Genomic DNA, 57,671 nt, shown 5'->3' with positions numbered 1-57,671 from the left:
GGGCCGCCCTGCCCCTGGGCCTGATGGCGGCGGCGATCCTGGTGCCCCTGCTCCGGCAGCTGCGCGAGCTGCGCGCGAGCGCCGAGCGCATCCACCATGGGGACTTCTCCGGGGTGGTGCCGTCCCGGAGCCGCGATGAGCTCGGCTCGCTCGCCCTGGCCGTCAACCGCATGGCCGAGGAGCTGCGCGCCACCGTGCGCGAGAAGGAGCGCATGCTCCAGGCCGAAGCAGAGGCCGCCGAGCGCGAGCGCCGCCGCGACGTGGAGACGGCCGCCCGCGACTTCCACCGCTACAACTCGGCCCTGGAGCAGATGGTGCGCGCGCGCACCGGCGAGCTCGAGAGCGCCAACTCCCAGCTCGCCTCCAGCCTGCGGCAGCTGCAGACCATGCAGGCCCAGCTCATCTTCACCGACAGGCTGGCCTCCATGGGCCGGCTCGCCGCCGGCGTGGGCCACGAGATCAACAACCCGCTGGCCTACGTGCTCAGCAACCTCAACTACGTCCACAAGGAGCTCCAGCGCACGCAGTGCACCCTCTCCGAGGAGGAGCGCCAGGAGCTGCTCGTCGCGATGACGGAGGCCAAGGAGGGCGCCGAGCGCGTGCGCGTCATCGTCCAGGACCTCAAGACGCTCTCACGCCCGGACGACGTCGGCAGCGGCCGGGCGGACCTGAAGCTCGTGCTGAGCGCCGCCGTGAAGATCGCCTCGCATGAGATTCGCCGCCGCGCGCGGCTGGTGGAGGAGCTGGGCGAGCTGCCCCCCGTGCTGGGCAACTCCTCGCGCCTGGGCCAGGTGTTCCTCAACCTGCTCATCAACGCCGCCCAGGCCATCCCCGAGGGCCACGTGGAGCAGAACGAGATCCGCATCCACGGGCGCCTGGAGACACCCGAGCTCGTCGCCGTGGAGATCCGCGACACCGGCTGCGGCATCCCCCAGGAGAACCTGGACCGGATCTTCGATCCCTTCTTCACCACCAAGCCCGTGGGCGAGGGCACCGGGCTGGGGCTCTCCCTCGTCCACAGCATCATCACCGCGCTGGGAGGCACCATCACCGTGAAGAGCCAGGTGGGCCAGGGCACCACCTTCCGCGTCCACCTGCCGGCGGCCAAGGCCCTGAGCTGAGCCCTGGCCTCCCGCCCGCGCTACTGGCAGTAGCCGCTGGCGTTGCAGGCGAAGCCGGCGCCACCGCAGATGTCCAGCGCGCGGCAGTCCGGCAGACACTGGCCCCCGCCCGCCTCGTCGTCGTAGCAGACGTAGCTCGAGCGGCAGGTGCTCTGCCCCCCGCCCGGCCCCGAGCAGCTCGCGATGCAGGCCCGGGCTCCGGAGGCCGAGTCCACGATGTAGCACTTGGAGCCCGCCGGGCATGCCTGCCTGTCACAGTCTCGCGTGCAGTACCCGCCGGGATAGGCCGTCACGCAGCGCCCTCCATCCGGGCAGTCCGCGTTGCTGCCGCAGGCGCTGCCCACCACCAGCGTCGGTGTGTCGTCGATGGGCGCCAGCGGCACCAGGTCGTAGCTGATGTTGGACACCACCTGCTGCACCGTGAGCGGAATGGGCTCGAAGTCGTCCACGTTGCGCCAGAAGCCCGTGCGCTCGCCGTCCTCGAAGAACTCGCCGTCCTGGTCGTCGTCGATGGTGGCGATCGTGTAGTACGTCTTCGGCGGCAGATCGATGAAGTACTGGTAGCTCGACGAGGCCTTCACCACTCCGGCGGCCTCGTCCTCGATCTTCCACGCGCCCTGGCTGTCCTGGTACGCGAAGGCGATGAACGCATCCAGGTCCGCCGCCGCGCCCACGCGGATCTTCACCGACACCGTGGCTGTACCCGCCGCGGCCCCGTTGCTCGCGTTCGTCCCCGTGAGCGTGAGGATGGCCGAGTAGTCCCCGTTGGCCAGCCCTCCCGTGTTCACCGATACCTCCAGCACCTCCGTTCCGAACTCCGCCACCGTCACCGTCGGGTTCGGCAGCGACACCGCGGCCGCCTGCGCGCCCGACTTCGCCGCCGTCACCCGCAGCGAGCCCCCGCCCAGGTTGGACAGGAGGATGCGCTGCGTGCCGCTGCCTCGGAAGGACAAGAGCGTGGTGGTGAGGCCCAGGCTGGGCGGCTCGTTCGCGGCGCCCGTCAGCCGCTTGAGCGCCGCCTGCGCGTTCACCAGGCCCGCGCCACACCCCTCGCTGCACTGGCTGCTCTTGCTGGCGGTGGTCTTCAGGAGGTTCTCCACCTGCGCCACGCTCAGCCCGGGGTTCACCGACTTCATCAGCGCCACCACCCCCGCCACATGCGGAGTGGCCATGCTCGTGCCCTGCTGGAAGAAGTAGCCCGGCGTCCCATCGTCACTGAACGCCGTGGAGAGCACGCCGTCCGGGTAGTCGTCTCCGTTGAGGTCCTCCGTCATCTCGCCGCCCGCCGCCATCACGTCCACCTGGGCGCCGAAGTTGGAGAAGCTGCTGCGCCGGCCGGCGAAGTTCGTCGAGCCCACGCAGATGACGTTGTCCTGGTTGCACGGGGTGCTGTTGGTCGTGTCCGTGCTCTCGTTGCCCGCGGCGATGATGTAGATGGTCCCCTCCGCCGCGCGCGGGTTGATGATGTCCTGGTACGTGCTGGACGGCGGGGAGGCCCCGCCCAGGCTCATGTTGACGACCCGGGCCGGCGTGGGGTTGGTGGGAATGCCCGTCACGACGCCGCCCGCCGCCCAGTTCATCGCCGCGGCGATGTCGAAGGAGGTGCCTCCCTTCTTGCCGAGCACGCGCACCGGCATGATGCGCGCCGCCCACGTCACCCCCGCCACGCCGCTGCCGTTGTCCGTCGCCGCGCCGATGGTGCCCGCCACGTGCGTGCCGTGCCACGAGGAGCCGCCGCCCGGCTCGTCCTTGCCCATGTCGATGGGGACGGAGTCACGCCCGTCGCCATCCCCCGCGTTGTCCGCGTCGGAGATCATGTCGTAGCCCTGGACGATGCGCGGCTGGAGGTCCGGGTGGGTCGCGATGCCCGTGTCGAGCACGGCCACCGTCACGCTGCCCGCTCCAATGTTCACGTCCCACGCGGAGGGCAGGTTCAGCGCCGGGTAGTGCCACTGCGCGGTGTAGGCCGGATCATTCGGCGCCCTCGACGAGTACATGCGCAGGTTCTTCTCCGTGAAGCGCACGCCGGGCACCTCCGCCAGTCGCGCCACCAATTGCCCCGTCTCCTCCACGGTGAGCGCGTGGCCGTCCAGCGCCTCGAAGCCCACCAGGTGCAGGTACTCGCTGGCGAAGCCCTTGTGCGCCACGCGGTAGCCGGGCACCTGCACCCGCTCCAGCGCCAGCGGCGCGCTCAGCCCCGCCTGCTCGAAGCGGACGATGACGTCTCCTATGATGGTGGGGTCCGTCGTGGGCAGCCGGTGGAGCGGCGGCGGACCCGGCGGCGGCAGGACGATGGGGATGTTCGGGAACGTCACCTCCAGCGCGGACTGGCGCTTCTTCAGCCGCTGCTGCGCCATCACCCGGGAGAAGGCTCGGGACAGCTCCTCCGCGCCCTGCCCCTGGAGCAGCGGCGGCCGATTCACCGAGACGCCCGCGGCCTGCCCCGAGCCCCGGAACGGGTTCAGCTTGCCCTGGATGCGCCCCTTGTCGGGTGCGGGCGGTTCCTCGCCCGGGGTTTCCTCCGGACAGGCGGTGAGCAACAGCAGCCCCAGGATGAGCAGACGGCGCATCGCGGTTCCCCTCCTCGAAAGAGGAGAGACCCTAACAGCCCCGAAGTGGCTCGCGCGACACTTCGGGGCGCTCTGTCAACTCGCCGCCGCCTCGCCCTCGGGTGCCTCCGGCCCCTCGTCATCGTCCTCCGCGAGCGCATCCACGCCCTGCGGAATCCCGTCCACCCACGTCACGACGTTGCCCACCATGGCGGGCACGCGCGGCCCCGGCGTCACCACCCCCGTGAGGTTGAGCGGATCCACCGCCGACAGCTGCACCCTCACCCCCGAGGGCGCCTGGCGCCGCACCGCTCGCGCCATGTCCACCGCCTCCGGCAGCGCGAACTGCTCGCCCACGAAGCCGGACACGAAGCGCCCCCCGCGCACCTCTCCGCGCGCCTCCATGCGCCGGTACACGAAGAGCAGCTCGCGCCAGGTGGGCGCCAGCGCCTCGCGCATCGCCAGGTCCCTCCAGACGATACCGTAGCGCTGCAGGAACAGGCGCGCGAGCTGATCCAGCACCTCGTCGCTCTGCTTCGGCTCGGAGGGCACCAGCAGGCTCCAGCGCCCCGGGCCGCCGCGCTGCAGCAGCTTCTGGCGCCGACGCTGGGCCGGGCTCTGCAGCACGCGCAGGTTCTGCACCGCGTCCGCCGTGACGAGCCCCCGCGCCACCAGCTCCCACAGCGCGTCCTCCACCTCCGCCGGCAGCCGGCGCGCGCGGGAGACGAGGTCATTGAAGAAGCAGGCGCCGCGCTGCTCCAACACCCCCACCACGTCCCGTGCCGCGGCGGACAGGTCCGGCGGCAGCCACACGCCCCCGTCCGAGAACACCGCGTTGGGCCTCGCGGCGGCCAGCATCCAGTCCAGGTTCTCCCGGCGGGTGAAGGTGAGGCTCGCGTTGCGCGTGGGCTGCGGCGCACGGGCGCGCGGAGCCTCCGGCTCGGGAGGCGTCACCGGCGCGCCTCGACGCGGCCCCGGAGGCGGACGGGCGTCCTTCACCGTCAGCCGTCCCCAGGCCACCTCGCCGCCATAGCTGGCGCGCTCCAGCAGCTCGCCGTTGTAGCCCTTCATGCGCGCGGGCAGCAGGAAGCGCTCCCACGCCGAGGCCGGCGCCTCGTAGCCCTGCAGCAGCGTCACCGCCTTGAGCAGGCCCGTGGAGCCGCGCAGCGCATCCACCTCCTCCAGGTGGTGCCAGCGGAAGAGGAAGCGCATGAAGTCCTGCGCGCTCAGCGGTTCAATCTCCTTGCGCAGCCGCCCCACCGTGAGCCGGTGGATGCGCTGGAGCAGGCGCCTGTCACACCACTCGAGCGGCACGGGCTCGCCCGGCGCTCCGGGCTCCGTCCGCGGGCGGAACTGGCCCCGGAGGATGCCTCCGGTGCTCTCGAGGTTGTGAAGGGCGAGGTTCACCTCGGACTCGTCCAGCAGCGTCAGCCGCGCCAGCTCTCCGGCCGTGGTGGGCCCCAGCATCTCCATGTACCCGCGCACCACCTGGAGCACCGCCGCGTCCCGCTCCACCGGCCTGTCGCCCTCCAGCACCGGCAGCGGCGGCTGCGGCACCACGTCCGGGAAGAGCGCCCGCACCGCGCTGCCACGCTCGGCCGGCACCAGGAAGCGGCCGCCCGGCAGCTCCAGCCACGCCACCCGCCCCTGCTGGAAGAGCGGCACCTCCAGCCCTCGCGGCACCTCCGAGGCGCGCAGCAGCACCAACTGCAGCAGCGCGTCGTGCAGCTCGTCCGCGTCCCGCATCGGCGGCGCGGCGTCCTCCACCACCTGGGCGATGGCCGCCGCGTCCAGCGAGCCGAAGGCCGCCGCGTCCTCGGCCGGCATCGCCCGCCGCAGCGCCACGTTGCGCACCCGCCGCTCCTCGGCCGGCGCGTCGTCCAGGAAGGTGTACGGCATGCTGTGGATCATCTGGTGCGCGAAGACGCTGGGCTCCGGCACGTCCCGCGCCTCCAGGCGGATGCTCCCGTCCTTGATGCGGCGCAGCACCTGGCGCAGGCCGTCCACGTCCATGGCCTCGCGCAGGCAGTCCTCCATCGTCTGCTTCACCAGCGGGTGGTCCGGCAGCTCGATGTCCGCTCCGCCGTGGTTGTCCTGGCAGCCCACCTGCGCGGGGAAGACGGCCGCCAGCAGGTCCTCGCTCCGGGCGCGCTGGAGGTTGGGCGCCACGCGCTTGCCTCCGGAGAAGCGGTTGAGCGCCAGCGAGCGCGTGGCGTTCCACCGGAAGCGCGTGCCGAACAGCGGCGCCTGGAGCACCGCCTGCACCAGCACCTCCTGCACGTTGTCCGGGTGGAGGAAGTCGAAGATGTCCCCCAGCGGGAAGGAGTGCTGCTCGCCCAGGGACAGGAGGATGCCGTCCTCGGTAGCCGCCGCCTGCAGCTCGAAGTCGAACGAGCGGCAGAAGCGCTTGCGCAGCGCCAGGCCCCACGCCCGGTTGATGCGGCTGCCGAAGGGCGCGTGGATGACGAGCTGCATGCCGCCCGCCTCGTCGAAGAAGCGCTCGGCCACCACCGTGGTGTGGCAGGGCACTACGCCCAGCATCTTGTGCCCCAGCCGCAGGTAGCCCAGCAGCGCGTCCGCCGCTGGCGCGGGCACCCGGAGCTGCTTCTCCAGGAAGGCCGCCGGGTCGTCGTGGCGCAGCAATTCCTCGCGCAGCCGGCCCACCTGCAGGGACAGCTCGTCCGTGCGGCCCGGCGCCTCGCCGCGCCAGAAGGGCACCGTGGGCGGGGCTCCCCTCGCGTCCTCCACCTGCACCGTGCTGCCCGTCACCCGCTGGATGCGCCACGCCGTGGAGCCCAGCAGGAAGATGTCTCCCGGCGAGGACTCCACCGCGAAGTCCTCGTCCAGCTGCCCCACCACCTTGCCCTCCGGCTCGGCCGTCACGGCGAAGCTGAAGGTGTCCGGGATGGCGCCGCCGTTGGTCAGCGCCGTAATCCGCACCCCGCGCCGGCCCTTCAGCCGGTGGTTCACCTTGTCGCGGTGCAGGTGCACGCCGCTGCGGCCCCGGCGCAGGGAGATGCCCTCCGAGAGCGTCTCCAGCACCTGCTGGTACTCCTCCCACGTCAGGTCGCGGTACGGGTAGGCGCGCTGGAAGGTGGAGAAGAGGGCCCGCTCGTCCCACTCCTCGCACGCGCAGGCGGCGACGATCTGCTGCGCCAGCACGTCCATGGGCTTCTCGGGGATGCGCACCGCGTCCAGGTCGCCCTCGCGCACGGCGTTGAGCAGTGCCACGCACTCCACCAGCTCGTCGCGCGTCATCGCGAAGAGCACGCCCTTGGAGATGCCTCCTTTATAGTGGCCGGCGCGGCCCACCCGCTGCAGCAGCACGGAGATGGCCTTGGTGCTGCCCAGCTGCACCACCAGGTCCACGTTGCCCACGTCGATGCCCAGCTCCAGCGACGCGGTGGCCACCATCGCCACGAGCTGCCCGTTCTTCAGCCGCTCCTCCGCCGCCAGGCGGATCTCCCGCGACATGCTGCCGTGGTGCGCCGCCACCTTGTCCTTGCCGAGCCGCTCGCCCAGGTCGTGCGCCACGCGCTCGGCCATCTTCCGCGTGTTGACGAAGATGAGCGTCGTGCGGTGCGAGGACGTCAGCTGCACCAGCCTGTCGTAGACCTGCCCCCACATCTCGTGCGAGGCGATGGAGCCCAGCTCCGCGTCGGGGATCTCCACCGTCAGGTCCCACGGCCGCAGGTGGCCCACCTCCACCCGCTGGCACTCCTGGAGCGTGGCCCCCGTGAGGAAGGCAGCGATCCTGTCCAGCGGCTTCTGCGTGGCCGACAGGCCGATGAGCTGCGGGCGCACCTCGGTGAGCACCTTGAGCCGCTCCATGGAGAGCGTGAAGTGGCTGCCCCGCTTGTCCCGCGCCAGCGCGTGGATTTCATCCACGATGACGGTGTGCACCGCGCGCAGCGTGGCCCGGGCCCGGTCCGCGGTGAGGTAGAGGTAGAGCGACTCCGGCGTGGTGATGAGGATGTGCGGAGGCCGCTTGATCATCTGCGCGCGCTCGGAGGCGGACGTGTCCCCGGTGCGCACCTGCACGCGCAGGTCCTGGGGCGCGTAGCCCTCCGCGCGGGCGCGGGCCAGCAGCTCCTCGAGCGGCTGCAACAGGTTCTTCTGCACGTCGTTGCCCAGCGCCTTGAGCGGCGACACGTAGAGCACCTGCGTCCGGTCCGGCAGCGTGCCCTCCAGCGCCTGCCGGAAGAGCCCGTCCAGCGCGGCCAGGAAGGCGGTGAGCGTCTTGCCGCTGCCGGTGGGCGCGGCGATGAGGACGTCGTGCCCGCCCTGGATCAGCGGCCAGCCCTCCACCTGGGGACGCGAGGGCTCGCCCAGTCGCTCCGCGAACCAGCGCCGCACCACCGGGTGGAACGGCTGGAGGGAAGGATGCGCCGCCTGGGCGGCGTGGAAATCGATCGAGATCTGCGGGGCCATGGCGCACCCTCAGACTGAACACAGGTGCAGCACGGCGTCAATGCAGCGAGCACCCACCTGTCGGGTCGCCCGGAGGCCCCTCCGCAACCCTCGGCAAAGACTGGAGGTGCCGACGCGTCACACCTGGAGCGACAGTTGCCCCCCAGGCGCCAGGCTTACCCCGCCGCGGCGGCCACGACGGGGCGGCGGGAGGCGATCTCCCAGCGGACGCGGAAGGTGGCCGAGGTGCCGTCGAAGGCGACGGGCTCCACGTGGATGTCCGCGGCCCCCGAGCCTCGCAGCGTCTCCGAGATGAAGCCACAGGAGAAGAACGGGTTGTCCGCGGACACGTCCTTCATCCAGAGCGTGGCCTCGCGGTGGCCGATCTCCTTCACGCGCACCTCGTTGAAGTTGTTGCCGGCGCGGGCGCCGTGGGAGACGCGCTCCAGCGTGCCGCGAGGGCCCAGGTGCGCCACGAGCGCCATGCTCGCGCGGCCCACGGCCGTCTGCCGGTAGCCCTGCACGTAGCGCTCGCCCAGGCCGAAGTGGGCGGCGTCGGGCGAGGCCTTGGGGAAGACGTCCGGCGCGGCCACGCGCAGGAAGGTGCGCCACTGCTCCAGCGGATAGGAGGGCCGCAGCGGCTCGGAGAGATCCAGGCCGACCTCGCGCAGGGCGCGCCGTCCCTCGGACGTCAGGTGCGGTCCGAGCGACCGGACGAAGAGGGCCTCCACGGATTGAGCGAAGACGAGCTTCTCGTTCGGCATGCCCTGGAGACTGACAGGACTGTCCGGCCGGAGGCGAACCGCCCCCGGCGCCATGGGTTGACTGGTGGAAGTTCGGATGCCCTCCGGGCCTCGGGAGCCCGATCAGCGGGCGGCGGACTGTTCGCTGTCGATCATCTTGGGCCTTGCGGCCGGGAGTTTTTCTTCTTCGTCCAATCCGTCCCGCCCGCGCATTTCACAGGTGAAGCACGGAAGGAGGCTCGGATGATGCGGCGGTCCTCGAGGCAGCGGCGGACGGAGCAGACGGACCGGACGAGGGGGTCCCCCAGGCTGTGGGGGGCATGCGGGTTGTTGAGTGCCTGGACGGCATTCGCCCTGGCGATCACGGCGGGCGACGCGCGCCAGGAGCCCAGGCGGAGCAGCCTGGATGGCTCGGCGTCTTGAAGTATCCTCGCGTCACCATGCCCCCTCGCGCCCCCTGTCGCCCCCTGCCCGCGGATGGCCGCTTCCTCCAGGCCATCGGCCCCACGCCGCTGGTGCCCGTGCGCCTGCAGGAGGAGGGGCCGACCATCTGGTGCAAGCTGGAGTTCCTCAACCCGAGCGGCTCCACGAAGGACCGCATCGCGCGCTACATGCTGGAGAAGGCGTGGCGGCTGGGGGAGCTGAGCCCGGGCGGCGAGGTGGTGGAGGCCTCTAGCGGCTCGACGAGCATCGCGCTGGCGCTGGCCTCGGCGCAGATGGGGCTGAAGTTCATCGCCGTCATGCCGGAGGGCGTCACGGACGAGCGCGTGCTCACCATCCGCGCCTACGGTGGAGACGTGGTGCTGGTGCCTCGGGGCGAGGGCATCCGGAGCGCCATCCACAAGGCAGCCGAGCTGGCCAAGGAGCGCGGGGCCTTCGCGCCGCGCCAGTTCGAGAACCCGGACAACGCCGAGGCGCACCGTGTGTGGACGGGGCAGGAGATCCTCTCGCAGGTGCCGGGCGGGCTGGTGCACGGGGTGGTGAGCGGCGTAGGGACGGGCGGCACGGTGGTGGGGCTGTACCAGGCCTTCGCGGAGGCGGGCTGCCCGGTGACGCCTTTCGTGGCCAAGCCCATCTCCGGCATGGGCAGCGACATGGAGTGCTGCAGCTTCAGCTCCCGCGTGCCCGGGGTGGTGGACGGGCTGTCCACGCTGTACCGGCAGGCGGACCTGCCGGGGCTGGTGGAGCTGAACGTCTCGGACGAGGTGGCCATGCGCACCGCCCGGGCGCTCATCAAGCGAGGCTTCCCGGTGGGGCCCTCCTCGGGCCTCAACTACGCGGCGGCGGTGGAGGCCGCGAAGCGCCTGGGGCCGAACGCGCAGGTGGTGACCGTGTTCCCGGACCGCATGGAGCGCTACTTCTCCACCGAGCTCATCCAGCCGCGCGGCTGAGGCTCACGTGAGCCGCGCGCCTCACGGCGTGGAGAGCCCCGCCGCTCAGACGAGCATCTTCAGCCGCGTCTCATGCACGGGCTCGTCCGAGGAGGCCTTGGCCTTCTCGCGCTCGGCGGAGCGCAGCAGGCGGAGGATGGCGGGCCCCAGCACATCCAGCTCGGTGGACACGTACATCTCGGTACCGAAGCGCTGGATGGTCTCCGTCTGGCGCTTCAGGATGCGCGCATCCTGCGAGAAGATGTGCAGCGCCACCGGCGTGAGGAACGGCTTCACCAGCCAGTGGGGAATGGGCAGGCGGAACGTCACCACGGCGTAGACGAGCGTCTCCCAGTCCGACACCGGCGTCATCGCCGACGTGACCATCAGGTGGCTGTCGTCGCCGATGCGGTACTCCACCTGCGCGATGGACGGCAGGAGGAAACGGTCGAAGTGCTGCACCACCCCGCCGCCCGGCGCGAGCACCTTGCCCACCAGGCCCTTTGGCCGAGGCTCGCCGATGTACTCCGCCTCCACCTGGCTCGAGCTACGGCGCACCACCACTTCAATCTCGTTGCTCTTCTGCGCGGTGCGGAACAGCCCACCGTGGAGGAACGCGGTGTGTGGCACATCCAGCGTGTTCTCCAGCGTCGCGTGAAGCGAGCCGGCGGCCCGGAGGGTGCGGCGCACGGTGCTGTAGCCCTTGGCCTCCAGCAGGGGGAAGCGGTAGGGCTCGGACGTGGGCTCCACGCCCGGAGTCGAGTACACCCACACGAAGCCATCCTGCTCGCGCACCGCGTACGAGGCGGCGCAGCGGGCCTTGGCGCGCGTGTCGCCGAACAGCCCGGGGATGGCGCGACACTCCCCCGCCGAGTCGAACGTCCACCCGTGGTAGCCGCACTGGAGCTGGCCGCTCACCACCTTCCCCAGGGACAGGGGCACGTTGCGGTGCGGGCAGCGGTCCAGGAGCGCCGCGGGCTGGCCGCCCACCCCTCGGAAGAGCACCAGGGGCGTGCCCTGCAGCGTGCGGGCGAGGGGCTTGTGGCCCAGCTCGCGCGACGCACAGAGGATGAACCAGCAGTTCGGCAGGTGGACCACCGAGATGTTGCCGGCGGGCGCACCCGGCGTTCGTGCCTCCTCGCGAGGACTCATGCCTCACAGTCTAGCGAGCCGCTCGCCGGGTGCACGCTCGGAGATGGCCCGATGTCCGCTCGCCAGCCCAGGTGGCCTCCACGCCCGGGGGCTAGAGCGACAGCCTGCGCAGGCGCAGCGCGTTGCCGATGACGGACACCGACGACAGGCTCATGGCCGCGCTGGCGAACATCGGGCTCAGCAGCAGGCCGAAGAGCGGGTAGAGCGCCCCGGCCGCCAGCGGCACACCCAGCGTGTTGTAGACGAAGGCGAAGAACAGGTTCTGCCGGATGTTGCGCAGCGTGCCCTGGCTGAGCTTCCGGGCCCGGACGATGCCGAGCAGATCGCCCTTCACCAGCGTCACCCCGGCGCTCTCCATGGCGATGTCCGTCCCCGTGCCCATGGCGATGCCCACGTCCGCTTGCGCGAGGGCGGGCGCATCGTTGACGCCGTCCCCGGCCATGGCCACCACGCGGCCCTCGGCCTGGAGCTTCTTCACCACGTCTCCCTTGGCCTCCGGGAGCACCTCCGCCACCACCTCGGTGATGCCCAGCTTGCGAGCCACCGCCTCCGCCGTGGTGCGGCTGTCCCCCGTGAGCATCACCACCCGCAGGCCCTCGCGGCGCAGCTGGGTGAGCGCCTCGGGCGTGGACAGCTTGATGGGGTCCGCCACCCCGAGCACCCCCGCCGCCTTCCCCCCGGCCACCACGAAGACGACCGTCTGCCCCTCCCGCCGCAGGGCCTCGGCGCGCTCGGCCAGCGCTCCCGGCTCCACCTCCAGCTCCGCCAGCAGCGCCACGTTGCCCAGGGCCACGGCGTCCCCATCCACCCGCCCCGTCACGCCCTTGCCGGTGATGGAGCGGAAGTCCTGAACCTGCGTGAGCACCACGCCCCGCTCCTGCGCTCCCGCCACGATGGCTGCGGCCAGCGGGTGCTCGCTGCCACGCTCCAGGCTGGCGGCCAGCCGCAGCAGGCGCGTCTCCTCGAAGCCGGCCTGCGGCACCACCGCCACCAGCCGCGGCTTGCCCTCCGTGAGCGTGCCCGTCTTGTCCACCACGAGCGTGTCCACCTGCTCCATCCGCTCGAGCGCCGCCGCGTCCCGGATGAGCACGCCCACCTGCGCGCCGCGCCCCGTGCCCACCACCACCGAGATGGGCGTGGCCAGGCCCAGCGCGCACGGGCAGGCGATGATGAGCACGGCCACCGCGTTCACCAGCGCGTACGCCAGGCGAGGCTCCGGCCCCCAGACGCCCCAGATGATGGCCGTGAGCACCGCCACCGCGATGACGGTGGGCACGAAGATGGAAGACACCTTGTCGGCCAGCCGCTGGATCGGCGCGCGGGTGCGCTGGGCCTCGCTGACTCGCTGGACGATGCGAGCCAGCAGCGTGTCGCGCCCCACCCGCTCGGCCCGCATGACCAGGCTGCCCGTGCCGTTGACGGTACCACCGGTCACCTTGGCGCCTGGCGCCTTCTCCACCGGGAGGGACTCGCCCGTAACCATGGACTCGTCCACCGCGCTCTCACCCTCCAGCACCACGCCGTCCACGGGGACCTTCTCGCCCGGACGCACCCGGAGCCGCTCTCCGGGATGGACGTGCTCCAGGGGAACGTCCTCCTCCTGCCCGTCGTCACGGAGGCGGCGGGCCGTCGTGGGAGCCAGGCTCAGCAGGGCCCGGAGCGCTCCCGAGGTGGCTCGCCGCGCGCGCAGCTCCAGCACCTGTCCCAGGAGCACCAGCGTGATGATGGCCGCGGCCGCCTCGAAGTAGACAGGGATGCTGCCCCCGTGGCCGGTGAAGGCATGCGGCAGCGCACCAGGGAAGAGCGTGGCGAAGACGCTGAAGAGGTACGCCGCGCCCGTACCCAGCGCGATGAGGGTGAACATGTTGAGGTGCCGATTGCGCACCGAGGCCGCGCCCCGCTGGAAGAAGGGCCACCCGCCCCACAGCACCACCGGCGAGGCCAGCACGAGCTGCACCCACGCCAGGGCCGAGGCAGAGAGCTGCCGCTGCACGGGCTGCCCCGGCAGCAGGTCCGACATGCCCAGGAACACGACGGGAACGGACAGCGCCAGGGATACCCAGAGCCGCCGCGTCATGCTGAGCAGCTCGGGGTCCGGCGCCTCTTCCAGCGCTACAGTACGAGGCTCCAGCGCCATGCCGCAGATGGGGCAGCTGCCCGGGGCATCCCGCACCACCTGCGGGTGCATGGGGCAGACGTACTCTGTCTTCGTCGCGGCCACGGGCGCCTCGGGCTCCAGCGCCATGCCACACTTCGGGCATGCCCCCGGGTGGTCCTGGCGGACCTCGGGATCCATCGGGCAGATGTACACCGTGCCCGGAGGGCCAGCGGGAGGCACCTCGGCCTTCGGCTGGAGATACTTGTGGGGCTCCGCGCGAAACTTCTCCCGGCACTTCGGGTTGCAGAAGAAGTAGGTGTGGCCCTCGTAGTCGTAGGTGCCCCCCTTGGGGGCCTGAGGGTTCACCTTCATTCCACACACCGGGTCCACAGGGCGCCCATCGTCCTGACCAGGTGCTGCGACGTGCCCGTGGGAATGGGAATGGGGGTGCTCAGCGGAGGAATGGGGCTGCTGACTCATCGTACGGCTCCTTTCACCCCGGCTGACGGAGCTGAGGCCATCCTCTTACAGTGGTCACCCCGAATTGAGTGCCCCCGAGGACACACCGGTAGCGGGAGCCTCCTTCCTCCGCACCCTCATCCCCCGTTTCAGTCAGGCGGCGACGAGCCTTGCTTGCCAGCCAAGCTATCTGCCTCCGCCATGCGCTCGAGAACTGGCGCACGCCAGGCAGGGTCTGAGGGTGAGTTCGACAAATCAGGGGGATTTGAGCTCCCGGAGAGCAGGCCCGAAGGGGGTGGTCCACTCCCGGAGAGGTTGGGTGCACCGTGCCCCTCGCTCACAGGCGCCGGTCCGACGGCATCCACGGATGAGGCGCAGCCTGAAGCAGGACAGGCCTGGGTAGGCGGCGCCTGGGTGGCCCCCTCCTCGGGCGGCGCCTGGACCGAACCTGTCTGACAAGTAGACAGGTTCGGACAGTCCGCGCCCGACACGGGCACCTCCTCGGGCGAGGGCAGGGTTGAGGGCTCGGGTGGGGTGGGCTCCTGGCGCACCGGGGCAAGGCTGTCGAGCAACCCCTCATCTGCCGCTCGGAGCAGCGCTGGCAGCTGGTGTCGCAGCGACTGGGCGTCGCGCTCACCCAGCGCATACATGGCGCACCTGGCCCACGCGTCGATGGCCCCAGGCTGCAGATGGGGCAGCACCCACTCCGCGATGCCCCAGAACGAGCGCTCCAGCGACTGGATGAGCAGCATGTGCCCAGGACGGTCGGCGGCGCGGGCGGCCCGCCTCAGCAGCTCGAACTCCCGCTGCACCCAGGCTCGGCGCTCCTCGTTCCAGCGTGTCTCGTCCGCCAGCGCGAAGCAGCCATCCTCCAGCGCTGTCAGCTCTCGTGCACGTCCGTGCTCGCAGCAGGCGGCCAGCAGCTCCACCGTGACTTCGCGCTTGAGGGCGAAGAACCCTTCCAGCAGCCGCCTTCTGCCCTCGGCCTCGGGGCCCTCCGCCGGCAGCACCAGCCTCAGACTCTCCAACGTCAGTGCCTCGTCCAGCGTCGCCGCGCGACTTCTACGGCCAGGGTGCCGCACCACCAGGCCTCGGGCTGCCAGGTCCTGGAGCGCTCCGCGAATGGTGGCTCGCGAGACACCGTAGCGCTTCGCCAGCGTCTGCTCCGAGGGAAGCTGGCCTCCCTTCGGTAGCTGACCCCGCGCAATGATTCGCTCCAACTGCTCGGACACTCGTGAGACGAGTCCCTTGTGTTCCATCTCCGCCACCCTCCTCCTTCCAAGCCTGCCCCAACCTATCAGGTGGGTCTGACATGGAGGGGTGATGGCGATGCCGCGTCGGGTGCCCGCAATGCTTCACACCAGGAGCGTCCCTGCTCTCAGGGAGGCTCCCGGGGTGAAGACGTCGGCTACTTGTTCTTGGGGTAGTCCCTGCTGGCGATGACGCCCTGCACCTCCGCGAGGGCGCGGGCTCCCGAGGCGGACTCCAGGGCCTTCTCGGCGATGGCCTGGACCTGACGCTTGGCCTCGGCCAGCTCGGTCTGGAGGAGCTGCAGGGCCTGGGCCTGCTTGGTGTTGGCCTCCTTGAGCGAGGCGATCTCCATGCTCGCCACCCGCTGCGCGGTCTCCGCGTCCTTCTGGGCGAGCGTGAACTTCATCTCCCACTCGGACTTCACGCGGTTGCCGACGATGGCCGCCGCCGCGTCCGTCTCCTTCTTCAGCACGGCGGGGAAGTCCGCCACCTGCTTGCGCAGATCCACCAGTTCCTTCTCGCGCAGCTTCAGCGCCTCCTCACGCGTCGCCCAGTCCTTCTCGAGCAGCTCCTTGCGATCGCGCTCGGCGGCGGTCTGCTGACGCAGCTGCTCCAGGAAGGCGTCCTGCTCCTTCTTGCGCTGGAGTTGGATGTCGTAGCTGTACTGCTCCTCCGCCCGCTTGCGAGCCACCTCCGCGGCCTCCCGCTCCGCGGCGAGCTCCGCGGCGGACTTCGCACGCGTCTCGGCGATCTCCTTCTGGAGCCGCTCCATCTCGAGCTGGAGCTCCGCCTTCCGCTTGTCGTACTCCGCGACCAGGACGTCGATGGCGCTGGCGGCGGTGTCCTTGCCGTGCAGGGCCGTGAGCTCCTCGGTCTTCAGCTTGATGGCCTCGTCGAGCTTCTTCAGCTCCTCCACGAGCGAGATCACCTGCTCGTTGATGCCGGCCAGGGTCCTGTTGATGGTGAGGCCCGCCTCGGTCACCTTCTTGACGGCGGACTCGGCGGTGAGGTTCGAGACATCCACCAGCACGTTGCGCGCGTGGGAGTGCCGCGCTTCCTGCTCCTTGGCGGAGACGACGGGCTTGTTGCGGGTCTTCCTGGCCAGCTCCTCGAAAGCGGCCTTGGTCTGCTCAGCGGAACGATTGCGCGATGCCATGGGTGAACCTCCAGGAAATGCGGGGTGGGAGCTCGCGGCGCGAAGGGCCTGCGAGCGGTGTCAGCTCGTGGCCCCGTGTCGAGCGGCCATGCGCAAGAAGTACCCAACGGGTCTGACATTTTCGGGCGTGTTTTCGGCGCCCCCGCGTAGGGTCCGCGCAAGCCCCTCACGCCGTCCGCGAGCCGGGTTTCCGCGCTCGGCGATGCGTGATGAATGTCAGACGGGCCACTCCCGCCGGAGGTGGCTCAGCGGATCCAGGGCACCCCGTCGGTGTCGTGATCCCGAAGCGCACGCTCCAGGACCGGAGTGAGGGCGGAGGCCACTCCTTCCCGCAGGCCCTCGGTCGCCAGCAGATCCTTCGTGGGGCCCGCGAAGACCATTCGCGAGCGCGGCCCGTCGACGGCCACCACCAGCGTGAGGCCCGGCAGCAGGCTCGCGTGCGGCCTGGGCTTCTTGCGCCGTCCCATACGGCCCACCGCGGCTCCGAGAGCGTCCAGCGCTCCATCCACGTGGTGTCCCCCCTTGCGCGTGCGCACGGTGTTCGCGAAGGACCACACCTGGCAGTCGGGCCCCCGGCTCCACTGCAGAGCACAGCGCACCTGGACATCCTCCCACTGCGCCTCCGCCATGATCGGCGTCTGCAGGCGCGTCAGCTGAGGCTCCGTCAGCTCCTGCACGAGGCCCCCGAGCCCGAGGGGGTACTGGAGCCAGTCCTGAAGGCGGGGGCTGCGAAAGTGGATGCTCAGTCCAGGCGTCAGCGCCGCGAGCTCCCGGCAACGCAGGTGCAGTCTGCGGACATTGAACGTCAGCCCTGGCTCGAAGAGGGTCCGGTCTGGAATGAACCGGACTCGAGTGCCTCGGGGCCCGGGGTGCCCAGGCTCCTGGCGCGGCTCCGGCGTGGGGAGCTCGAGGAGGACTCCCGCCTGGCCTCGGAGGCGCCACTGTCTGGACCCGTCCCAGGCCTCCAGCTCGAAGTGTTCCGAGAGGGCAAAGACGCAGAGGCTCTCGAACCGCAGCGGCTCGTAGGCGTCCGTGGCACGGTGCGGCTCCCACCGTGTCAGGAGATCCGGCAGCTCATCCGGAGGAACAGGCCGCCCATCCTCCAGCAGCTCCACGCCTCCATCTTCACCGAGAGAGAAAATCAGCTGCTGGAGTTGGCTGCCGCGAGCCTCCGCCGCGGCAGCGTCCAGCAGAAAGTAGACGAGGTGGTAGAGGCCGTACTCTCCCGTGTCACCCACATACATCCCTGGACGCTTACGGACGGACGCCACGCTCGGAGAGAGTTCTGCCATGCGCCCGAAGCTATCCTCCAGCCGCTCCACCGTCTCTCTGCTCTCGCAAGCGGATGGGCCGCACCTAGACTGTGGCCCTCGCGCCCATGCCCCTCTTCCTGGTCCTGCCCGATGGCCGCCGCATCCTCCTGGAGAAGCCCGTGGTGTCCGTGGGCACCGACTCCGCCTGTGACGTCGTCCTCCAGGCCTCCGGTGTGAAGGCCAGCCACGCCCTGCTGTTCCGCGACGCGCGCGGCTGGTCCGTGTCTCCCGCGGCCAGTGGCTGTGACGTGCGCGTGCGCGGCAAGCGCGTGGAGCTGGCTTCGCTCGCCCCGGGTGATTCCTTCTCCGTGGGCAGCGCCACCCTCACCCTGCGCTCCTCCGAGGAGCCCCAGGCCCAGGCGGAGCTCCCAGCCAGGGCTGCTTCCTCCGGGAGGGTGGTCGCGGTGCTCGCGGGCTTCGCGTCCCGGCTGCTGCTGCAGCGCCCCGCCGCGGAGCTGCTGGAGGCGGCCATGCGCGGGCTGGCGGAGGCCGTCGCGGCGGACGTGGGCTTCCTGGTGTCCGCGGAAGGAGCCCGTCGCCAGGTGCTGTGCGCCACGGGCCCCGTGCCCGAGGCGGCGGTGGTGGACAGCCTCGTGGATCGAGTGGTGGCCTCGGGAGCCCCCGTGCTGGTGCCGGACGTGGCCGCGGACAAGGCGCTGGCCGGCGCGCCCAGCGTCCTGGCCCTGCGCCTCACCTCCGCCCTGGTGCTGCCTCTGCGCGCGGGGCCGGCGCCGCTCTCGGTCGTGTACCTCGGACGGCGCGCGGGCAGCCCTCCCTTCTCCGCCACCGAGCTGGAGGAGGCCATGGCCCTCTCCGCGCTGGCGGCGCTGCTGCTGGCCACCTCGCGCGAGTTGACCGAGCTGCGCGCGCAGGTGGACAACCTCACCCAGCGCATCGAGGCGGCCACCTTCGAGGGCCTCATCGGCGAGTCGCGCCCCATGGGCGAGCTCTACCGGCAGGTGGAGCGCCTGGGGCCCACCTCGCTCAACGTGCTGATTCAAGGCGAGACGGGAACCGGCAAGGAGGGCGTGGCGCGGGCGCTGCATCGGCGCAGCGGGCGGCGAGGGCGGCTGGTGGCCATCAACTGCGCCGCCCTGCCCGAGTCCCTCATCGAGCGGGAGCTGTTCGGCCACGCCAAGGGCGCCTTCTCCGGAGCGGGCGCGGACCGCCCCGGGCTGGTGGAGGCCGCGGACGGGGGCACCCTCTTCCTGGACGAGATTGGCGACATGCCGCGCGCGCTCCAGTCCCGCCTGCTGCGCGTGGTGCAGGAGCGCGAAGTCACCCGGCTGGGCGAGAACCACCCGCGCAAGGTGGACATGCGCGTCATCTCCGCCACCCACAAGCCGCTCAAGGCCCTGGTACAGCAGGGCGTCTTCCGGGAGGACCTGCTCTTCCGGCTCGAAGAGGTGCGCGTGGACGTACCGCCCCTGAGAGAGCGCGGCGACGACGTACTGCTCATCGCCCACCACGTGCTGGCCCAGGAGGCCCGCCGCGCGAAGGGCTTCACTCAGAAGGCCACCGAGGCACTGCGCGGCCACCCCTTCCCCGGCAATGTGCGCGAGCTGGTGTCGCGGGTGCGGCGCGCGGCCATCCTCGCCTCGGGAGAGCTCATCGGCCCGGCGGACCTGGAGCTGGGCGGAGAGCAGACGCCCCTTCTCCCGCTGGAGGAGGCTCGCGACGCCTTCGTGAACCGGTACGTGCGCGAGGCCATCGCCCGCAGCGGAGGGAGCAAGAAGGACGCGGCGCAGGCCCTCGGCATCGGCCTGCGCTCGCTGTTCCGCTACCTGGGTGAGGGAGAATGAGCCCCATGCACCGACGCCTCTCCCTCCTGCTCGCCACGCTCCTGATCACGGCCATGCTCGGCTGTCCGCTCGACATCCAGGTCCGCTGCGAGCACCCCTCGTGCGAGCCGTGCGAGGGCGAGGCCTGCCTGCAGCCCCGGCCCTGCGAGCAGGACTCGCACTGCCAGGCCGGGTGGCGCTGCAACGAGGACCTCCAGTGTGAGCAGGGTCCTCGCCTGGGAGAGCCCTGCGAGGACCTCGAGTGCCAGACGTTCGCGGTCTGCCACCTGCTTCGGCAGCGATGCGAATACTCCTGCGGACGGGATGCGGACTGCCCTCCCGGCTACCGTTGCGGCTCGGACTCGCTGTGCATCGTGAAGTGAGCCGGCACGCCCCCGGAGCCGGTGGGCCTCACCTGTCGGCAGTCCTTCGGGAACACGGGGGTGTGCGGGCAGGTGGGCTCGGGCCCGCCTCGCGGCTGCCGGCCGCGCCGAGCCGGGGAGATTGCTCGCAGGGAGCCGGGCTCTAGAATGCGCCGAGATGACGGGTGAACTGCTGGCCGGCCGCTACCAGTTGGAGCAGGAGCTGGGACGTGGCGGCATGGCCACGGTCTTCCTGGCCACGGATCTGCGGCTGGCACGCCGGGTGGCGGTGAAGGTGATGCACCCGGGCGGGGACGCGTCCCGCACCGAGCGCTTCCGCCGGGAGGCCGAGCTGGTGGCCTCGCTCAAGCACCCCAACGTGCTGGAGATCCACGACTTCGGCGAGGACACGGCGCGCGGGCCCTTCCTGGTGTGTGAGTGGGTGCAGGGCGAGACGCTGCGAGAGCTGGCGCAGCGGCTCTCCCCCGTGCCCGCCGAGGCCGCGGCGGTGCTGGGCTGGGCGCTGGCGCTGGCGCTTGGCGAGGCGCACGCGCGGGGCGTGGTGCACCGGGACGTGAAGCCGGAGAACGTCCTGGTGGCCCGAGGCGGCCCGCTGAAGCTGGCAGACTTTGGCATCGCCGCGCTCGCGGATCAGGAGCGGCTGACGAGCACCGGCGCCATCACCGGCTCGCTGCCGTACATGGCTCCCGAGCGCATCGACACCGGCGCCTTCTCGCCCGCCTCGGACGTGTATGCGGTGGGCGTCATCCTCTTCGAGCTGTGCACCGGCTCCACGCCCCACGCGGGAAAGGGCGCCGCGTACCTGGCGACCGCCGTGCTCACGAAGGATGTGCCGCACCTGACCGAGCTGGTCCCCGGCACGCCCGAGCCGCTGAGCGCCCTGGTCTCACGCTGCCTCGCGAGGGACTCACGCGATCGGCCCGCGACCGGAGAGGCGCTGGCGCCCCTGCTGGAGGAAGTGGTGAGCCGCATCGCCGGGCCCCCAGCCGAGGAGTCCCGGGCCTTCTTCCAGGATCCGACGGGCTACGCCTCGCGCCGGCGCGAGGCCCGGTTCCAGGAGCTGTTGAGCCAGGGCCGCGCGCTGCTGGCGGAGGGCGAGGGAGCGCGGGCCGCGAAGGTGCTCAATGGCGCCCTGGCGCTCCGGCCGGACTCGCCCGAAGTCGTCGCCCTGCTGCGCGAGCGGCCCAGGGCCCGACGGCCCAGAGCGCTCACGGTGGGCCTGGCGGTGGCCGGCGTCATCGCCGTCGCTGGAGGGTTCGGCGCGTACTGGTGGCTCACGCAGCCGCCTCCACCCGCGCCATCGGCCCCGGAGTCGCAGCGTCCCCCGGAGTCGAGGAGCCCGGAGGCGGCGAGCGCTCCGTCTGCCGCGAGCGCCCCGCCACCTCCCCAGCTGGAAGCAGTCGCCGCCGCACCGGAGCCTGCCGCGGTGGACTCGCCCACGGTGCCGAAGAAGCAGAGGCCCGGCGGGAAGCGAACGGTGACGCCACGCACGGCGTCCACGCCAGCTGGCTCAATCGGAGCCACCGTGGCCTCCTCCCCCCCCGCGAAGCCACAGCCCGCGGAGCCCGTGAGCCCCACGCCGTCGAGCGCCGCCACCACCGAAGCTCCCCCGGCCACCGAGCCCGCGAGGCCCGCGACCCTGAAGGTGACGGTGCGCCCCTGGGCCGAGGTGTTCGTGGACGGGAAGAGCCGCGGCTACACGCCGCGCGTGCGTGAGGTGAGCCTCGCTCCAGGCGAGCACCTCCTGCGCTTCGTCAACCCGCTGTGTGACACGGTGGAAGAGGTAGTCCAGGTGACGGCCGGAGAGACGGTGACGCGCGAGGTGACGCTCCAGGTGAGCAAGGCCGAGGCGCTCATCACCGCCCCGACGGGCGCCCGCCTCTTCATCGATGGCGTGGAGGCGGGCAGCGCGCCGCTCTCGGGCTCCGTGTACCTCGAGCACGGACGACACGTCATCACGGCCCGGCTGCCAGGGGGGACTGCCCTGCGGCGCGAGGTGGACGCGGTAGCGGGCCGCCGCCTCGAGGTGAAGCTGGAGGGAACGCCATGACGAGCCTCGTCCTGAGCATGGTGCTGACACTCGCCTCTCCGTTGGAGCCAGCCCGCGCGGCGTACCAGTCCGGCGAGCTGGCCCAGGCCCGCACCGAACTGGAGGCGCTCCTCTACCCCCTGCGCCTGGAAGGCGCGGAGCTGGAGGCCGAGGCCCACCTGCTGCTGGCCGCCACGTACCACGCCCAGGAGGACGCCGCCCGCGCGGAGCACGAGGCGGTGCTGGGGCTCGCCGTGAACCCTGACACGAAGCTGGACCCGCTGCTGTACCCACCGGACTTCGTCGCCTTCGTGGAGCGCGTGCGCGCCGTGCACCGAGAGCGCATCGCCACGCTGGCCGCCGAGCGCCGTCCTCCCGTGCTCGTGCCCGCCCCGCCACCCGCTCCGAAGTCAGCTCCGAGGCCAGCGCTCCAGGCGTCGGCACGGCCCTCGAAGGCCTGGTACCTGGTGCCCTTCGGCGTCGGCCACTTCCAGCACGGCCGGCGGACCCGGGGCACCGTGCTGGCGGTGATGCAGGGGACGAGCCTCGCCGTGTCCGCCGCCTCACTGGGCACCGCGCTGGCGCTGCGTGGCCCCGACGGGCTCTACAGCTCCGAGGATGCTCGGCTGGCCCGCAAGCTCAACACGTCCTACCTCGTCACGGCCTACGCCTTCGGCGTCCTCTACGCGTACGGCGCTCTCGAGGGGATCGTCTTCACGCCCTGAGCCAGCGAGGCACACGAACTTCGGCGACGCCTCCCGAGCACGCTCAGGCGTCGCCGCCCTCGAAGTGGATCTCCGCCTGCTCCATCACGTGCTCGACGGTGCGCAGGTGCCAGGCGAGGTTGCGCAGGGGCGCGGCGGTCTCGGGCGTCGCGAGCGCCTCTCGCACCTCCGAAGCCTTCAGCCCGTAGGCCTCCATGTACTTCTCGAGGACGCCGAAGACTTCATTGTGCTCGAGCCGCAGGCCATCCCGCTCGGCCACGGCCTTGAGCGCCATCGAGACGCGCAGCCGCCGCTCCACCTCCGCCCGCGTGGCAGGGTCCGTCCTCCAGGCCTGGAGCGCCTCATGGGTCTCGGCCGGAGAGAAGTTCTTCTCGCGGACCGTGGGGCCCTCGGAGGCTTCCCAGCGGCGGCGGATCTCCTCGTCGATGAGGGACTCGGGTAGCTTCACCTCCAGGCGGGAGGCGAGCACGTCCAGCACCCGGTTCTGCGCGTCGAGCCACCGCGCGTCCTCGTGCTCCTGGAGCAGCTCCTGGCCCAGGGCGTTCATCACCTCCGGGAGCGTGCTGCCCCGGCCGAGCTGGCGCAGAAACTCCTCGGACTCGGGATCCGGCAGCACCACCTCCCGAGCGGCCATGAGGTCCACCATGAACCGGGCCCTCACCCCGCGCAGGGACTTGACGGGGTAGGTGTCCGGCAGGACGAGCTCGATGCCCACGCAGTCGCCCACGGCCGAGCCGGCCAGGGTCTCCGCGAAGCCCGGCAGCTCGTCCTGGGGAGCCAGCTCCATCCACAGCTCGCCGCGGATGCTGAAGGGAATGAGCTTCTCGTTGGCGTAGCCGATGATGTCCAGCTGGACGTCGTCCCCCAGCTCGACGGGCTCACCGGGCTCGCGAGCGCGCAGCCGGGCGTGCTCGCGCAGCAGCTGGTTGAAGCGGCGGATGAGCTCCTCCTCGGTCAGCGGAGGCGCGGGCGGAACGGAGACGCGGATGGGCTCGCTCGAGGAGAGCCGGGCCTCGGGGAGCGGGACGGACGAGGTGTCCATGAGGGAGATGCGCTGCACTCGGGGACGGGTGGGATCAGCGCCCCGAGTGGGCTCAGGGATGCCAGGATGCCGTTTCACCGCGACGCCTCCGGGCCCGTGACGTGGGGCCCGGAGTGGGACACGACAGCGCCACGGACACCTGGGCGCTTGTAGCAGAACTACCCGAACAGGCCGCCGACGAAGCTGGAGACGGCGGAGACGGCGGCGCCGGCCTGGCTGACCACCGGGATGTTGGTGGCGGCCGCGGCCGAGCCGAGCGCCGTGACGACGCTGGCCACCTTCTTGGTGGTGCTGGCCTTGGGGTCGCGCACGGTGGCGTAGGCCGTGGCCGCGTCGGCGGCGGCGATGGCGACGTTGAGGCCCGGGACGAAGCGGCCACCGGCCTTGGCGGCGGTCTTCGCGGCGGTCTTCGCGACGGCGGCGCCAGCGGCCTCCTTGGCGGCGGTGGTGAGCGCGCGGTTGGCGGCCTTGGTGGTGCCACCGCCCATGATGCTGGGGACGGCGCGGCGGGCGCCGCCGACCAGGTCCGACACGGCGCCGCGGGCGGCGCTGGCGATCTCGTTCACCTTGGTGGCACCGCCCAGGACTTCCTTGGTGGCGGTGGAGGCGGCGGCGAAGCGGGCGGCGCGGGTGGCCTCGGGAGCAGCGGCCTTGAAGGCCTTGGAGGCCTGGCGGTAGGTGCTGCCAATCTTGGTGGCGTCGCGGCCCAGCTCGGTGGCGCCCTTGACGGAGCTGAGCGTCGTCTTGGCGGCGGTGGCGACCGAGCCGATGGCCTTGTCGCGCTCCTCGGCGGAGGCGCCGCTGCGGAAGCCCTGGCGAGCGTCCTGGATGGCGGTATTCACCTGGCCGGGCAGGCGGCGGAGGTTGTCAGCCAGGCCGAGGGCCTTCTGGCCCGTCTTGAGTGCGGTGGCCTTGTCGAACTTGATGTTGGGGTTGGAGGCGTTGGAGAAGTTCTGCTTCCAGGTCTTCTTGAACCCGTCGGTGCGCACGGCCTGGCGCTGATCCCGGACACCGTTGATGCCATCCCTCACGGCGGTGAAGGTGTCCACAACCCTCTTGGCCTGCGTCCCGGGCTCCTTGGCCAGCTTCGTCTGGGCGCGGTTGACGGCGTCCGTGACACCCTTCTTGAAGCGGTTGAAGAGCGGGGCAGCCTTGTTGAGGGGGTTGTGGCGGGTGATGGCCATGTGCGTCTCCGGAACGACCAAGGGGACAATGGGAGGGTGTGGCACCAAAATGCCTACACCCGCCTGCATTATCGGAAACTGAGAGGAGAAGTTTCCTGAGGGTTTTCCTGGGGAATTTTCCGGGTTTTTCTCAGGGGACCTGAAACGTCCCGGGCGAGGCATCAATGACCGAGACTCAGGTCCCGCCAGTAATCCGGCTGGCACGAGAAGGGCCTGCTCGCCACGCGCCGGTCACAGTAGTACCCCTCAGGACAGCTCTCAGGGCCCTGCGGATCGCAGCCTTGAGTGCAGTGCCAGCCCTCGCAGACCTGCCCGGCTTCGCATGGAGGGTGGTCCTTGCCGCAAGGCACGACACACTCCATCCACACTTTTCCTGGGTGAGGCGGCTCAGGGTGCACCCGACACTCACCACCACCAGGGCACGGCGACTGCCTGAGGACTGGTCTCCGTGCAGAAGAAGCCCTCGGGACAATCCGCCACCGCTCCCGGGCGACATGTCCGCGCGCACCAGCCATCCTGACCGCCACATAGCAACCCGGGCGCACAGGCATTCTCTTTGTTGGATGCCATTGGCTGTCCTTACAGTGGGCATACCCAGTCCTGGCCTCGAACAAGCAGCCCAGCGGCGACTCGCACTCGGAACTCCGGTTGCAGGTTCGCGCGTAAGTCAGCAACTTCGTGCGCTGTTCGCTGTCCAGCAGGGGGGCTGATACGGCCACCGGCAGGGAATTCTGGCTGCTCCTGGGGCCAAAGCAGTCCCCTCAGCAACAGCACGAGTGGCAGAGGCAGCACAACGTCCGCACAGACCTTGAGGAGCGTGCGCCAGTTCATCCGCCGCACTCGCGACATCGGACAGGATCCCGCTGGGGGCCTTTGCAGAGGAGGCATCTCACTGGAATGCGGGCTCAGCCCTCGCTTTGCTGCGAGCCCGCCTCCCGACGCCGCTGACAGGAGCAGTCGAGGCATCCGTGCGTGGCGCAGGTGCCACAGCTCCGCTCGAGCTGATGCTTCAAGGCCTGTCGGGCCCGGTGGAGCCTCACCCCGGCGTTGTTCGGCGTGATGCCCACCTCCGCGGCCACCTCGGGCACGCTCCGCTCCTCCAGGTCCACCTGCTTCAACAGCTCGGCGTATTCTGGCTTGAGCGTGGGCAGCAGCTCCCCCACGCAGGCACAGACGGCGCTCTTCAGCTCCGGATCCGGGCCCTCCTCCGTCGCCTCACGCGCCTCTCGCTCCAGCGCGCGGCCCTCCGCCGCTTGCTTCCGGTAATGGTCGACGAGCGCGTTGCGCAGCAGCCGGTAGAACCACGCCACCGCGCTCTCTCCCTCGCGCAGCGCATCGCCCTTCTCCACCGCGCGCACGAAGGCGGCCTGCAGCATGTCCTCCGCCACCGCGCGGCTGCCCACGCGCCGCTCCAGGAAGGACAGGAAGTGCCGGTGGTTCTCCACCAGCGTCCGCGCTACCGCCTCGCCCTCGACGTGCTCCACCCCGTTCTCCCTCAGTTCACCACGAGCTGACCCTTCAGCATCCCCATGCCGCACGTGAAGGGGAACGTCCCCGTCTTGTCCGGCGTGAACTCCACCACCGTCTCCGAGAGCGCCGGCAGCGTCTTCTTCACTCCGAAGTCCGGGATGACCAGCTCCTCCGAGCACCCCGCGTTGTCCTTGCGCTGGAAGCGCAGCCGCACCGGCACTCCCTTCTTCACCTGCACCTGGCCCGGGTTGTAGCCACCCTCCACGCGGATGGTCACCTCCTGCACCTGCGCCGCGCTCCCCTTCGCCTCGGTCTTCGCGCCAGGCGCCGCCGCCGCGTCCTTCGGCGTGAGCAGGAAGGTGATGAAGTACTCCGGGTCTCCCGGCATGGGCAGGTGCACGGTCGTCTCGCGCTCCTGCTCCGACGGCGGGAGCATGGCCGTCAGGAACTGTCCGCCGGGCTCCGGAGCGAGCGCCACGCTCTTTCCTCCCGCCTCCACCTTCCCCTTCAGCCCCGTGAGCGCCACCGGCTTGCGGAAGTCATCCGTCACCCAGACGCGCACCTCGCCCGAGCGCAGCGAGAGCACCTCGAGGTGCATATCGCCGCTCATCGCCACCACTCCGCCCTGCAGCGGCGTGTGGTCGTGCCTCTCCATGCCTCCGGGCGCGGCTCCCGTATGGCCGTGCTCCTCCAGGTGCGCGTTGAAACGCACCGACTCCGGCTTTCCACCCTGCACCACCGTCACCACCATGGCGAGGTGCTCGTCCGTGTGCGCTGGCCCCTTGCCTTCCAGGTGGTCGCCCACCGGCGCCAGCGTCACCTCGGGATAGCCGCCCTTGGCTACCTTGATGGTGCCGCCAGCGCCCTCCACCGGGCGCACGTTCATCGCGTCATCGAGCAGGTACACGCGGTAGCTCCCATCGCGCGTGGCCACCAGCTCCAGGTGCCCACGGGACGTCGACTCGACCCACCCGCCGTGCGGAGCCGCATGCGCGTGTGGCTGCGCCTCGTGGGCCTTCCTCGCCGGAGCCGCGGCGGCAGGCACCTGGCTCGCGGCCGGAGCCTCCGGCTTCTTGTCGCACGCGGCCACCAGCCCGGCGAGCACCACCCATCCCATCCAGCGCTTCATACGGTTCTCCCGAACATTCCTCTTCATGACATCCCCTCAAGCCCTGCCCGGCACTCCGCCCTCGGCCGAAGGAGCCAGCGCCTGGCCCTCCTCCTCGCGAGCAGCCTGCTTGCGCGCCAGGTACCTCTCCAAGGCAGGGCGCCCGAATCGATAGAACACCGCTGGCGTGACGACCATGTCCAGGAGCGTCGAGCTGACCAGGCCTCCCAGGATGACCGTCGCCACCGGGTGGAGGATCTCCTTGCCCGGCTCCCCCGAAGCCAGCGCCAGCGGCACCAGCGCCAGCCCCGCCGTCAGCGCCGTCATCACCACCGGCACCAGCCGCTCCAGCGAGCCGCGCACCACCAGCTCCGGACCGAAGCGCTCGCCCTCCACCTCCACCAGGTGCAGGTAGTGCGAGATCATCATGATGGTGTTCCGGCTGGCGATGCCGCACAGGGTGATGAAGCCCACCAGCGTCGCCACCGACAGCGTGCGGTCCGTCAACAGCACCGCCGCCACGCTGCCCACCAGCGCCAGCGGGATGTTGAGCATCACCTGGAGCACCAGCCGCACCGAGCGGAAGTGCGAGTACAGCACCAGGAACATTCCCACCAGCGACACCATCGACAGCAGCGCGATGAGGCGCGTGGCCGACTGCTGGCTCTCGAACTGCCCCTCGTACGCGATGGAGGAGCCCGTGGGCAGCTCCACGCGCGCGGCCACCCGGGAGCGAACCTCGTCCACCGCGCTCCCCAGGTCCCTGCCCGCCACGTTGGCCATCACCACCACGCGCCGCTGCAGATGGTCGTGGTTGATGAGGTTGGGGCCTCGCGTCTCCACCACCTCCGCTACCGCCGACACGGGCACCCGCGCCCCCGAGGGCGTGTCCACCAGCGCCCGGCGGAAGGCGTCCGCGCTCGTTCGCGCCGAGTCCTCGTAACGCACCAGCACATCGAAGGTGCGCTGGCCCTCCAGCACCTGCCCCACCACCACGCCGTTGAAGGCCTTCTCGAGCTGCTCGGCCATGGCGCCCGGCTGCACGCCCAGCCGCGCCGCCTCCTCGCGCTTCAGGCGGACCTGGAGCTGCGGAATGAGCGTCTGCTGCTCCACCTGCAGGTCCACGATGCCGGGCACCTCGGCCATCACCTGGCGCACCTCCTCCGCCTTGGAGCGCAGCACATCCAGGTCCTGCCCGAACAGCTTCACCGCCACCTGCGCGCGGATGCCCGAGAGCAGATGGTCCAGCCGGTGCGAGATGGGCTGGCCCACGGACACGGACACGCCCGGCAGCTGCGCGAGCCGGGAGCGCATGTCCGCCAGCACCTCGGGGCGCGGGCGGCCTCCCTCCTTGAAGTCCACGTCCAGCTCCGAGTAGTGGACGCCCTCGGCGTGCTCGTCCTGCTCCGCGCGGCCAGTGCGCCTGCCGACCGTGCTCACCTCTGGCACCGAGGCGATGAGTCGCTCGGCCAGCAGCCCCAGGCGGGTGGACTCCTCCAGCGAGGTGCCCGGCGGCGCCAGCACGTTCACCGTCGCCGTGCCCTCGTTGAAGGCGGGCAGGAAGCTGCGGCCCAGGAAGGGCACCGTGGCCACCGCGGCCAGCACCAGCACCGCCGCGCCCGCCATCACCATGCCCGGGTGCGCCAGGGACACCTGGTAGAGCCGCCGCACCCGCTGCTTCAGGGCTCGCACCAGCGCGCTGTCTCCGTGCTCCAGCAGGCGCCCCTTGGGCAGCAGGTACGCGCACAGCACCGGCGTCACCGTGAGCGACACCACCAGCGAGGCGAGGATCGAGACGATGTACGCCACGCCCAGCGGCGCGAAGAGCCGGCCCTCGATGCCTCCCATCGCGAACAGCGGCAGGAACACCAGCACCACGATGAGGGTCGCGAAGACGATGGAGTTCCGAACCTCCGAGGACGCGCGGTAGATGACGCGCAGCACGGGCTCCGGATGCTCCTTCCGCCGGTTCTCCCGCAGGCGCCGGTACACGTTCTCCACGTCCACGATGGCGTCGTCCACCAGCTCGCCGATGGCCACCGCCAACCCGCCCAGCGTGAGCGTGTTGATGGACAGCCCGAACGCATCCATCACCAGCGCGGTGATGACGAAGGACAGCGGGATGGCGGTGAGCGTGATGGCCGTGGTGCGCAGGTTCGCCAGGAACAGGAACAGCACCACCACCACCAGGATGGCGCCGTCACGCAGCGCCTCCTGCACGTTGCCGATGGCCGCCTCGATGAAGTGGGCCTGCTCGAAGAGCGTCGCCAGGCGCACGTCCGCCGGCAGCGTGCGCCGCAGTTCCGCCATCGCCTCCGCGACCTTCTCGGTGAGCTCCAGCGTGCTGGCTCCCGGCTGCTTCTGCACCGCGAGGATGACCGCCGGCCTCCCGTTCATCCCCCCGTCCCCGCGCTTCACCGCCGGGCCCTCCTTCACCTCGGCCACCTGGGAGAGCCGCACCGGCACGCCGTCGCGCACCGCCACCGCCGTGCTGGCCAGGTCCTCCACGGAGGCGCTGCGCGCCAGGTTGCGCACCAGGTACTCGCGCCCACCCCGCGTGACGAAGCCTCCCGTGGTGTTGCCCTGCGACAGCCCCGCCGCCTGCTCCACCTCCTCCAGCGTGAGCCCGAAGGCCAGCAGCTTCTCCGGGCTCACCAGCACCTGGAGCTGCTTCACCCCGCCCCCCATCACCGTCACCTGGGCAATCCCCGGAATGGTCAGCAGGCGCTGGCGGATGACCCAGTCGGCCAGCGAGCGCAGCTCCAGCGGCGAGGTGCGGTCCCCCTCGCTCTGCACGCCCAGCAGGAGGATCTCCCCCATGATGGAGGAGACCGGCGCCAGCTGCGGCACCACGTCGCGCGGCAGTCCGTCCCGGGCCACCTGGAGGCGCTCGGCCACGAGCTGCCGGGCCCGATAGATGTCCGTGTCCCAGTCGAACTCCACATAGACGACCGCGAGCCCCACCGCGGACGAGGAGCGCACGCGCCGCACTCCGGGCGCCCCGTTCATCGACACCTCGATGGGCCGCGTGACGAGCGCCTCCACCTCCTCGGGGGACAGGCCGCCCGCCTCCGTCATCACCGTGACGGTGGGCCGGTTGAGGTCCGGGAACACGTCCACCGGCAGCCGGGTGACGACCCAGCCTCCATAGAGGAGCACCGCCGCCGCCGCCAGGACGACGAAGAGCCGGTGCCGCAACGAGAAGAGGATGATGCGGTCCAGCATCTAGCGCCCTCCCCTCGTGGCCTGGAGCGTCGCCACGCCCTTCACCACCACGCGCTCGCCCTCCTTCACCCCCTGGCGCACCGCGCGCCAGACACCATCCCGGACACCGAGCACCACCTCGCGCCGCTCGAAGGACTCGGGCGCGGTGTGCAGGAAGACGAAGGCGCGGCCCTCCTCCTCCACCACGGCCGCCTCGGGCACCGCGAGCACCTGCTGGGCGCCTCCCGCGCCGATGGCCACGTCCACGAACATGCCGGGCCGCAGCCGCCCCGCGCGGTTGTCCAATTCGAAGAGGACGCGGACGCTGCGCGTGCCTTCGTCCACCACCTGTCCCACGTGGTACAGGCGCGCGGGGAAGTGCTGGTCCTCATAGGCCTCGCTGTGCACGAGCGCGCCCGTGGCCGCCTCGACGCGCGCCACGTCGTTCTCGTACACGCGCGCCTCCACCCAGACGACGGCCGCGTCCAGCACGGTGAAGAGAGGACGGGAGGGCTCCACCTGCTCGCCCACCGTGGCCCGGGCCTCCACGAGCACCCCGTCGATGGGCGCGGTGAGCGTGAAGCGCGCGGTGCCCTGGCCCTGGCGCGCTCCGGACAGCACCTCCCGGGAGGAGCGAGCGCGGTTCAACTCCTGCTCGGCCGTGCGCACGGCGAGCGTGGCCTGCTGCACCTCCTTCTCGGCCACGACGCCCTGCAGGGACTCGAGCCGCGCCAGGTCCTTCCGGGCCTGCTCCAGCGCGGCCTGGGCTCGCGAGGCCTCCGCCTCGGCCTGGATGAGGTTGGTGGAGAGCCCCGTGGCCTCGGAGGCGGAGAGGCTCTGCTGGATGGTGGCGAGCACCTGGCCCTTCTTCACCTTCTGCCCCACCAGCGGCACGGCGCTCCCCGACGCCATCACGATGCCGGGGACGGGCGAGGCCACCTGGGCGTACCGGTCCGTCCGGGGGATGACCTTGCCGGGAGCGACGAGGCGCGCCTCCAGCGAGCGGACCCGAGCCCGCTCGGTGCGAATCTCCAGCAGGAACTGCGTCTCCTTGGCGACGGAGAAGCCTGGACCGGTGACGGCAGGCCGGGTGGGCGCTTCGCCATGCTCCTCTCCACCGTGGCCCCAGGCCACCGCCGCCACGAGCAACACCGCGGCCACCATTCCACGGCGCGTCATGGCGTCACCCTCCTCATCCTTCGAGCCATCCCCAGCGCCACGAGCCCCAGCAGCGCCACACCGCCCACCAGCCCGAGGATCCACAGCCTCGAGGCGCCACCGGCATGCATGTCCGAGGGAGGCTCGGCCTCCAGGTGCACCGTCCCGAGCGCCAGCACGTCCACGGCCTCTCCGCGCGTCACGGTGGCGGTGGCGGCGAACTCGGCGCCCACGGGCAGCTCGGCCTCGGCCAGATACACGCCGGGCGAGTCCATCCGGGGCGCCAGCTTCTGCAGGGTGGGGCCCGTGAGCGTCAGCTCCACCTGCGCGCCCAGCACAGGCGCGTTGGTGTCCGTCTCTGCGACGAGCACCCGCAGCGGCGTCCTTCCGCCCTCACCGTGCTCCGGGTGCTTGAGCACCACCTCGAAGATGTCTCCGGTCGCGCTCAGGACGTGAAGCTCTCCCTGCGCGGACTGCGCGGGCGGAGGCGTCTCGTCGTGGTCCTCACCCCCGTGGGCCAGGGCCGTCGCGGACAGGAGCCCGATCATCAGGCAGCCCAGGCGTCTCATCGTGGAACCTCCCCCGTGGGCAGTCGGCCCGAAGCGCGCAGCAGGGCGGCTCGGGCGCGGGCAAGTGCCGCCGCGGCGTCGATGGCCTCGCCTCGCGCGGAGAAGGCCCGCTCCCGGGCGAGCAGGAGTGCATCCAGCCCCAGCTCTCCCGCCTCGTAGGCGCGCTGGACGAGGGACAGGTTGCGCTCGATGCCGGGCAGCGCGGCCGTGAGCGCGGCCTCGGCGGTCCGAGCTGCCTCGAAGCTCTCGCGCGCGGAAACCCGCTCCGCCGCCACCTCACGCTCCCGCCCTTCCCGCTCCGCCTCACGCACCGCCTGCCGGGCCCGAGCCGCCGCCAGCTCTCCCTGATTACGGTTCCACAGCGGCAGCGGCAGGGAGAGGCGCGCCACCACCATCGCGCCCGAGTGGAGATCCGGCCCGGTGAGGTGCTCCTCGCGCTCGCGCTCCCGCTCGTACCCGAGGCTCACGGTCGGGTCTGGGATGCGCTCACGGCGCAGCAGCTTCACCTCCGCCTGAGCCGCCTCGGCCTCGGCTCGCGCGGCCACCAGTTCCGGAGGCTCCACCGGCGGCTCGACAGCCACGGCCTCCAGCGCCACCGAGAGCGCCGCGCTGGCCGGGCGCCCGAGCAGCCGGTTCACCGAAGCCCGGGCCGAGGCCAGCTCCGCGCGGGCCTGCGCGGCACGCGCCTCGGCTCGAGCCCGCTCCAGCGCCGCCGTGTTGCGCTCCAGCTCCGAGACATCTCCCGCCGAGAAGCGCCGCGCCGTGGCCTCCTCCAGCGCCCGGGCCGCCGCGAGCACGTCCTCCGCCAGCTTCACGAGCGCCTCGCGCCGAGCCACCTCCGCCGCCGCGTCCGCCGCCTCGCGCGCCACGCTCAGCTCCACCGCACGCCGCCGAGCCTTCGCCGCCGCGAGCGCAGCCTCCGCCCGCTCCACCCTCAAGCCTCGCTGCCCGGCCACCTCCAGCTGCTGGCTGATCGAGACGGACAGCCTGCGCTCCCCCTCATCCTGTGTCACCGCATCGGTGCCGTACTCCACCTCGAGCTGCGGATTCTGACGCACCCATCGGGAGTCAGCCGCCAGCTCACCCTCGGCGCCCGTCTCCTCCGCGCGCGCCGCCGCCACCTCGGGGCTCTTCGCCAGCGCCTCGCCCACGAGCTGACCGAGCGTCCAGCCCCCTCCCTCGGGGACGGGGGCGGCAGCCAGGAAGAGCGTGAGGGTGGCGGACACGGCGAGCATGCACCCGCATCCATCGCAAACCCCGTACCGCTCGCGGCCCAAGTCATTCCAAGCACTTGGAGTCCCAGCCGGGCCTCCAGGTGTGACCGCTCACGTCACACTGTGATGCCCCCATCCGACGAGGCCCGGAAATGAGACGGGGAGCACTCGGACGCACCGGGTACTCCCCGCTTTGCTGGGGCGCGCGCCAGGAAGGCGGCAGCCCTACCCCACCAGCTTCACCACCACCCAGGTAATCCCGTAGACGAGCAGGGCCGCCGCCGCCGAGGCGGGGATGGTGAACACCCAGGCCCAGATGATGCGGCCGGCCACGCCCCACTTCACCGCGCGCCAGCCCTTGGTGGCGCCCACCCCGACGATGGCACCCGTAATGGTGTGCGTGGTGGACACGGGGATGCCCAGCTTCGCCAGGAAGATGATGGTGACGCCGCCGCCCGTCTCCGCGCTGAAGCCGCCGATGGGCGCCAGCTTCGTCAGGCTGTGGCCCATCGTCTTGATGATGCGCCAGCCGCCGAAGAACGTCCCCAGCGCGATGGCCGCGTGGCAGGAGAGGATCATCCACGTGTCGATGTGGAACTCCCGGTCCTTCCAGATGGTGCCGAAGAGCACCACGGCGATGATGCCCATCACCTTCTGCGCGTCATTGGTGCCGTGGCTGTACGAGAAGATGGCGGACGAGACGAGCTGCAACCGCCGGAACCACGTGTCCACCTTGAGGGGCGTCTGGCGGTGCACCGTCCAGGTGCTCGCCAGCATCAGCAGCGTGCCCAGCAGCACGCCCATCACCGGCGAGAGCACGATGAAGGCGGCGATCTTCGCGATGCCCGAGCCCACCAGCCCGGAGAAGCCGAGCACCGGCAGCGTGGCGCCGATCATCCCCCCCGCCAGCGCGTGCGACGAGGAGGACGGCAGCCCCCACCACCACGTCAGCAGGTTCCACGCGATGGCGCCCATCAGCGCCGAGAAGATGACCATCAACACCGAGTGAGAGCCCGCGGCGCGCAGCATGTCGAAGTTGATGATGCCCTTGCCCATCGTGTTGGCCACCTTCACCCCACCGCCGAACGCCGCGATGAAGTTGAAGAAGGCCGCCCAGGCCACCGCCAGGTTCGGCGACAGCACGCGCGTGGACACCACCGTGGCGATGGAGTTGGCCGCGTCGTGAAAGCCGTTGATGAAGTCGAAGATGAGCGCGACCGCGACGATGACGATGACAGCGGTAAGCAGCATCTCAGGAGTGCTCCAGGACCACGCCCTCGATGACGTTGGCGACGCCGAGGCACTTGTCGGTGGCGGTCTCGATGAGATCGTAGATCTCCTTCCACTTGATGATGGTCAGGGGATCCACGCCGCTCTTGAAGAGCCGGCCCACTCCGGCGCGCAGCACCTCGTCCGCCTGGGACTCCAGCTTCTTGATGTCCCGGCAGCCGGCGAGGATCTGCTGCGGCTGCTTGATGTGCCGCAGCGCCGCCACCACCTCGCGGACCTTCTCCGCGCTCTGCACCAGCAGCCGCGACAGCTCCGTGGCATCCGGCAGGCTGGTCTCGATCTCGTAGTAGTGCAGCCGCGAGGCCGCCGCGTTGGTCAGGTCCAACACGTCGTCGATGCGAGACAGCAGCGAGTGGATCTGCGCCCGATCGAACGGGGTGATGAACTGCTGGTGGAGCCGGTTGAAGGCGGTGTGCGTCACCTCGTCGCCCTTGTGCTCCACGTCCTTGAGCGCCTGCACGCGCGCGGCGACGTCCCGGTAGTCGCTGAGCAGCGCGTGCAGCATCCGTGTGCCCTCCACGGTCGCCGCGCACTGGGCATCGAAGTCATCGAAGAACTCGTCCGACTTGGGCATCAACTTCTGGAGCATTCAGCCTCCTGGGCGCCCACCGGGTGAGCGCCTGAAACGAAGGGAGGCCGTGGCAGTCACGTGACCCTCCCGTTGCGGAGGCGTGACCTAGCGCACCTGGGGAGAATCTCCAGTGCTCAGTGCGGGCGGTAATACTTCCTGGGGTGGGATGGCGCCCTACGCCACGCCACCGCCCTTGTACGTCCAGTGCCAGTGCTCGCCGGCCACGTCGTTCTTGAAGCCGTAGCGGGCCGCGTTGTTCTTCAGCCAGTTGTAAGCCTTGGTGTTGTAGCCACCGACGCCGCCGATATCCATGGAGATACCGTTCTGGTGGTTGGAGTAGCCGGGCTTGGCGGCCTTGTTGCCGGTGCCGTTGAGGTACTTCTGGTAGAGCACCCGCTGCTGCTCCATGGTGCGGAAGCCGCTGGTGGCCGTGAGGTTGATGCCGGCGGCCCGAGCGGCCGACTGCATGGCCTTGAAGTTGCGCGCCGCATCCGCGCGCAGGTACTGGCCGTTACCCACCGGCTGCACGGTGATGGTGGAGGGCCGGCCCTGCACGTACGCCGTCACCTGCTTGCCACCGCCCGAGGGAGGATTGGACACGCCGCCCGAGCGCAGCGCCGCCCACGTCTTGGGGCCCACCACGCCGTCGGCGACCAGGCCGCGCGAGGACTGGAAGCTCTTCACCGCCGCGCTCGTCTTGGGGCCGAAGTCCCCGTCCGCGGCGATGTTGTAGCCCTTGCCGCGCAGCAGGTTCTGCAGCTGCGTCACCGCGGCGCCCTTGGAGCCCTGGCGGAGGACGGGATCCGCCGCGCGGGGGGCGGCCAGGGAGACGGCTCGGGTGGACTGAAGGGGGCTCACGGCGGTCATGGGCAGATCCTCAATTTTCAGGAAGAGAGAAACTGCCCAGTTATCGCCGCGTAAATGCCGGAGTTGCTTCAACACCTACATTTACCGCAACATGTTTTGCGGCTATTTCGCCGCACCGCATCATTGGCGTTGATCGCCGTGCTTGAAGTCCTCCGAGCGCACGCCGTAGCGCTTGAGGAGCCGGTGGAGGCTCTCGCGCTCCATGCCGGCGCGCTCGGCGGCGTGGGTGACATTCCCGGCGAATTCCTGCATCAGCGCCACGAGGTAGTCGCGGGACACGGCATCCCGGGCGCTGTCCACCGCCTCGCGGTAGGGCATCTTCGCCAGGCTCTCGGTGGGCAGGGCCCCGGCCGTCACTCCGGCGAGCTCGGGGGGCAGGTCCTCGAGGCGGATGCGGGGGCCCTGGGTGACGGCGACGGCGCGCGCCACGGCGTTCTCGAGCTGCCGGACGTTGCCCGGCCACGCGTAGCCCACCAGCGCCCGCAGCGCCTCGGGCGTGAAGCCCTCCAGTGAGCGGCCTCCCCGGGCGAGGAAGTGCATGGCCAGCAGAGGGATGTCCTCGCGCCGCTCGCGCAGGGCGGGCATGCGGACGGTGAAGACGTTGAGGCGGTAGTAGAGGTCCTCCCGGAAGCGGCCCGCGGTCACCTCGGCCTGGAGGTCGCGGTGGGTGGCCGCCACGACTCGCACGTCCACCTTCACCGGCTGGGTGGTGCCCACGCGGCGCACCTCCTTCTCCTGCAGCGCGCGGTTGAGCTTCACCTGCATGGCCGAGGGCAGCTCGCCCACCTCGTCCAGGAAGAGCGTGCCGCCCCGGGCCTCCTCGAAGAGGCCGGCCTTGGCGACGGTGGCTCCCGTGAAGGCGCCCTTGGCGTGGCCGAACAGCTCGCTCTCCACGAGCTCGGCGGGCAGTGCGCCGCAGTTCACCGCCACGAAGGAGCCACCGCGGCGGGGGCTCTCGGCGTGGACGGCTCTCGCCGCCAGCTCCTTGCCCGTACCCGTCTCTCCGGTGAGCAGCACGGTGAAGTCCCGCGCCGCGCCCTGGGCCAGGAGCGCGCACGTCTGCCGCATCGCCCCGCTGGTGCCCAGCAGGCCGTGGAAGTCCGGCGCCGTGGCCAGCTGCTCCTTGAGCCCCTCGGCCTGCCGCCGCTGCCGGCGCCGCTCCAGGGCTCGGGCCACCACCAGCGCCACCTCGTCCGGATCGAACGGCTTGGCCAGGTAGTCGTAGGCGCCCTCGCGCATGGCCTCCACGGCCTTGGGGATGCTGGCGTAGGCCGTGACGAGCACCACCTCCGTGGCGGGAGCGCGCCGCTTCACCTCTCGCAGCACCGCGAAGCCGTCCGCGCCGGGCATCTGGATGTCCGTCACCACCACGTCGAACTCGCGCGAGGCCACCAGCGCCAGCGCCCGCTCTCCGTCCCCCGCCGTGGTCACCGCGTAGGCGTCCCCGAGGATGCGGGAGAACAGCTTGAGCATGTTCTCCTTGTCATCCACCACCAGGACACTCGGCTTGCCCGTGTCGCTCATGCGCCCTCCCCCGCGGGCGGCAGGTGGAGCGTGAAGCGCGCTCCGCCCAGTGGCCCCGTGTCCGCCTCGATGCGCCCGCCGTGCGCGTGGGCGATGGCCTGGCTCACCGCGAGCCCCAGCCCCGTCCCCGAGGTTTTTGTCGTGAAGAAGGGCTCGAACAGGCGCGAGCGGTCCTCCGGCTTCACCCCCGGCCCGGAGTCCGAGACAGCCACGGTGGCGCCGCCGTCCGTGCGGCCCTCGATGCGCACGGCCACGCGGCCGCCCGAGCCCGCGGCCTCGGCGGCGTTCTTCACCAGGTTGAAGAGCACCTGACGCACCCGCTGCGGGTGGACCCAGGCGGAGGCGTCTCCCTCCACCTGCACCTTCACATCTCCCAGCCGGGTAGATTCCTGGAGCCGCGCCACGACTTCATCGCAGACCTCGCGCAGGGCTACCTGCTCCACCGCCAGGCGTCCCGGCCGAGCCAGATCCAGCAGCCCCTCGACGATCTCCTGGCAGCGGACGGCCTCCTCCTCCACGACCTTGAGGTCCTCGGCGAGCGGGCCCTCGGCCTTGCGCTCCAGCAGGCGCACGTAGCCGAGGATGACGCCGAGCGGGTTGTTGATCTCGTGCGCCACGCCCGCGGCCAGCCGGCCGATGCCCGCGAGCTTCTCGTGCTGGACGAGCTGCTCCTGGTGAGCGCGCAGGGCCTCGGTCATCCGGTTGAACTGGGCGGCGAGCCGACCAAACTCATCCGGCTCGCCCTCGGGGATGCGGGTGTTCAGGTCTCCCTGGGCCAGCCGGGAGGCGCCCTCGGTGAGCCGGGCCACGGGGCGGGCCACGGAGTTTCCGATGTAGAGCCCCACACCCGCCGCGAAGAGCGTGGCGCCACCGAGGAACAGCAGCGCCCACAGGAAGCTGGTGTGCTCCACCGCGCCCACGTGCTCGGCGAACGAGCCGATGGACGTATCGAACCTTCGGGCCAGCGCATCGGCTCGGGCCTGGATGAGGGCGACGAGCTCCAGCGCCCGGCCATGTGCGGCCGTCACCGCGGCATGGTCCCTGGCGACGACGGCGGGAAGCAGCGTCTCGCGGAAGAGGCGATCCAGCGCATCACCGGACTCCTGGATGTCTGCAACCCAGGCGCGCTCCTCGGCGTCCTGCGCCTGCTCCTGGAGGCGACGGGTGAGCTCCTCGACGCGGGCTCGGGCCTCGGCATGGAAGCGGGCGTGGCTGTCGTTGCCGAGGATGATGGTGTGCGCCAGGTGGGCGTACTCATCCCGCACGGCCGTGGCGAGCTCCAGCGCGGTGCGGACCCGTCCGCTGGCTGACTGAAGGGCGTGCGACCCATCGTGGATCTCCGTCAGGCGGCCAAGCGCGAACACGGACGCGGCGGCGAACAGCGCCACCAGCGCCCCGAAGGCGAACAGCAGCTTGCGGGTGATTCCAGGAGGGGGAGGCATCGTCCCTTCTCTATATAAGGAGGCGGACGCTCTTGGCCGCCCTCCTTGCCTGCAACCCTCGCTTCCCCTTGCGCGCACAGGCCTCGGGCGAGCATGAACAGGGGTGACGGGCCCTACCGCCCTGGAGAACCCCCACGCATGGCGCCGCGCTTCAAGAACCTCGACGGCAGTATCCCGCACCGCTTCGACACTGTCTTCAAGTGGGCGGTGACGGACAAGCTCACCGGCCGCCGGCGCAAGTCCCCGAGCCGGGCCTCCGTCCCCCGCATCGAGCCGGACCTCACCGCCCTGGCCACTCCGCCCGCTCCAGGCGAGGGCGCGCGCCTCACCTGGCTCGGGCATGCCAGCTGGCTCGTGCAGCTCGACGGCGTCTCCCTCCTCATCGATCCGGTGCTGCGCGACGCCATCAACGTCGTCATCCGCCGCAACGTGCCTCCGGGCGTGCCCCCGGAGAAGCTGCCTCCCATCGCCGCCAGCCTCGTCTCCCACAATCACTACGATCACCTGGACATGCCCTCGCTGGAGGCCGTCCGCGCGCCCATCGTCACCGGGCTGGGCCACGCGAAGCTCTTCCGCGGCCGCCGTGGCATGCCCTGCACCGAGCTGGACTGGTGGGGCTCCACGAAGGTGGGCCCCGTCACCGTCCACTACGTCCCCTCGCAGCACTGGAGCCGCCGCGCCCTGGCCGACGCCAACGAGATGCTCTGGGGCGGCTTCGTCATCGAGGGCTCCAGTTCCCGCCTCTACCACTCCGGCGACACCGCCTACTTCGAGGGCTTCAAGGAGATCGGCCGCCGCCACCCCGGCATCGACGCGGCCATGCTCCCCATCGGTGCGTATGATCCGGCGTGGTTCATGAGCAAGCAGCACATGAACCCCGAGGAGGCCGTGCAGGCCTTCGAGGACCTGGGCGCTTCCCGCTTCCTCGCCATGCACTGGGGCACCTTCAAGCTCACCGACGAGCCGCTCGACGAGCCTCCCCAGCGCCTGGACACGGAGTGGAACCGCCGCAACTGGCCGCGCGAGAAGCTCCACGTGCTCGCCGTGGGCGAGAGCCTCACTGTTCGGCAGCGCTGAGCCAACCGGGCAGGTATGGTGGGGCCCTCACCATGCTCCTGCCCTCCCTCCTCACGCTCCTGCTCGCCCAGGCTCCCCTCACCACCACCGCCGAGCGCTCCAACTGGGCTCGCACTGGCCGCTACGCCGAGGTGGAGTCCCTCTGCCGTGACTTCCCCAAGGCCTTCCCCGGCAAGGTGCGCTGCGAGACGTTCGGCACCACGCCCGAGGGCCGCCCGATGCTCGCGCTCGTCGCCAGCTCGGATGGCACCCTCACCGCCGCCGCCAACGCGAAGAAGGGCCGCCCCGTCGTCTTCTTTCAGGGCGGCATCCACTCCGGAGAGATCGACGGCAAGGACGCCGGCTTCTGGCTGCTGAGGGACGTGCTCTCGGGCAAGGCACTGCCGGGAGTGCTCGGCCAGGTGACGGCGGTCTTCGTCCCCGTCTTCAACATCGACGGCCACGAGCGCTTCGGCCCCAACAACCGCCCCAACCAGGTGGGCCCCGAGGAGATGGGCTGGCGCGTCACCGCCCAGAACCTCAACCTCAACCGCGACTACACGAAGGCAGACGCCCCGGAGATGGTGGCCCTGCTCACCTTCCTCCACGCGTGGAATCCGCTCTTCTACATCGACCTCCACGTCACGGACGGCGCCAAGTTCGAGCACGACGTCTCCGTCACCATCGAGCCGCTGCGCAGCGGCCCCGAGCCCCTGCGCGCGCTCGGGGTGAAGATGCAGGAGGCGATCGTCTCGGGGCTCTCGGCCCAGGGGCACCTCCCCGTCACCTTCTACCCCTCCTTCATCCAGGACGAGGACCCCTCGTCCGGCTTCGCCCAGGGCGTGGCGCCCCCGCGCTTCAGCCAGGCGTACTGGGCCCTGCACAACCGCTTCGGGATGCTGGTGGAGACCCACTCGTGGAAGCCGTACGCCCAGCGCGTTAAGGCCACGCGCAACGTCCTCGAAGGCTCCCTGCGATTCGTGGCTGGCAACGCCGCCGCCATGCAGGCCGCGGTGAAGGCGGCGGACGCGGCGGCCGAGGCGGGACAGGTGCGCGAGGTGACGCTCGCCTGGAAGCACACCGACAAGAGCCACCCCATCGAGTTCCGCGGCTACGCCTACACCTTCGAGCCCTCGCCCATCTCCGGCCAGAAGGTGGTGCGGTATGACGACACGAAGCCGCAGGTGTGGAAGGTGCCGCTGTTCGACGAGGTGCGCCCCGTCCTCACCGTCCCGCTGCCGAAGAGCGGCTATGTGGTGCCCGCCGCCCACGCCGCGTGGATGGAGCCCAAGCTGCGCGCCCACGGCCTGCGCTTCCAGCGCCTGGAGAAGGAGGTGCCCGCCGCCCAGGTGGAGGCGTTCCGCGCCACGGAGGTGAAGTTCACCCCCCAGTCCTACGAGGGCCGCCAGGTGCTCAGCGTGAAGGGCGCCTGGAAGCCAGAGACGCAGGCCCTGACGGCGGGCTCGCTCTACGTGCCGGTGGCGCAGCCGGGGGTGGCGCTGCTCGGCCACCTGCTGGAGCCGTCCGGCCCGGACTCGCTGCTGGCCTGGGGGTTCTTCAACCCCCACTTCGAGCAGAAGGAGTACATCGAGGACTACGTGCTGGAGCCCTACGCCCGCGAATTGCTGGCCAAGGACGCCGCAGTGAAGGCCGCCTGGGAGGCGCGCCTGAAGGAGCCGGCCTTCGCGGCGGATCCGCGCGCCCGCATGCGCTTCTTCTACGAGCGCCATCCCACCTACGACGCCCGCTTCAACCTCTACCCCGTCTTCCGCCTGGACGCCCCGCCCCCCGGACTGCGCTCCGGACGGTGACGGTGTGCTCCCTTCCGGGAGCAGGTGCTACAGCCGTGGGAGGAGGGGACGGCCGCCCACTCCCCGACAGGTTGGGTCAACTTTCCGCGCCGAGATGTGGATGCCGGAGGTAGCTCGGGTATGTTCCCCGTCCGTGGCTACTTTCAGTCTCGCAGCGTTGTGGAACGGCTCCGCCATCCCGGGCCATGTGGCCGGCATCATCGAGGCCATCGATGAGCTGCTGCCCTCGACACAGCCGGTCGAGATCATCATCGCGCTGCGCGAGAACGAGGCCAACCTCGAGCTGAAGCTGGAGATGTCCGACTTCCCGCGCCTCGAGATGGACCGGTTCGCCTGGGAAATCAAGGCGAGCAAGGGAACGCTCGTGGAGCTGTGGAAGCTGCCCAAGGCGGAGCGGGATGCCTTCCGCGCCGCCGCCTTCTCCGGCAACACCATCACCGCGGAGAACTACTGGACGGCGGCCAGCACCATCAAGGAGCACCTGGAGGCCATCACCGAGCGGGGCCTGAAGAAGCTGGCGCCTCCGGTGGGCCTGCCGCACGCCAACCGGCCCGCCCCCGCGACGGCGCCGGCCCATCCCAAGGTGCCGGTGCAGCAGCCGGCCCCGGCGCTCGAGGACGAGCCGCTGTCGCCCGACGCCGTGGACGAGCCCATCGAGCCGCTGGAGGCGGTGGAGGACGGCGAGCCCATCGAGCCGGTGGAGGAGGTGGAGCCCGAGGCTGCCGACGAGCCCATCCAGCCGACGCCGACAGGCGCGGAGCTGCGCCGCAACAAGCGCTTCCCCGTCAACCTGGAGATGGAGTTCCGCACGGAGCTGGACTTCGTGCGCGAGCACGCGACGAACATCTCCAACGGCGGCCTCTTCGTGCGCAGCGCCCACCGGCCGCCCATCGACACCATCGTCCGGGTGGACGTGAAGCTGCCCAACGGCGAGCGGCTCCAGGGAGACGCCCTGGTGGTGCACGTGGTGGACGATCCTTATAAGGGAGGCGTGGGGCTCGCGTTCCTCAGCGACGACCCCACCTTCGCGGAGACGCTGGACCGGTACCTGGCGAGCCTGGCCGGCTGACCGGCCTCACGCCACCCGCTTTCCAGAGCCCGTGGCGGGCGGCTCGGGGAGCACGACGAGGCCACCCTCCGCCTCCACGACGAGGCGGCTGCGCCCTCCGCCCTGCTTCACCACGCGCACCTGCACGCCGATGCGCTCGGCCAGCCCGGACACGTGGGAGATGATGCCCACCTGCCGGCCCGTGGCCTGGAGCGCGTCCAGCGTGGCCAGCGCCACCTCGAGCGTCTCGGGGTCCAACGTCCCGAAGCCCTCGTCGATGAAGAGCGTCTCCACCTGGGTCGTCTCGGAGGAGAGCGAGGCCAGCCCGAGCGCCAGGGCGAGCGAGACGAGGAAGGACTCGCCGCCCGAGAGGCTCGCGAGGCTGCGCATCTCGTCGCCCATGTCCTGGTCCACCACCTGGAGGTCCAGGTCGTATCCCGGCACGCGCATGAGCCGGTAGCGCCGGGCCAGCTCCTCCAGGTGGGTGTTGGCGTGCAGCAGCAGCGCATCCAGGGTGAGGCTCTGGGCGAAGACCTTGAACTTCTTTCCGTCCGAGGAGCCGATGAGCTCGTGGAGCGTCTTCCAGACCTCGGCCGCGCGGCGGCGCTCCTCGAGGGCCTGGGCCTCCGCGCCGTAGCGGCCACGGGCCTCGTCGTCCTGATCCAGCCGTGCCTTCGAGCGGGCGGCGGCGGCACGGCGGGCCTCCACCTCGGCGCGAGCGCGCTCGCAGGCGGCGGCCACCTCGGGCTCGGGCAGGGCGGGAGCCCCCGAGGCCTCGTGCTTCGCGCGCCAGGCCCGACGCTCCTCGAGCACCGTGCGGGCGCGTGCGAGGGCTTCGTGCAGCTCCGCGAGCGCGCGGGCCTCCGCGTCGCACCAGGCGGCGTCACGGGCGAGCAGCTGGCGGACCTCCTCCAGCGTCACGCCCCGGCCCTCCAATCGTGCAGCGAGCGCGGCCTGGGCCTGCTCGTGAGCTTCGACGGCCAGGGTGCGTGCCTTGGCGGCCTCCTCGGCGCGAGCGGTGGCCACGGCGGCGGCCCGACTGGCGGACTCCGCGGCGGCACGGGCCTTCTCGTAGGCCTGGGTGGCGGCTTCCACGGCGGTGCGCAGCGCCGTGCGGACCTGCTCGGTGGCGCGTCCTTCCAGCACCTTCGCGCGCGCGGCCAGCGTGGCCTTGAGGGCCTCGTCCGCCCGCTTCCAGGCGCGAGCCTGCTCCTCGGCGGCCTCGCGCTGGGCCTCCTTGCGAGCCTCGGCGGCGGCGCGGTTTCCACGGGCTTCGAGCTCACGAGCCTGGGCGGTGCGCAGGGCCTCCTCGCGAATGCTCCACTCGGACACCTTCTCCGCGCAGCGCTTCCGGAAGCCCGCGGGGTCCGCCGAGAGCCGTGGCTCCCACTCCTTGGAGCCTCCGAACGCGGGCGCCAGGTCCACGAGCACCTGCCGGCGTGCCTCCGCGGCCTGCTCGGCCTCGCGCTGGGACTGCTGCGCCGACTGCTCGACCTGCGCGAGCGCATCCTCCGCGCGGCGCTGTGCCTCGACCGCCGCCTCCAGGCGCGAGCGGCAGGACTCCAGCGCGGCCCGAGCCTCCCGCGCCTTGCGAGCCCGTGCCTCCGCGGCCTCTTCCTCGGCGCGCACGGCGGCGAGCCGGGCCTGCGTCTCCTTCAGTGCCTCCTCGAGCCAGGAGCCCGCTTCCGCGTCCTCCGCCTGCTCGGGGGGCAGCGGCTGCTCGAGCCCCGCGCGAGCCTTGGCCCACGCCTCGTGGTGCGCCGCCCTCCGAGCCGCCGCCTGGCCCCGACGCTCCTCCGCCTTGGCCTGCCGGGGACGAGCCGCCTGCTCTCGAGCGAGCGCCGCCGCTTCGCGCTGAGCCGCCGAGGTCCGCTCCGCCTCCAGGGCCTCGACGCGAGAGGAGGCCTCGACCACGAGCCCCTCCAGCGCGGCCTCGGCACGGCCGTAGGGATGATCCTTCGAGCCACAGAGCGGACAGGGCTCTCCGTCCTGCAGCGCCGCCCGGTACGAGACCAGCCCCTGCGCCGCCTGGGCCTGCGTCAGGGCACGCTGCGCCTCCTTCAGCCGCGTCTCCAGCTCCAGCCGCTGGGTGGCTGCCTCGCGCGCTTCGGCCGTGGCGGACTGCGCCTCCTGCTTTCCGGCCTCCGCCTCCGCGCTGGCCTCCTGCTCCACCCGAGCCTCGGCGACCGCTCCGTCCCGAGCCGCGCCGAGCCCTCTCAACGCCTCCTGCCGCGCGAGCAGAGCATCCCGGAGCGTGCGTCGAGCCGCGCCGGCATCCTCCCCCGCCGCGAGCTCGGCATGGGTGGCCGTGGCCTGCGCCATCTCCGTGGCCTCGGCGGCCGCCTGACGCTCCTTGCGCCGCAGCTCCGCCGCTTCACGCAGCCGCACCACGTCGGCGCCGAGCCGGGTGGAAGTCGCCCGCGCCTGCTGCTCGCTCTGGGCCGTGCGCTCGTAGCGAACGAGCTCCGCCTCCCAGCGTGGCCACTCGCGCGCGAGCGTCTCCATCCGGGAATGGTCGGTCAGCCACTTCTGCGCCGCCTCCGCCGCCGTGCGCGCCGCCGTCTCCTGCTGGGCAATGCCCGCCAGCGCGGCAACGGCCTGGGCCTCCGCCGCCCGAGCAGCCTCCATCCGCTGCTGCGCCTCGGTCGCCTCGCGCCGCTCCACGGCGAGCTGCGCATCCAGCCGGGCCGCCTCGGCCAGCGCCGGACCCGCGGACTCCTCCGCCGTCTGCGCCGCCGTGCGCGACATCTCCGCCTGCCGCAGCTCGGTCTGCCGGGTCGCCGACGCCGCGAGCGCCGTCTCCGCCTCCGCTGCCCGCATCACCTGGGCCGCCGAGGCCTCCGCCAGGGCACGCTCCGTGTTCTCGACCGCGGCCACGGGGGCTCGGAAGGACTCCGCCGAGCGCACCCGGGCGAGCAGCGCCTCACGAGGCGCCGCAGCCTCCACCGCCTCCACCGCCCGAGCCTGCGCCGCCGAGGCCTCCTTCTCGGACTCGACGAGCCGGGCGCGAGCCGCGTACCACTCCGCCGCGGTCGAGGCCTCCTTCAGCACGGCCTCCGCCTTCGCGCGAGCCGCCTCCTCATCCGAGAGCGCCCGCGCCACCACGGCGCGCTCCTCGTCCGACAGGCGGGAGATGGCCGCGAGTCCGGCCTCCATCTTCTCCAATCGGGCCTGCTCGGCCTTGTGGCGCTCGTGCGCGGCGATGGAGAGCTGGCTGTACACCTCCGTGCCCGTCATGCGCTCCAGCAGCTCGGCGCGCTCGCTGGCGTCCGCGCGCAGGAAGGCGGCGAACTCGCCCTGGGCCAGCAGCGCCGAGCGTCGGAACTGATCGAAGGACAGCCCGAGCCGCTGCTCGATGGCCTCGAGCACCTCGGACTTGGTGCGGCCGAAGGTCTGCCCCGAGGCCACGTCCGTGAGGCTGAGCTCCTGCGGCCGGAAGCGCCCCTCCGCCTTGTTGCGCGCCCGCCAGACGGACCACTTGGAGCGGTAGCGCCGTCCATCCTTGCCGAGGAAGTCCACCTCGGCATGGCCCTCGGCGGCGCCGCGGCGCAGCACGCCGCGCACGTCGTGGGACAGCAGCCGGTCCTCCTCGTCCTCGCCGGGCCGCCCCACCGGAACGCCCCCGCGGCCACCGAGCCGCGGCGTGCGATCGAAGAGGGCCAGGCACAGGGCATCCAGCAGCGTGCTCTTGCCCGCGCCGGTGGCACCGGTGATGGCGAACAGGCCCAGCTTGTCGAGCGGTGGCCGGTCCAGCTCCAGCGCGAAGTCACCGGCGAGGCTCGTCAGGTTGCGGCCGCGAATGGCGAGGATCCTCACGAGGCCTCCTCCTGGACGTGGGTGAGCAGCGCGTGGAAGGCCTCCAGCAGCTCGGGGGCCAGGGGCTCCTGGTAGTCGCGCTCGTAGCGAGCCTTGAAGACATCCTCGGGAGTGCGCTCGCGCAGGGAGCGGCCCAGCGAAGTCTCCGCCAGCACCTGGCCCGTGCCGGTGTACGAGGGCGTCAGCTTCACGAGCCGAGCCGCCTTGCCCTCCAGCACCGCCTCCACCTTGCGCCGCAGCGAGGGCTCGGGCTTCGTGAGGGACACGCAGACCTCCAGATAGGGGCGGGCCTGCTCGGGAGTATCCGGCTCCAGCGCGGGCAATTCGGCCAGCTTCGCCAGCACGTCGTCCAGGGGCAACACGTCCCGCTCGGGCACGCGCACCATGTCCGCGGTGCGAGGCACGGAGAGCGGGCGCACCGAGCCGAGCACCTCGCCCTCCAGCTCCACGAGCAGCACCTGGTGGCGGTAGTGGGCCTCGCTCAAGGAGAGCGGGATGGGCGAGCCGCTGTAGCGCACGCCCTCGCGACCGCCCACGCGCTGCGCCTTGTGCAGGTGACCCAGGGCGGCATAGGCGACGTCGTCGGGGAACAGGTCGACGGGGAGCGCGTGCTGGTTGCCGCCGAGGATCTTCCGCTCGCTGAGGAGGGACACCTCGGTGCCCACCATGTAGCAGTGGCCCATGGCCACCAGGGCTTGTCCGGACTGCCGGCGCCTGCGAGCAGCCTCCAGCGTGAGGCCATACACCTCGCGCACGCCATCGATGAGCCGGTCACCCTCGGACTGGACGAGGGGCAGGTCGGCGGGGCGCAGGTAGGGCACGGCGGCGACCCAGGCCTTCACCCGGCCGCGCGAGTCATGGAGCGGCACGAGCAGACGCTCGAAGTCGAGCGAGCCACGAGTCCGAGGCAGCCCGCCGACGACACGGACGCCGAGGGCGGCGAAGAGAGGGTCCGGAGCATCGAGCCGAGCCGCCGAGTCATGGTTGCCGCCGATGACGACGACATCGAGCTTGGGCAGCTTGCGGCGGGCGCGAGCGATGAAGTGGTACCAGGCCGCCTGCGCCTCGGCGCTGGGGTTGGAGGTGTCGAAGATGTCCCCGGCGACCAGGAGGGCATCGACGCCTTGGACCTCGAGGGTATCGAGGAGCCAATCCAGGAAGGCGGCATGCTCCGCCTCGCGGGAGACGTCGTACAACGTATGCCCCAGGTGCCAGTCCGACGTGTGCAGCAGACGCATCCGGTACCACCCCTCCTCGGCCGCGCGCGCAGCCTCCAACACTCCATGCTCCCGGTCCAAGCACCGGGCGGGGGCTCGCTTACACGCCCGGTCTGACATTCACAAATCCGTTTGAGATTCCGGGCACTTCCGCAGGTCGCCCACCCTCGCAGGTGGAGCGCTGCGATCCCACATGCGGGGATGGCCAGCCGAGCAGGCGTGCCGGGCAGAATGAGCGCGCGAAGCAGCCTCCGAGGGGTGGGCCATGTCCTTGCGTCGTCCTGACACACCCTACTTGGAGGAACAGGGGCGTGCAGCCCTCTGGCGACGCGGGTGGATAGGTGTGCTGCTGCTGAGCCTTGCCTGCGCCTGCGCGACGGGACCGGAAGGCCCCAGGTCGCTGGACTTCGGCTCCGCCTCCGCCAGGGTCCGCCAGGACCGCCGTGCCTCGTTCCGGTCAGCTCCAGCGCCCTCACGCGGAGAGCTGGGCCCCATCGAGGCAAGGCTCCTGGACACCGACTACTTCTTCGGCCTGCTGGTCCGCGCGGGAGTCCCTCCTTCCGAGCTCCCCGACGACCGGAGTCAGCTCAGCCCGGAGGACGCGACGCGCCTGATGAACCTCGTGCTCGCGGCCGACGTACCCTTGAGGGACTTCGGCCCGTGGCGCATGGCGGCCCAGCTGCTGCTGGAGGTGATGGAGAGCACCACGCCCGTCCCACGCCAGCGGCTGCACGAGCGGATGCGCCGCTTCGCTCCGCTGCTGGTGCTCAGGCCCGATGGCTGTCTGGTGCGCGCCACCACCGGCAAGCCGGTTCAACGCATCGGCGAGGTGCGCTTCGACAAGGGCGCGCTGCGGGCCGAGGGCTTCGAGGTGGGCCCCTTCTACCTCCTGCGCCAGCGCTTCCTCTATCCAGTGGATGGCTCCTTGGAGATTCACCCGGACACGGCCCTGGCGGGTGTGTACGCACCAGACGAGGGCACGCTGGGGCCACTGGTGGAGGGAGCTGGACAGGCGGTCATCGACAACGTCGTGGGCATCGTCTCCCTGGTGCTCCACCAGCTGGACAGTCTGGAAGGGCTGGCCCGGCTTCCTTCGGCGGTGCGGCTCCTGCTTGAGAACTCACCGCAGTACTACGCCCACTTCCAGGAGCTGCCGCACGGCGAGCAGGTGCGCATCGTCTCGAAGCTCCTCACGAACGTAGCGCTGGTCTGTGGAACGGCGGGCGCGGGCACGAGCCGAGCCCTCTCCGCGGGAAGCAAGCTGGGCCGCCTGAGAGTCCCCGTGTTGTCGCTGTCCGGGCAGGGTGCCCTGGCCTTCAGCCGCGTAGCCATTCCCGTCGACCGCATGGTGACGGCCGTCAGCGCGGCGCCCGGAGCGCTCTACATCCTCCACATGGCGAGCGGGGGAGCCGGCGGCGAAGGAGGCGGCCAGGACGGCGCCTCGTGGAAGCCGCCACCGGGCGGGCCCGGCCAGTGGGTCCGCAAGGGCGAGGGCATGTCCGCGCGTGCTCGCAGGTACCAGTCCCAGGTCACGGGCGCACCCGAGGACTGGGTCTACCGCGTGGAACGCGCCGGAGAGAAGTTCGACTTCGACGGCTTCAAGGAGTCAGAGGGTGTCCTCGTGGACGCCAAGGGGCCCGGCTACGACAACAAGTTCGGCGACACCTTCTCGCCCGAGTACTGGTTCAAAGACACAGGTGCGCAGGAACTGGTCGCGAACGCCCAACGCCAGCTCCGGGTTGCCAACGGGGTCCCCATCAGGTGGTATGTGGCGGAAGCCAAGGCGGCCCAAGCCATCCGAAGGCTCCTGCACAACAACAGATGTAATGCCATTGAGATCGTCCACGTGCCAGCGCAGCAGTAGGAGGTGAGTGGCGTGATCGAGACCTACTATGCGGGCGCCTATTGGCCAGCACGGCAGGAGAGCGCGGAGGAATGCGCACGGCGTGCGCTCATCTTCTTCACCACGGTTTCCCGCAGCGATGACTTCTTCGCTCGCTGGTTCATACCTCCCAAGTCACGCAGACACGCCCCGAGGGCTCTTGAACTCAGCGTCCCCGCACTTCAGGAATTATTCGTACAGGGCAGGACTCGAAATGATGAGGGCGGCGTCATTGAGGATCTTGGCTTCTATCTCTCTTCCGACAACGGCATGCGCCCGGGAAAGCACCAAGGCGATCACTGCTCACTCCGCATTCAATGCGGTTGCTACGCGAAACCCATCAGCAACGTCTGCGTATTGAGCCTGCCCGACACAGGCCCTCATCGAGAGCATGTCCTGACAGGCCCCATGCTGTCCTCAGTGCTGCGTGCCATGGCAAATGCCTGGGAGCCTGACTGGGCGATCGCTACCTCCCATGATCATCGAGAAATGCTCACGGAGCGCGTCCGCACAGGCACCTTCGTGGGCTGGGTCATGTACTTCCCACGCCACCGAGGCCCCGTGCCGTCACTACCCGAGCCGGTTCGCGTTGAACCCGTGGAAGAGCTGGGCACCCTCGTCACCCTGACGCCTGAACGCTTCACCGTCTCCAATCCCGCCCATCTCGAGCTGGCCGCCCACGTCCAGCAGGTTCTGGAATCCGCAGGGTTGCTGACACCCATCAAGCCGTGAAGTCCGTCACCGCCTCGTGCCCTCGCGCACTTCCGCCTGCTCCTGAAGGGACGGCGTTTGGATGCCATCGAAGTCATTCACGTACCAGCACTCCCGTAAACTACGGACCCGATGAAAGAGGCCTACTACGCAGGGGTCTATTGGTCGGCACGCCAGGAGAGTGCCGAGTCATGCGCTCGACGCGCACAGGTCTTCTTCAAGACCCTGGCAGCCTCCGATGAGTTCTTCGCCGACTGGTTCATCCCGCCCAGGTCACGCAAGCAGGCCCCGAGGCCCCTCGACCTCGAGCTCGCCACACTCCAGGAACTCTTCGAGCAGACGAGGACACGCAATGACGAGGGCGGTGTCATCGAGGATCTTGGCTTCGGACTCTCAGCGGATAACGGCATGCGTCCGGGCAAGCAGCAAGGTGATCATGCTTCCGTCGAAGTCCTCTGCGGATGCTCCGCGGCGCCCGTAAGCAACCTGTGCCTGCTCCACCTGCCCTCCACGGGTCCGCACCTGGAGCGCATGCTGACTGTCCCGATGCTCACAGCCATCCTGCGCGCCATGGTCGTGGCATGGGATCCAGACTCAGGCGTCGTCAACTCCAACGCCTATGCGTTGCGGAACAAGGCACTCCCCGCGCATCCGAGTGCCGGCTGGATGATCTATCTCTCGCGACGCCTGGGCCCGCTCCCCCCACTCCCTGCTCCCGTGCGCGTCGAACCTGTCGATGATCGAGGAGCTCTCCTGATCCTCACTCCGGACCACTTCACCGTGGAGAACGCCGAGCATGTAGCGCTGGCGGATGACATCCAGGCCTTGCTGAACCGCATGGACTGAGAGTGCCTTCCAGGAAGCCGCCCATCCTGCGCCCCCCGAAGAAACCGCCTTCAGCCCTCCCGTGGGATCCGCGCGCTCCGTGCCTTCCGTGTCCTCGGGCACACGGGCACAATCCCCGCCATGAGAGACACCGCCGGCCTCTGGTTCGTCCTGGTCTCCGCGCTCTTCATCCTCGTCCCCCTCTATTTCATCTGGCGGGTGTACAAGAAGCAGCTCGCGGCCTGGGCCGAGTTCGCTAGCCGCCATGCTCTGCACGCCCAGAAGCTCCGCATCGAAGGCTCCTACGAGGGATACCAGCTCACGCTGGAGACCCAGCGGCGTGGCGGCGGCAAGCAGAGCTACACGGTCACCGTGCTCCGCCTCTCGGTGGGCGACTCGCTTCCCCCCGACTTCTCCCTGGAACGCGAGGGCCTCGGCGACAAGATACTCAAGGTCCTCGGCAGCAAGGACGCGGAGCTCGGCGACCCGGAGTTCGACAAGCGCTTCAGCCTGGCGAACCTGTCAGAGGAGACGGCCGCCATCCTTCGCCGCTCGGCCGTCCAGCAGCTCCTCTACGAAATGGTCGACCAGTACCGGGCCTTTCACATCCGCGACGGCTGGATCCACGCCGAGCGCGGCGGCATCCCCTCGACCGCGGACGCGCTGGAGGACCTCACCGGCCCCGCCCTCATGCTGGCCCACACGCTCGAGGAGTCCTCCCGGCGCCTCAAGAACCAGACGCGGAGCTGAAGCTCAGACGGTGATGTGCCCCTCGAGATAGAGCACGGCGCGCCCGGCGATGAGCACCCGCTCGCCCTTCTCCTCGCACCGCAGCTCCCCGCCGCGCGCGGACACCTGCCGAGCCATCAGCCGCGCCTTGCCCAACCGCTTCGCCCAGTACGGCACGAGCGAGCAATGCGCCGAGCCCGTCACCGGGTCCTCCGGCACGCCCACGCGCGGAGCGAAGAACCGCGAGACGAAGTCCACGTCCGTCCCCGGCGCCGTGGCCGTCACCGCGAAGACGTCCAGCGCGGCCAGCCGGGCCATGTCCGGCCGCAGCGCCCGCACCTCCGCCTCCGAGTCGAACACCGCCACCCAGTCCCGCGACGCCAGCACCTCCCGAGGACTCGCCCCCAGCGCCTCTGCCAGCGCGGGCGGCGCCGAGAAGGGCCGAGGCGGCCGGGAGGGAAAGTCCATCACGAGCCAGTCCCCCTCCCGCGTCACCACCAGCGGCCCGGAGCGCGAGGCGAACTCCACCCGCTCCAGCCCTGGAGAGACGTGCTGGAAGAGCACGTACGCCGCGCCGAGCGTGGCATGGCCGCACAGGTCCACCTCCTGCGCGGGAGTGAACCACCGCACCCGCCAGCCCTCCAGCTCCTTCACGAAGAACGCCGTCTCCGAGAGGTTGTTCTCCAGCGCGATGGCCTGGAGCGTGGCATCGGGCAGCCACGCCTCCAACGGCACCACCGCGGCCGGGTTCCCGCCGAAGACGTGAGAGGTGAAGGCATCCACCTGGAACAGGTTCAGGCGCACTCCTGGGTCCTTTCTTGGCCGCTCCCCGTCTGCAGGGGCGCCAGGCCGAGCGCCTCGAAATAGAGCGCGCGGACGCGAGCGGCAAGGGCCACCTCATCCGTCCCGAGCGACTCCGGAGGCAGCGGCGGCAGCACGCGCACCCGCACCGTGGCCCACGCCCCCATCCGCGGCCCGTCACCCTCCAGGATGTCCGTGGTGCCCTCCAGCACCACCGGCACCACCGGCACCTGCTCCTCGATGGCGAGCCGGAACGCGCCGCGCTTGAAGGGCAGCGGATGGCGGACCGGGGCGTAGGTGCCCTCGGGGAAGATGAGCACCGCCACCCCGCGCCGCAGCCACCCGCGACACTCCTCCAGCATCCGCTCCATGGCGTGCACGTGCCCACGCTCCACGGCCACGTAGCGCATCATCGACATCAGCCAGCCCACCATGGGCACCTTGAACAGCGAGGACTTGGAGACGAACTTGAACGGGTGGAACAGGCCCATGGCCGCCACGATGTCCATCGCGGACTGGTGGTTGGCCACGAAGACGGCCGGGCCCTTGGGCAGCAGCTCGCGCCCCTCCACCCGCACGCGCCAGCCGGGCCACGCTCGCAGGTAGAGGTAGTGGCACCAGCGGCACACCAGGGCGTGCAGCAGGGCCTGGTTCTTGTCGAACGGCATCGACACGAGCCACAGCAGCGTCCCCAGCACCGTGCACACCGGCGCGGTGACCAGGAAGAAGAGCGTGAACCCGATGGTGACGAGGTACTTCCGCATGTCAGGAAGAGGAGGCCTGTGCCCGGATGTGACGAGGTGCCCGCCCGCTCACCGTGACGGCTGGCTCACGTTCGCGGAGAAGGTCATCGCGTAGTTCACCTCGAGCCCGCCGTCGACGACGATCGTCTGCCCGTTGATATAGGAGGAGGCGGGCGAGCACAGCCACTCGATGGGAGCGGCGATCTCGTCCGGGCTGGAGATGTGGCCCACGGGGACGGAGTCCTTCACCCGGGCCTCCAGCGCGTCCCACGCGTCGCCCATGTAGAAGCGGCTCGAGTCCGTGTCGATGTAGCCCGGGTTGACGGCGTTGACGCGGATGCCGGTGCCGGTGAGCTCGGCGGCGAAGTACTTCACCAGAATCTCCATGGAGCCCTTCATGGCGCCCAGGAAGCCATGGAAGGGCAGCGGCATGCGCGAGTCCATGCCGGACACGGCGACGATGCGGCCCTTGCGGCCCTCCATGAGGGGCACGGCGCGCTGCACGCCGAGCACGAAGCTCTTCACCGTGACGTTGAACGTCTTGTCCATCTGGTGGAGCTTCATCTGCATCAGCGGAACGAAGGCGGTGGAGGCCGCGTTGGCGACGAAGACGTCCAGCCCGCCGAACTCCTGCTGGATGGTGTCGAACACGCCGTTGAGGCTGGCCGGCTCGAGCTGGTCGGCCACCACGGTGCGGCAGCGCCGTCCGAGCGCCTCCACTTCCCGGGCCAGCGCGGCGGCGGCGTCCACATCCCGGCGGTAGGTGGAGACGATGTCATAGCCCGCCTTGGCGAGCCGAAGGGAGACGCACCGGCCCACGCCTCGCGAGCCACCAGTGATGAGCGCCACGGGAGAAGTCATAGGCCCTGGGCATACCACTTCCTGGCCCTCCCGGCTGAGGGGCGAGCGAAGGGAAGCAGGGACCTCGGCTGCCTTGCCGCCATGGGGGCGAGCCACTAGCGTGCGCCCCGTGCAACTTCCTGGGGTTCTACAGCGCTTCCGGCAGTGGGCGGAGCGCCCGTTCGAGCCGCTGCGGCTCGACCGCACGGATGCGCTCATCCTCCTCCTCGTCTGCGCCTGGGGCCTGGCGATGCTCGCGCCCGGGCTCGGGCACCCGGGCATGCACGACTGGGACGAGACGCTCCATCAGACGGCCGCGCGGGGGACGTATGACTCCTTCTTCTATCCGCACTTCTACAGCGATCCCCTCTACCCGGTAGCGCCGCACGACTGGTGGGGCGCCGCGGTGTGGCTGCACAAGCCCATCGCGCCGCTGTGGTTCGGCGCCACGATGATGCACCTCATCGGCGTGACGCCGCTGGCGATGCGCATCGGGGCGCTGCTGGGACAACTGGGCGCCGCGGTGGCCATCTACCTGCTGGCCCGGAACGCCGCCGGCCGCGCGTGGGCGGGCCTGGGTGCGGCCGCGTTCCTCTCGCTGCCATTCGGGTGGATCCTCACGCAGGGGCTGCTCTTCGGGGACTCGTACGACTGCATGCTGGTGGGCTTCGTCAGCCTCACCGTGGTGCTGCTAGTGCACACCATCGAGAAGGACTCCTGGCGCTGGGCGGTGTGGACGGGGGTGGCGCTCGGGCTGGGGCACCTGACGAAGACGGTGCTCGCGCTGGCGCCGCTCGGAGTGGCGGGGGTAATGGTGGGCCTGAGGTGGATCCGCTTCTCCAAGGGCCTGCGCTTCACGCACCTGCTCATCATCGGCGGGGTGGCCCTGCTGGTCGCCGGACCGTGGAACCTCTACGCGGCGCTGAAGTGGCCCGAGGTGTACCGGGCGGGCATGGAGCTGACGTTCGGGCACATCGAGGCTCCTCCACATGTGGACGTGGGCGGCTGGCGCCGGCCCATCGACGCCATCTTCGTGGAGATGCTCAACAACGAGTTCGCGCCGATGGGCTCCATCTTCCCGGTGGTGGTGGGCGTGTGGCTCATCATCCGCGGCGTGCAGCGGCGCGAGACAGCCATCATCGTCACCGCGCTCTGGCTGTGGTCCACGTGGATCACCCACTCGTTCATCTCCGTGAAGGCGCCCGGGCACGTGTGGAATGCCGCGCCGGCGGTCCTCGTGGCCATGGCCCTCATCATGGCGGACACCTGGCGCGTCCCGGTGGTGGGAGCGGCCACCCTCATGGCCCTGCTCACCCCGAAGCTCATCGCGCTCTTCCCGTCGCTCGCCGCCATCCGGTCGTTCGTCCCCGAGAAGCTGCCGCAGGTCCGCACCACGCCGGGCCTGGCGGAGGGCCTGGTGCTCGCGGCGGGAGCGGTGCTCATCACCTGGGGCCTGCTCATCGCCACGAGGCGGGCGCGTCCATTCCCGACCACGGTGAGCATCTGCTGCGTGGGCCTGCTGCTGCTGACGTTCGGCTACGAGCTGCCGGTGATCATCCGCAAGAAGCCCGAGGAGCATCGCCAGGAGCTGCTCACCAGCTACGAGCGAGAATTGGGGCTCGCGTTGGATCGGACGCTGCCGAAGAAGGCCGTGCTGTTCCAGGCCATCGACCATGATCCGCCCCGCGTCTTCGAGATCCACGAGTCGATGTTCTGGAGCGGGAGGATGACCTACCGCAGGCCGGTGGACCTGCCGGCGGCGCACGCCAAGGGCTACCACGCGTACATGACCTCGCCAGCGGCCGAGCCCTTCGTGCCGGTGCCGGGCGTGCCGGCGCATGCGTGGATGCGAGCCTATGACGCCGAGGCGCCCGCGAGCCCTCCACCGATCCCCGAGGGGGCGACGCCGGTGGACCTCCAGCTCGAGGGAGCGATGCGGGTGCTGGGCTTCGCCTCGGGCCCGGTGGACGGGAAGACAGACAAGTGGGTCTTCTTCATCCGCCCCGAGGGAGTGCCTCATGGGCTGCAGGTCACCTTCATCATCGAAGGCAAGCGTCCCCAGACGCTCCAGCTCGAGCCCGAGGCGTCACTGCGGAATCGAGACCGGCTGGCCGGAGTCTCCTGGTTCATCCTCCCGACGCTCGGCCCGCCCCGCTCGCGCGTGCGCGCCATCGAGCTCGGCGCCGAGCGCAAGCGCATCACCCTGGAAGCACCACCTGTCGGCTCCAAGTGAGCGTCACGGCGGCCGAGGGTCACATGGATCCTGATCAGATGAGCCACGCTGGGCGGATGAGACTCGTCGGGCTGTCCCTTCTGCTCCTGGGCGGGTGCGCCACTCCGGGAGCCCGCGCAGACCAGACGGCGGACTACGGCTTCATCGAGGGCAGCCGTGGAAGCATCTGGGTGAGGGGGCCATGGCCAGCGATTCAGCCTTCCGCCAATGCCGACGAAGTCATCGACCAGCTATGTCCGGCCATTCTCGAGCAGCCTCGCGCACGAGGCCGGGACTACGGACAGGAGTACTGCGGTGCCATCTACTCGCTGGGAGAGGGCATCTACTATGCAAGTATGCCTTCACCGCTGGGGAAGATGGAGCCTGTGGGTCCGTCCAGGCGCAAGTCCTGCCTGCCACCCCTGGAAGTACGAGACACCCGAGGCAGGTCATCCACCCTCGCAGACTTCCACAGCCACCCCTGGGCGCCCTCTCCCATGTCCAGGGTCGACACGGCGGAGAGAAACCAGATCTGGCTCGTCCGCATCCAGTTCGACTCGGCATGTCACATCCAGAAGCTGCTCCCCTACCGCTATGAGAACCGACCGGGCGAGCTTTACGAGCGCCTTGGAAAGGGGTGGAAGCTCATCGGATACATCTACCCGGAGGACAAGGCGTCCGGACGCATCACCTCCGTCACTCGCGAAGAGGAGTCTCCTTGAAACCACACATCCTGTTCGTGACGTGTCTCACCTTCCTGGGCTGCGCCACCTCGCAGCGCTCCATTCCTCACGTGG

The 57,671-nt window shown here is 70.7% G+C and carries 42 protein-coding genes (2 of these 42 only partly in view); 16 read left to right on the top strand and 26 right to left on the bottom strand.

Going from position 1 to position 57,671, the window contains the following annotated elements; translation table 11 throughout:
• A protein-coding gene (locus KY572_RS13915; protein WP_224243084.1) for a sensor histidine kinase crosses the window boundary here: on the top strand, window positions 1-1,121 show its 3' portion. The gene continues 583 nt to the left of window position 1, outside the view; the window shows 1,121 of its 1,704 coding nt (coding positions 584-1,704); its start codon lies beyond the left edge, outside the window; its stop codon occupies window positions 1,119-1,121.
• Between the two features lie 20 nt (window positions 1,122-1,141).
• Here the strand turns inward: KY572_RS13915 and KY572_RS13910 are convergent, their stop codons facing one another.
• The 3 genes from KY572_RS13910 to KY572_RS13900 form a co-directional block, all read right to left on the bottom strand.
• On the bottom strand, window positions 1,142-3,691 hold the full coding sequence (locus KY572_RS13910; protein ID WP_224243083.1) for a S8 family peptidase: 2,550 nt from the start codon (window positions 3,689-3,691) through the stop codon (window positions 1,142-1,144).
• 75 nt (window positions 3,692-3,766) lie between these two features.
• A complete protein-coding gene (locus KY572_RS13905; protein WP_224243082.1) occupies window positions 3,767-8,101 on the bottom strand; it encodes a DEAD/DEAH box helicase in 4,335 nt (1,444 codons plus the stop codon).
• Window positions 8,102-8,256: 155 nt separating this feature from the next.
• On the bottom strand, window positions 8,257-8,844 hold the full coding sequence (locus KY572_RS13900; protein ID WP_224243081.1) for a DUF2378 family protein: 588 nt from the start codon (window positions 8,842-8,844) through the stop codon (window positions 8,257-8,259).
• A 419-nt stretch (window positions 8,845-9,263) separates the two neighbouring features.
• Here KY572_RS13900 and KY572_RS13895 point away from each other — a divergent pair, with 419 nt between their 5' ends.
• Window positions 9,264-10,214: a PLP-dependent cysteine synthase family protein gene (locus KY572_RS13895; protein WP_224243080.1), complete on the top strand. Its 951-nt coding sequence runs from the start codon at window positions 9,264-9,266 to the stop codon at window positions 10,212-10,214.
• Between the two features lie 45 nt (window positions 10,215-10,259).
• Here the strand turns inward: KY572_RS13895 and KY572_RS13890 are convergent, their stop codons facing one another.
• The 5 genes from KY572_RS13890 to KY572_RS13870 all read right to left on the bottom strand — a co-directional run bounded on the left by KY572_RS13890 (window position 10,260) and on the right by KY572_RS13870 (window position 17,601).
• Window positions 10,260-11,345 carry an aromatic ring-hydroxylating dioxygenase subunit alpha gene (locus tag KY572_RS13890; protein WP_224243079.1) on the bottom strand — a complete coding sequence of 362 codons (1,086 nt, stop codon included), beginning with the start codon at window positions 11,343-11,345 and terminating at the stop codon, window positions 10,260-10,262.
• 91 nt (window positions 11,346-11,436) lie between these two features.
• Window positions 11,437-13,923, bottom strand: a complete 2,487-nt coding sequence (locus tag KY572_RS13885; protein WP_263451655.1) for a heavy metal translocating P-type ATPase — start codon at window positions 13,921-13,923, stop codon at window positions 11,437-11,439.
• A gap of 128 nt (window positions 13,924-14,051) precedes the next feature.
• Window positions 14,052-15,161, bottom strand: a complete 1,110-nt coding sequence (locus tag KY572_RS13880; protein WP_224243077.1) for a FadR/GntR family transcriptional regulator — start codon at window positions 15,159-15,161, stop codon at window positions 14,052-14,054.
• A 149-nt stretch (window positions 15,162-15,310) separates the two neighbouring features.
• Window positions 15,311-16,309 carry a coiled-coil domain-containing protein gene (locus tag KY572_RS13875; RefSeq protein WP_224243076.1) on the bottom strand — a complete coding sequence of 333 codons (999 nt, stop codon included), beginning with the start codon at window positions 16,307-16,309 and terminating at the stop codon, window positions 15,311-15,313.
• Window positions 16,310-16,554: 245 nt separating this feature from the next.
• Entirely contained in the window at window positions 16,555-17,601 is a 1,047-nt protein-coding gene (locus tag KY572_RS13870; protein ID WP_224243075.1) for a DNA topoisomerase IV subunit B family protein, read from the bottom strand.
• Window positions 17,602-17,687: 86 nt separating this feature from the next.
• On the opposite strand from KY572_RS13870, the gene KY572_RS13865 reads away from it, so the two are divergent.
• From KY572_RS13865 to KY572_RS13850, 4 genes are all read left to right on the top strand, one after another.
• Window positions 17,688-19,424 (top strand): sigma 54-interacting transcriptional regulator, encoded by a 1,737-nt coding sequence (locus KY572_RS13865; protein WP_224243074.1) that lies wholly within the window; start codon window positions 17,688-17,690, stop codon window positions 19,422-19,424.
• A gap of 5 nt (window positions 19,425-19,429) precedes the next feature.
• On the top strand, window positions 19,430-19,786 hold the full coding sequence (locus tag KY572_RS13860) for a hypothetical protein (RefSeq protein WP_224243073.1): 357 nt from the start codon (window positions 19,430-19,432) through the stop codon (window positions 19,784-19,786).
• 157 nt (window positions 19,787-19,943) lie between these two features.
• A complete protein-coding gene (locus tag KY572_RS13855; RefSeq protein ID WP_224243072.1) occupies window positions 19,944-21,836 on the top strand; it encodes a serine/threonine-protein kinase in 1,893 nt (630 codons plus the stop codon).
• Window positions 21,833-22,540, top strand: a complete 708-nt coding sequence (locus tag KY572_RS13850; protein WP_224243071.1) for a hypothetical protein — start codon at window positions 21,833-21,835, stop codon at window positions 22,538-22,540. Before KY572_RS13855 ends, KY572_RS13850 begins: the two co-directional genes overlap by 4 nt.
• Before the next feature lie 43 nt (window positions 22,541-22,583).
• Here KY572_RS13850 and KY572_RS13845 read toward each other — a convergent pair whose 3' ends face one another.
• The 13 genes from KY572_RS13845 to KY572_RS13780 all read right to left on the bottom strand — a co-directional run bounded on the left by KY572_RS13845 (window position 22,584) and on the right by KY572_RS13780 (window position 39,183).
• Complete coding sequence (locus tag KY572_RS13845; RefSeq protein ID WP_224243070.1) at window positions 22,584-23,582, bottom strand: trigger factor; 999 nt, start codon at window positions 23,580-23,582, stop codon at window positions 22,584-22,586.
• Between the two features lie 158 nt (window positions 23,583-23,740).
• The gene (locus KY572_RS13840; protein ID WP_224243069.1) at window positions 23,741-24,766 is read right to left on the bottom strand and encodes a hypothetical protein; all 1,026 of its coding nucleotides are present in this window, start codon (window positions 24,764-24,766) and stop codon (window positions 23,741-23,743) included.
• Between the two features lie 905 nt (window positions 24,767-25,671).
• Entirely contained in the window at window positions 25,672-26,250 is a 579-nt protein-coding gene (locus KY572_RS13835; RefSeq protein ID WP_224243068.1) for an RNA polymerase sigma factor, read from the bottom strand.
• 11 nt (window positions 26,251-26,261) lie between these two features.
• Complete coding sequence (locus KY572_RS13830) at window positions 26,262-27,365, bottom strand: cupredoxin domain-containing protein (protein ID WP_224243067.1); 1,104 nt, start codon at window positions 27,363-27,365, stop codon at window positions 26,262-26,264.
• A gap of 36 nt (window positions 27,366-27,401) precedes the next feature.
• Complete coding sequence (locus KY572_RS13825) at window positions 27,402-30,569, bottom strand: efflux RND transporter permease subunit (RefSeq protein WP_224243066.1); 3,168 nt, start codon at window positions 30,567-30,569, stop codon at window positions 27,402-27,404.
• Complete coding sequence (locus tag KY572_RS13820) at window positions 30,570-31,727, bottom strand: efflux RND transporter periplasmic adaptor subunit (RefSeq protein WP_224243065.1); 1,158 nt, start codon at window positions 31,725-31,727, stop codon at window positions 30,570-30,572.
• Window positions 31,724-32,275, bottom strand: a complete 552-nt coding sequence (locus KY572_RS13815; RefSeq protein WP_224243064.1) for a hypothetical protein — start codon at window positions 32,273-32,275, stop codon at window positions 31,724-31,726. Before KY572_RS13815 ends, KY572_RS13820 begins: the two co-directional genes overlap by 4 nt.
• Window positions 32,272-33,510, bottom strand: a complete 1,239-nt coding sequence (locus KY572_RS13810) for a TolC family protein (protein ID WP_224243063.1) — start codon at window positions 33,508-33,510, stop codon at window positions 32,272-32,274. Before KY572_RS13810 ends, KY572_RS13815 begins: the two co-directional genes overlap by 4 nt.
• Before the next feature lie 204 nt (window positions 33,511-33,714).
• Window positions 33,715-34,740, bottom strand: a complete 1,026-nt coding sequence (locus tag KY572_RS13805) for an inorganic phosphate transporter (RefSeq protein ID WP_224243062.1) — start codon at window positions 34,738-34,740, stop codon at window positions 33,715-33,717.
• Between the two features lies 1 nt (window position 34,741).
• The gene (locus tag KY572_RS13800) at window positions 34,742-35,368 is read right to left on the bottom strand and encodes a DUF47 domain-containing protein (protein ID WP_224243061.1); all 627 of its coding nucleotides are present in this window, start codon (window positions 35,366-35,368) and stop codon (window positions 34,742-34,744) included.
• 156 nt (window positions 35,369-35,524) lie between these two features.
• Window positions 35,525-36,217, bottom strand: a complete 693-nt coding sequence (locus KY572_RS47765; protein WP_317987845.1) for a D-alanyl-D-alanine carboxypeptidase family protein — start codon at window positions 36,215-36,217, stop codon at window positions 35,525-35,527.
• Between the two features lie 120 nt (window positions 36,218-36,337).
• Window positions 36,338-37,741 (bottom strand): sigma-54-dependent transcriptional regulator, encoded by a 1,404-nt coding sequence (locus KY572_RS13785; RefSeq protein WP_224243060.1) that lies wholly within the window; start codon window positions 37,739-37,741, stop codon window positions 36,338-36,340.
• Window positions 37,738-39,183 carry a sensor histidine kinase gene (locus tag KY572_RS13780; RefSeq protein WP_224243059.1) on the bottom strand — a complete coding sequence of 482 codons (1,446 nt, stop codon included), beginning with the start codon at window positions 39,181-39,183 and terminating at the stop codon, window positions 37,738-37,740. Before KY572_RS13780 ends, KY572_RS13785 begins: the two co-directional genes overlap by 4 nt.
• Before the next feature lie 138 nt (window positions 39,184-39,321).
• Between KY572_RS13780 and KY572_RS13775 the strand changes: the two genes are divergently transcribed.
• The 3 genes from KY572_RS13775 to KY572_RS13765 all read left to right on the top strand — a co-directional run bounded on the left by KY572_RS13775 (window position 39,322) and on the right by KY572_RS13765 (window position 43,119).
• Window positions 39,322-40,260: an MBL fold metallo-hydrolase gene (locus tag KY572_RS13775; protein ID WP_224243058.1), complete on the top strand. Its 939-nt coding sequence runs from the start codon at window positions 39,322-39,324 to the stop codon at window positions 40,258-40,260.
• Window positions 40,261-40,292: 32 nt separating this feature from the next.
• Entirely contained in the window at window positions 40,293-42,050 is a 1,758-nt protein-coding gene (locus tag KY572_RS13770; RefSeq protein ID WP_224243057.1) for a M14 family metallopeptidase, read from the top strand.
• A gap of 133 nt (window positions 42,051-42,183) precedes the next feature.
• On the top strand, window positions 42,184-43,119 hold the full coding sequence (locus KY572_RS13765) for a TIGR02266 family protein (protein WP_224243056.1): 936 nt from the start codon (window positions 42,184-42,186) through the stop codon (window positions 43,117-43,119).
• Between the two features lie 6 nt (window positions 43,120-43,125).
• On the opposite strand, the gene KY572_RS13760 is transcribed toward KY572_RS13765, so the two are convergent.
• Entirely contained in the window at window positions 43,126-46,914 is a 3,789-nt protein-coding gene (locus KY572_RS13760) for an AAA family ATPase (RefSeq protein ID WP_224243055.1), read from the bottom strand.
• Window positions 46,911-48,152 (bottom strand): exonuclease SbcCD subunit D C-terminal domain-containing protein, encoded by a 1,242-nt coding sequence (locus tag KY572_RS13755; protein ID WP_224243054.1) that lies wholly within the window; start codon window positions 48,150-48,152, stop codon window positions 46,911-46,913. The genes KY572_RS13760 and KY572_RS13755 overlap by 4 nt, the downstream gene beginning before the upstream one ends.
• Before the next feature lie 322 nt (window positions 48,153-48,474).
• Between KY572_RS13755 and KY572_RS13750 the strand changes: the two genes are divergently transcribed.
• The 4 genes from KY572_RS13750 (at window position 48,475) to KY572_RS13735 (ending at window position 52,299) form a co-directional block, all read left to right on the top strand.
• The gene (locus tag KY572_RS13750) at window positions 48,475-49,995 is read left to right on the top strand and encodes a Tox-REase-5 domain-containing protein (RefSeq protein ID WP_224243053.1); all 1,521 of its coding nucleotides are present in this window, start codon (window positions 48,475-48,477) and stop codon (window positions 49,993-49,995) included.
• Between the two features lie 12 nt (window positions 49,996-50,007).
• Window positions 50,008-50,745 carry an immunity 52 family protein gene (locus tag KY572_RS47760; RefSeq protein ID WP_224243052.1) on the top strand — a complete coding sequence of 246 codons (738 nt, stop codon included), beginning with the start codon at window positions 50,008-50,010 and terminating at the stop codon, window positions 50,743-50,745.
• A gap of 111 nt (window positions 50,746-50,856) precedes the next feature.
• A complete protein-coding gene (locus tag KY572_RS13740; protein WP_224243051.1) occupies window positions 50,857-51,570 on the top strand; it encodes an Imm52 family immunity protein in 714 nt (237 codons plus the stop codon).
• Window positions 51,571-51,690: 120 nt separating this feature from the next.
• Entirely contained in the window at window positions 51,691-52,299 is a 609-nt protein-coding gene (locus KY572_RS13735) for a hypothetical protein (protein WP_224243050.1), read from the top strand.
• A 3-nt stretch (window positions 52,300-52,302) separates the two neighbouring features.
• Here the strand turns inward: KY572_RS13735 and KY572_RS13730 are convergent, their stop codons facing one another.
• The 3 genes from KY572_RS13730 to KY572_RS13720 are packed head-to-tail and all read right to left on the bottom strand — an operon-like array spanning window position 52,303 to window position 54,683.
• Window positions 52,303-53,082 (bottom strand): PhzF family phenazine biosynthesis protein, encoded by a 780-nt coding sequence (locus tag KY572_RS13730; protein ID WP_224243049.1) that lies wholly within the window; start codon window positions 53,080-53,082, stop codon window positions 52,303-52,305.
• The gene (locus tag KY572_RS13725) at window positions 53,073-53,843 is read right to left on the bottom strand and encodes a lysophospholipid acyltransferase family protein (RefSeq protein ID WP_224243048.1); all 771 of its coding nucleotides are present in this window, start codon (window positions 53,841-53,843) and stop codon (window positions 53,073-53,075) included. Before KY572_RS13725 ends, KY572_RS13730 begins: the two co-directional genes overlap by 10 nt.
• Before the next feature lie 48 nt (window positions 53,844-53,891).
• On the bottom strand, window positions 53,892-54,683 hold the full coding sequence (locus KY572_RS13720) for an SDR family oxidoreductase (RefSeq protein WP_224243047.1): 792 nt from the start codon (window positions 54,681-54,683) through the stop codon (window positions 53,892-53,894).
• Between the two features lie 100 nt (window positions 54,684-54,783).
• On the opposite strand from KY572_RS13720, the gene KY572_RS13715 reads away from it, so the two are divergent.
• From KY572_RS13715 to KY572_RS13705, 3 genes are all read left to right on the top strand, one after another.
• Window positions 54,784-56,895: an ArnT family glycosyltransferase gene (locus KY572_RS13715; RefSeq protein ID WP_224243046.1), complete on the top strand. Its 2,112-nt coding sequence runs from the start codon at window positions 54,784-54,786 to the stop codon at window positions 56,893-56,895.
• A gap of 476 nt (window positions 56,896-57,371) precedes the next feature.
• On the top strand, window positions 57,372-57,596 hold the full coding sequence (locus tag KY572_RS13710; protein ID WP_224243045.1) for a hypothetical protein: 225 nt from the start codon (window positions 57,372-57,374) through the stop codon (window positions 57,594-57,596).
• On the top strand, window positions 57,593-57,671 hold the 5' portion of the coding sequence (locus KY572_RS13705; RefSeq protein WP_224243044.1) for a hypothetical protein. It continues 341 nt past the right edge of the window; only the first 79 of its 420 coding nucleotides appear in the window; the start codon lies at window positions 57,593-57,595; its stop codon lies off the right edge, out of view. Before KY572_RS13710 ends, KY572_RS13705 begins: the two co-directional genes overlap by 4 nt.

Origin of the sequence: Hyalangium gracile, assembly GCF_020103725.1 — a bacterium.
Lineage (GTDB): Bacteria > Myxococcota > Myxococcia > Myxococcales > Myxococcaceae > Hyalangium > Hyalangium gracile.
The sequence above is the reverse complement of the archived record's forward strand: the minus strand, read 5'-3'. Positions and strand labels throughout refer to the sequence as shown.

What these genes read in the sequence shown, in the direction of transcription:
- KY572_RS13910 (WP_224243083.1), bottom strand. Translation starts at nt 3,691, where the DNA reads ATGCGCCGTCTGCTCATCCTGGGGCTGCTGTTGCTCACCGCCTGTCCG.
- KY572_RS13905 (WP_224243082.1), bottom strand. Translation starts at nt 8,101, where the DNA reads ATGGCCCCGCAGATCTCGATCGATTTCCACGCCGCCCAGGCGGCGCAT.
- KY572_RS13900 (WP_224243081.1), bottom strand. Translation starts at nt 8,844, where the DNA reads ATGCCGAACGAGAAGCTCGTCTTCGCTCAATCCGTGGAGGCCCTCTTC.
- KY572_RS13895 (WP_224243080.1), top strand. Translation starts at nt 9,264, where the DNA reads ATGCCCCCTCGCGCCCCCTGTCGCCCCCTGCCCGCGGATGGCCGCTTC.
- KY572_RS13890 (WP_224243079.1), bottom strand. Translation starts at nt 11,345, where the DNA reads ATGAGTCCTCGCGAGGAGGCACGAACGCCGGGTGCGCCCGCCGGCAAC.
- KY572_RS13885 (WP_263451655.1), bottom strand. Translation starts at nt 13,923, where the DNA reads ATGAGTCAGCAGCCCCATTCCTCCGCTGAGCACCCCCATTCCCATTCC.
- KY572_RS13880 (WP_224243077.1), bottom strand. Translation starts at nt 15,161, where the DNA reads ATGGAACACAAGGGACTCGTCTCACGAGTGTCCGAGCAGTTGGAGCGA.
- KY572_RS13875 (WP_224243076.1), bottom strand. Translation starts at nt 16,309, where the DNA reads ATGGCATCGCGCAATCGTTCCGCTGAGCAGACCAAGGCCGCTTTCGAG.
- KY572_RS13870 (WP_224243075.1), bottom strand. Translation starts at nt 17,601, where the DNA reads ATGGCAGAACTCTCTCCGAGCGTGGCGTCCGTCCGTAAGCGTCCAGGG.
- KY572_RS13865 (WP_224243074.1), top strand. Translation starts at nt 17,688, where the DNA reads ATGCCCCTCTTCCTGGTCCTGCCCGATGGCCGCCGCATCCTCCTGGAG.
- KY572_RS13860 (WP_224243073.1), top strand. Translation starts at nt 19,430, where the DNA reads ATGCACCGACGCCTCTCCCTCCTGCTCGCCACGCTCCTGATCACGGCC.
- KY572_RS13855 (WP_224243072.1), top strand. Translation starts at nt 19,944, where the DNA reads ATGACGGGTGAACTGCTGGCCGGCCGCTACCAGTTGGAGCAGGAGCTG.
- KY572_RS13850 (WP_224243071.1), top strand. Translation starts at nt 21,833, where the DNA reads ATGACGAGCCTCGTCCTGAGCATGGTGCTGACACTCGCCTCTCCGTTG.
- KY572_RS13845 (WP_224243070.1), bottom strand. Translation starts at nt 23,582, where the DNA reads ATGGACACCTCGTCCGTCCCGCTCCCCGAGGCCCGGCTCTCCTCGAGC.
- KY572_RS13840 (WP_224243069.1), bottom strand. Translation starts at nt 24,766, where the DNA reads ATGGCCATCACCCGCCACAACCCCCTCAACAAGGCTGCCCCGCTCTTC.
- KY572_RS13830 (WP_224243067.1), bottom strand. Translation starts at nt 27,365, where the DNA reads ATGAAGCGCTGGATGGGATGGGTGGTGCTCGCCGGGCTGGTGGCCGCG.
- KY572_RS13825 (WP_224243066.1), bottom strand. Translation starts at nt 30,569, where the DNA reads ATGCTGGACCGCATCATCCTCTTCTCGTTGCGGCACCGGCTCTTCGTC.
- KY572_RS13820 (WP_224243065.1), bottom strand. Translation starts at nt 31,727, where the DNA reads ATGACGCGCCGTGGAATGGTGGCCGCGGTGTTGCTCGTGGCGGCGGTG.
- KY572_RS13815 (WP_224243064.1), bottom strand. Translation starts at nt 32,275, where the DNA reads ATGAGACGCCTGGGCTGCCTGATGATCGGGCTCCTGTCCGCGACGGCC.
- KY572_RS13810 (WP_224243063.1), bottom strand. Translation starts at nt 33,510, where the DNA reads ATGCTCGCCGTGTCCGCCACCCTCACGCTCTTCCTGGCTGCCGCCCCC.
- KY572_RS13805 (WP_224243062.1), bottom strand. Translation starts at nt 34,740, where the DNA reads ATGCTGCTTACCGCTGTCATCGTCATCGTCGCGGTCGCGCTCATCTTC.
- KY572_RS13800 (WP_224243061.1), bottom strand. Translation starts at nt 35,368, where the DNA reads ATGCTCCAGAAGTTGATGCCCAAGTCGGACGAGTTCTTCGATGACTTC.
- KY572_RS47765 (WP_317987845.1), bottom strand. Translation starts at nt 36,217, where the DNA reads ATGACCGCCGTGAGCCCCCTTCAGTCCACCCGAGCCGTCTCCCTGGCC.
- KY572_RS13785 (WP_224243060.1), bottom strand. Translation starts at nt 37,741, where the DNA reads ATGAGCGACACGGGCAAGCCGAGTGTCCTGGTGGTGGATGACAAGGAG.
- KY572_RS13780 (WP_224243059.1), bottom strand. Translation starts at nt 39,183, where the DNA reads ATGCCTCCCCCTCCTGGAATCACCCGCAAGCTGCTGTTCGCCTTCGGG.
- KY572_RS13775 (WP_224243058.1), top strand. Translation starts at nt 39,322, where the DNA reads ATGGCGCCGCGCTTCAAGAACCTCGACGGCAGTATCCCGCACCGCTTC.
- KY572_RS13770 (WP_224243057.1), top strand. Translation starts at nt 40,293, where the DNA reads ATGCTCCTGCCCTCCCTCCTCACGCTCCTGCTCGCCCAGGCTCCCCTC.
- KY572_RS13755 (WP_224243054.1), bottom strand. Translation starts at nt 48,152, where the DNA reads ATGCGTCTGCTGCACACGTCGGACTGGCACCTGGGGCATACGTTGTAC.
- KY572_RS13740 (WP_224243051.1), top strand. Translation starts at nt 50,857, where the DNA reads ATGAAAGAGGCCTACTACGCAGGGGTCTATTGGTCGGCACGCCAGGAG.
- KY572_RS13735 (WP_224243050.1), top strand. Translation starts at nt 51,691, where the DNA reads ATGAGAGACACCGCCGGCCTCTGGTTCGTCCTGGTCTCCGCGCTCTTC.
- KY572_RS13725 (WP_224243048.1), bottom strand. Translation starts at nt 53,843, where the DNA reads ATGCGGAAGTACCTCGTCACCATCGGGTTCACGCTCTTCTTCCTGGTC.
- KY572_RS13720 (WP_224243047.1), bottom strand. Translation starts at nt 54,683, where the DNA reads ATGACTTCTCCCGTGGCGCTCATCACTGGTGGCTCGCGAGGCGTGGGC.
- KY572_RS13710 (WP_224243045.1), top strand. Translation starts at nt 57,372, where the DNA reads ATGTCCAGGGTCGACACGGCGGAGAGAAACCAGATCTGGCTCGTCCGC.